This is a genomic window from Kitasatospora sp. NBC_01302 (assembly GCF_035976515.1).
Taxonomy (GTDB): Bacteria; Actinomycetota; Actinomycetes; order Streptomycetales; family Streptomycetaceae; genus Kitasatospora.
In genome coordinates this window covers 3539232-3596902 of sequence record NZ_CP108404.1, presented here as the reverse complement: position 1 = coordinate 3596902, position 57671 = coordinate 3539232, and the positions used below count along the sequence as shown (strand labels likewise).

At 72.1% G+C, this 57671-nt stretch carries 36 protein-coding genes and 3 rRNA genes (2 of these 39 cut by a window edge); 30 read left to right on the top strand and 9 right to left on the bottom strand.

Translation table 11 applies throughout. The annotated features are described in order from the left end of the window. Positions 1-901 carry the 5' portion of a carboxyl transferase domain-containing protein gene (locus OG294_RS15200; protein ID WP_327071554.1) on the bottom strand. 794 nt of this gene lie to the left of the window's left edge, so only the first 901 of its 1695 coding nucleotides appear in the window; the start codon lies at positions 899-901; its stop codon lies off the left edge, out of view. A 205-nt stretch (positions 902-1106) separates the two neighbouring features. Here OG294_RS15200 and OG294_RS15195 point away from each other — a divergent pair, with 205 nt between their 5' ends. The 3 genes from OG294_RS15195 (at position 1107) to OG294_RS15185 (ending at position 7703) form a co-directional block, all read left to right on the top strand. Next, entirely contained in the window at positions 1107-1745 is a 639-nt protein-coding gene (locus tag OG294_RS15195; protein WP_327067042.1) for a TetR/AcrR family transcriptional regulator, read from the top strand. A 338-nt stretch (positions 1746-2083) separates the two neighbouring features. Then, a complete protein-coding gene (locus OG294_RS15190) occupies positions 2084-6100 on the top strand; it encodes an ABC transporter ATP-binding protein (protein ID WP_327067041.1) in 4017 nt (1338 codons plus the stop codon). Positions 6101-6308: 208 nt separating this feature from the next. Beyond that, complete coding sequence (locus tag OG294_RS15185) at positions 6309-7703, top strand: MFS transporter (RefSeq protein WP_327067040.1); 1395 nt, start codon at positions 6309-6311, stop codon at positions 7701-7703. Positions 7704-7758: 55 nt separating this feature from the next. Here OG294_RS15185 and OG294_RS15180 read toward each other — a convergent pair whose 3' ends face one another. Both OG294_RS15180 and OG294_RS15175 read right to left on the bottom strand, forming a co-directional pair. Beyond that, a complete protein-coding gene (locus OG294_RS15180; protein WP_327067039.1) occupies positions 7759-8739 on the bottom strand; it encodes an ATP-grasp domain-containing protein in 981 nt (326 codons plus the stop codon). Between the two features lie 188 nt (positions 8740-8927). After that, positions 8928-9929, bottom strand: coding sequence for a hypothetical protein (locus OG294_RS15175; protein ID WP_327067038.1), 1002 nt, complete (start codon positions 9927-9929; stop codon positions 8928-8930). A 355-nt stretch (positions 9930-10284) separates the two neighbouring features. Here OG294_RS15175 and OG294_RS15170 point away from each other — a divergent pair, with 355 nt between their 5' ends. From OG294_RS15170 to OG294_RS15145, 6 genes are all read left to right on the top strand, one after another. Then, positions 10285-11262, top strand: a complete 978-nt coding sequence (locus OG294_RS15170) for a S66 peptidase family protein (RefSeq protein ID WP_327067037.1) — start codon at positions 10285-10287, stop codon at positions 11260-11262. Between the two features lie 2 nt (positions 11263-11264). Next, on the top strand, positions 11265-11957 hold the full coding sequence (locus tag OG294_RS15165) for a nucleoside/nucleotide kinase family protein (RefSeq protein WP_327067036.1): 693 nt from the start codon (positions 11265-11267) through the stop codon (positions 11955-11957). Positions 11958-12558: 601 nt separating this feature from the next. Further along, positions 12559-14080, top strand: a 16S ribosomal RNA gene (locus OG294_RS15160). 277 nt (positions 14081-14357) lie between these two features. Then, positions 14358-17477 (top strand): 23S ribosomal RNA (locus tag OG294_RS15155). 83 nt (positions 17478-17560) lie between these two features. Beyond that, positions 17561-17677: ribosomal RNA gene (gene rrf, locus OG294_RS15150) — 5S ribosomal RNA — on the top strand. Together the 16S, 23S and 5S rRNA genes form the textbook arrangement of a ribosomal RNA operon. A 119-nt stretch (positions 17678-17796) precedes the next feature. Further along, positions 17797-18654, top strand: a complete 858-nt coding sequence (locus tag OG294_RS15145; RefSeq protein WP_327067035.1) for a phosphatase PAP2 family protein — start codon at positions 17797-17799, stop codon at positions 18652-18654. Here OG294_RS15145 and OG294_RS15140 read toward each other — a convergent pair. Next, complete coding sequence (locus OG294_RS15140) at positions 18647-19216, bottom strand: acetate uptake transporter (protein WP_327067034.1); 570 nt, start codon at positions 19214-19216, stop codon at positions 18647-18649. The genes OG294_RS15145 and OG294_RS15140 overlap by 8 nt on opposite strands. A gap of 410 nt (positions 19217-19626) precedes the next feature. After that, positions 19627-22179, bottom strand: coding sequence for a SpoIIE family protein phosphatase (locus OG294_RS15135; protein ID WP_327067033.1), 2553 nt, complete (start codon positions 22177-22179; stop codon positions 19627-19629). A gap of 551 nt (positions 22180-22730) precedes the next feature. Between OG294_RS15135 and OG294_RS15130 the strand changes: the two genes are divergently transcribed. The 9 genes from OG294_RS15130 (at position 22731) to OG294_RS15090 (ending at position 35777) form a co-directional block, all read left to right on the top strand. Further along, complete coding sequence (locus OG294_RS15130; RefSeq protein ID WP_327071553.1) at positions 22731-27257, top strand: HAMP domain-containing protein; 4527 nt, start codon at positions 22731-22733, stop codon at positions 27255-27257. 259 nt (positions 27258-27516) lie between these two features. After that, the gene (locus OG294_RS15125) at positions 27517-28161 is read left to right on the top strand and encodes a response regulator (protein ID WP_327067032.1); all 645 of its coding nucleotides are present in this window, start codon (positions 27517-27519) and stop codon (positions 28159-28161) included. A gap of 140 nt (positions 28162-28301) precedes the next feature. After that, positions 28302-31094: a DNA translocase FtsK gene (locus OG294_RS15120; RefSeq protein WP_327067031.1), complete on the top strand. Its 2793-nt coding sequence runs from the start codon at positions 28302-28304 to the stop codon at positions 31092-31094. A 148-nt stretch (positions 31095-31242) separates the two neighbouring features. Beyond that, on the top strand, positions 31243-32127 hold the full coding sequence (locus tag OG294_RS15115; protein WP_327067030.1) for a helix-turn-helix domain-containing protein: 885 nt from the start codon (positions 31243-31245) through the stop codon (positions 32125-32127). An 86-nt stretch (positions 32128-32213) separates the two neighbouring features. After that, positions 32214-33692 (top strand): 30S ribosomal protein S12 methylthiotransferase RimO, encoded by a 1479-nt coding sequence (gene rimO / locus OG294_RS15110; RefSeq protein WP_327067029.1) that lies wholly within the window; start codon positions 32214-32216, stop codon positions 33690-33692. Further along, a complete protein-coding gene (pgsA, locus tag OG294_RS15105) occupies positions 33689-34327 on the top strand; it encodes a CDP-diacylglycerol--glycerol-3-phosphate 3-phosphatidyltransferase (RefSeq protein ID WP_327067028.1) in 639 nt (212 codons plus the stop codon). The genes rimO and pgsA overlap by 4 nt, the downstream gene beginning before the upstream one ends. Then, on the top strand, positions 34324-34836 hold the full coding sequence (locus tag OG294_RS15100) for a CinA family protein (protein WP_327067027.1): 513 nt from the start codon (positions 34324-34326) through the stop codon (positions 34834-34836). Before pgsA ends, OG294_RS15100 begins: the two co-directional genes overlap by 4 nt. A 195-nt stretch (positions 34837-35031) precedes the next feature. After that, entirely contained in the window at positions 35032-35400 is a 369-nt protein-coding gene (locus OG294_RS15095) for a helix-turn-helix domain-containing protein (protein WP_184937956.1), read from the top strand. 107 nt (positions 35401-35507) lie between these two features. Continuing rightward, on the top strand, positions 35508-35777 hold the full coding sequence (locus tag OG294_RS15090; protein ID WP_327067026.1) for a hypothetical protein: 270 nt from the start codon (positions 35508-35510) through the stop codon (positions 35775-35777). On the opposite strand, the gene OG294_RS15085 is transcribed toward OG294_RS15090, so the two are convergent. Next, the gene (locus OG294_RS15085) at positions 35706-40412 is read right to left on the bottom strand and encodes an ATP-dependent helicase (protein ID WP_327067025.1); all 4707 of its coding nucleotides are present in this window, start codon (positions 40410-40412) and stop codon (positions 35706-35708) included. The two genes, OG294_RS15090 and OG294_RS15085, sit on opposite strands and share 72 nt — an antisense overlap. Before the next feature lie 214 nt (positions 40413-40626). Here OG294_RS15085 and OG294_RS15080 point away from each other — a divergent pair, with 214 nt between their 5' ends. The 4 genes from OG294_RS15080 (at position 40627) to recX (ending at position 44654) form a co-directional block, all read left to right on the top strand. After that, entirely contained in the window at positions 40627-42210 is a 1584-nt protein-coding gene (locus OG294_RS15080) for a S8 family serine peptidase (protein ID WP_327067024.1), read from the top strand. Between the two features lie 62 nt (positions 42211-42272). Then, on the top strand, positions 42273-42467 hold the full coding sequence (locus tag OG294_RS15075) for a DUF3046 domain-containing protein (protein WP_327067023.1): 195 nt from the start codon (positions 42273-42275) through the stop codon (positions 42465-42467). A 182-nt stretch (positions 42468-42649) separates the two neighbouring features. Then, a complete protein-coding gene (recA, locus tag OG294_RS15070; RefSeq protein WP_327067022.1) occupies positions 42650-43774 on the top strand; it encodes a recombinase RecA in 1125 nt (374 codons plus the stop codon). A 148-nt stretch (positions 43775-43922) separates the two neighbouring features. After that, the gene (recX, locus tag OG294_RS15065; protein WP_442789331.1) at positions 43923-44654 is read left to right on the top strand and encodes a recombination regulator RecX; all 732 of its coding nucleotides are present in this window, start codon (positions 43923-43925) and stop codon (positions 44652-44654) included. Between the two features lie 96 nt (positions 44655-44750). Here recX and OG294_RS15060 read toward each other — a convergent pair whose 3' ends face one another. Continuing rightward, positions 44751-46442 carry an FAD-dependent monooxygenase gene (locus tag OG294_RS15060; RefSeq protein ID WP_327067020.1) on the bottom strand — a complete coding sequence of 564 codons (1692 nt, stop codon included), beginning with the start codon at positions 46440-46442 and terminating at the stop codon, positions 44751-44753. 684 nt (positions 46443-47126) lie between these two features. Between OG294_RS15060 and OG294_RS15055 the strand changes: the two genes are divergently transcribed. Both OG294_RS15055 and OG294_RS15050 read left to right on the top strand, forming a co-directional pair. Continuing rightward, complete coding sequence (locus tag OG294_RS15055; protein ID WP_327067019.1) at positions 47127-47987, top strand: response regulator transcription factor; 861 nt, start codon at positions 47127-47129, stop codon at positions 47985-47987. Between the two features lie 2 nt (positions 47988-47989). After that, a complete protein-coding gene (locus OG294_RS15050) occupies positions 47990-49423 on the top strand; it encodes a sensor histidine kinase (protein WP_327067018.1) in 1434 nt (477 codons plus the stop codon). Positions 49424-49459: 36 nt separating this feature from the next. Here the strand turns inward: OG294_RS15050 and OG294_RS15045 are convergent, their stop codons facing one another. After that, complete coding sequence (locus OG294_RS15045; protein WP_327067017.1) at positions 49460-50452, bottom strand: TAXI family TRAP transporter solute-binding subunit; 993 nt, start codon at positions 50450-50452, stop codon at positions 49460-49462. 101 nt (positions 50453-50553) lie between these two features. Between OG294_RS15045 and miaB the strand changes: the two genes are divergently transcribed. After that, positions 50554-52083, top strand: a complete 1530-nt coding sequence (miaB, locus tag OG294_RS15040) for a tRNA (N6-isopentenyl adenosine(37)-C2)-methylthiotransferase MiaB (RefSeq protein ID WP_327071552.1) — start codon at positions 50554-50556, stop codon at positions 52081-52083. A 48-nt stretch (positions 52084-52131) separates the two neighbouring features. Further along, a complete protein-coding gene (locus OG294_RS15035; RefSeq protein WP_327067016.1) occupies positions 52132-52830 on the top strand; it encodes a class III extradiol dioxygenase subunit B-like domain-containing protein in 699 nt (232 codons plus the stop codon). 120 nt (positions 52831-52950) lie between these two features. Here the strand turns inward: OG294_RS15035 and OG294_RS15030 are convergent, their stop codons facing one another. Then, positions 52951-53691: an antitoxin gene (locus OG294_RS15030; protein ID WP_327067015.1), complete on the bottom strand. Its 741-nt coding sequence runs from the start codon at positions 53689-53691 to the stop codon at positions 52951-52953. A 169-nt stretch (positions 53692-53860) separates the two neighbouring features. Between OG294_RS15030 and miaA the strand changes: the two genes are divergently transcribed. From miaA to OG294_RS15010, 4 genes are all read left to right on the top strand, one after another. Beyond that, positions 53861-54796 carry a tRNA (adenosine(37)-N6)-dimethylallyltransferase MiaA gene (gene miaA, locus OG294_RS15025; protein WP_327067014.1) on the top strand — a complete coding sequence of 312 codons (936 nt, stop codon included), beginning with the start codon at positions 53861-53863 and terminating at the stop codon, positions 54794-54796. Between the two features lie 251 nt (positions 54797-55047). Next, positions 55048-55656: a hypothetical protein gene (locus OG294_RS15020; RefSeq protein ID WP_327067013.1), complete on the top strand. Its 609-nt coding sequence runs from the start codon at positions 55048-55050 to the stop codon at positions 55654-55656. A 103-nt stretch (positions 55657-55759) separates the two neighbouring features. Further along, positions 55760-56647 carry a diaminopimelate epimerase gene (gene dapF / locus OG294_RS15015; protein ID WP_327067012.1) on the top strand — a complete coding sequence of 296 codons (888 nt, stop codon included), beginning with the start codon at positions 55760-55762 and terminating at the stop codon, positions 56645-56647. A 164-nt stretch (positions 56648-56811) separates the two neighbouring features. After that, positions 56812-57671, top strand: partial view of a RelA/SpoT family protein gene (locus tag OG294_RS15010; RefSeq protein ID WP_442789165.1) — the 5' end (the start) only. It continues 1615 nt past the right edge of the window; 860 of the gene's 2475 nt are visible here — the first part of the coding sequence; the start codon lies at positions 56812-56814; its stop codon lies beyond the right edge, outside the window.

Here is a 57671-nt window from a genome sequence, read left to right as displayed (position 1 = left end):
GCTGCGCGCTGCGCGGGCCGAGCCCGGCCACGATCGTGCGCACGATGTCGAGCGCGTGGCCGTCGTCCTCGGCCAGGTGGTCCGTCACGCCGGAGGTGCGCGAGTGCAGTTCGCCGCCGCCGAGCTCCTCGGCCGTGACCACCTCACCCGTCGCCGCCTTCACCAGCGGCGGGCCGCCGAGGAAGATCGTGCCCTGGTTGCGGACGATCACGGCCTGGTCGCTCATCGCCGGGACGTACGCGCCACCGGCCGTGCAGGAGCCGAGCACGGCCGCGATCTGCGGGATCCCGGCGGCCGAGAGGCGCGCCTGGTTGTAGAAGATCCGGCCGAAGTGGTCGCGGTCGGGGAACACCTCGTCCTGCATCGGAAGGAACGCGCCGCCCGAGTCCACCAGGTAGACGCAGGGCAGCCGGTTCTCCAGCGCCACCTCCTGCGCCCGCAGGTGCTTCTTCACCGTCATCGGGTAGTAGGTGCCGCCCTTGACGGTGGCGTCGTTGGCGACCACCACCACCTCGCGCCCGGCCACCCGGCCGATCCCGGCGATCACGCCGGCCGCCGGTGCGGCGCCGTCGTAGAGGCCGTCGGCGGCCAGCGGGCACAGCTCCAGGAACGGGGAGCCGGGATCCAGCAGTGTGTCCACCCGGTCGCGCGGCAGCAGCTTGCCGCGGGCGGTGTGCCGGTCGCGCGCCTTGAGGCCGCCGCCGAGTGCGGCGGCGGCGAGCTTGCCGCGCAGCTCGGTCACCAGTGCCTGGTGCGCCTCGGTGTTCGCCTGGAAGGCGGCCGAGCCGGCGTCGACCGTGGAACGCAGCCGCGGCGCTGGGGCAGCGGCGGCCGGTGACGTGACGTGGCCGCCCACGGCGGCTGACAGCGGGCCGGGCGGCGGTGAGCCGGCCGCACGCATGCCGGCCGTCGCCGCTCCCGGGGTTCCGGCGGGCTCCCAGGGGTGCGGGGAGGTGTAGCCGGAGGTCGACAGGGCCATCCCAAGAGCTCCTTGCTCCAGGAACCCGCGGACGCGGAAGCCGGTGGGCCCCGCGCCCCCAAGTTAATGGTGGTTAACTCCTGCCGCCAGGTTAACCACCGATAACCGCGCTGTCTACGATGGATCCATGTCGAACGCTCCGGTGGCTCCCACGACCCCTCGCCGTGACCAGATCCGCCGCGAGGCGGCTCGGCTCTTCGCGGCACGCGGCTTCCTGGGTGTCGGGGTCGACGAGATCGGCAAGGCGGTCGGGATCAGCGGCCCCGGTCTCTACCGGCATTTCTCCGGCAAGGAAGCGATGCTGGCCGACCTGCTGGTCGGCATCAGCGAGCGACTGCTGGAGGAGGGCAGCCGCCGGGCCGAGACCCCGGGCGGACCGCAGGCCGTGCTGGACGCACTGATCAGTGGACATGTCGACTTCTCGCTCAATGATCCGGACCTGATCACGCTGCACGACCGCGAGCTGCTCCACCTCAAGGAGGAGGACCGCCGACGGGTGCGGCGGCTGCAGCGCGGTTACGTCGAGCTCTGGGTGGCGGCGGTCCGGGCCGCCTTCCCGGCGCTGGCCGTCGTCGAGGCCGAGTCGGCCGCGCGGGCGGCCGTGCACGCGGTGTTCGGGCTGCTGAACTCCACCCCGCACAGCATCGGCCGGCCCGCCCCCGGTGACCGCGCCGGTCTGCTGTCGCCCGCCGAGCTGGCGGCGCTGCTGCACCGCCTGGCCCAGGGAGCCTTCGCGGCCGCCGCCGACGGCTGGTCGCGCGCGTAGGCCGAAGCGGACGTCGAGCCAGGCGCAGGCGCTGAAGCAGGCGCTGAAGCAGGCGCCGAAGCTGGCATCGACGGCCAGGCTCGCGCCCACCGCCATCGCGGCCCCCGGTCCCCGGCCGCGCGCGCCCCGTGCACCCCAGCGTGCGACCTACCCGAATGGACGTAGGCCGAGCGCCCCGCTTGCCGTCCGTCGTGCGACCGGTGCGCCCCCAGCCTCCGAAAGAGCAGGCTGATCGGGAAGGAAAGTCGACGTCAGGCCGTTGGTTCGTGCCAGGGCCGCTTGGCAGCGCCGAATACGTCGTGGACGACCGCCTCGTGAAATGGTTAGTATCCCTAAATATGCCTGAGACTCATGGCTCCACCAGGGAGATACCCGCGGAACCCGCCACCACGGCCGCGAGTCCCACCCCCACAGCCCGCACAGCCGCCGCCGAAGCGACCATCGCAGTGACCGCCGGAGCGACCGCCCCCGGCGCCCCGGCTCCGTCGGCCGCCCAGCCGTCCGGCGTCGACCCCGCCACCGGCTGGCTGCGTCGCCTGTCCGCCTACTGCTGGCGCTACCGGCGCAACTTTCTGCTCTCCTTCGGCGCCTCGCTCGGCGGCATGGCGGTCACCGCGATCGTCCCCCTGATCACCAAGCTGATCATCGACGACGTCATCACCACCCACACCCGCTCCCTGATGCCGTGGGCGATCACGCTGGTCGTGGCCGCCGTGCTGGTCTTCGGCTTCACCCAGATCCGCCGCTACACGGCCGGTCAGCTCGCCGTCGACGTCCAGCAGGACCTGCGGGTGGAACTGTTCCGCTCGCTGACCCGGCTCGACGGCGCCCGGCAGGACCGGCTCGACACCGGTCAGGTGGTCAGCCGGGCCAGCTCCGACCTGCAGCTGGTCAACGGCCTGCTGTCGATGATGCCGATGATGACCGGCAACCTGCTGCTCTTCGTCATGTCGATCATCGTGATGCTCTGGCTCTCGCTGCCGCTCACCCTGATCGCCCTGGTGATGGGGCCGGTGCTGTGGTGGGTCGCGACACTCAGCCGCAAGCGCCTGTTCCCGGCGACCTGGGCGGCCCAGCAGGAGGCCGCCGCAGTGGCCGGCGTGGTCGACGCGGCGATCGGCGGCGTCCGGGTGGTCAAGGGCTTCGGGCAGGAGGCTCAGGAGCTCGACAAGCTGGAGAGCGCCTCCCGCACGCTGTACGGCGCGCGGCTGCGTGCGATCCGGCTCAACAGCCGCTTCGGCCCGGCGATGCAGGCGATCCCCGCGTTCGGGCAGGTCGCCGTGCTGGCGCTGGGCGGCTGGCTGGCGGTGCGCGGCTCGGTGACGCTGGGCACCTTCGTCGCCTTCTCCACCTACGTGGCCCAGATGACCGGCCCGGTCCGGATGCTGACCATGGTGCTGACCGTCGGGCAGCAGGCCCGAGCGGGCGTGGAGCGCGTCTTCGAGCTGATCGACGAGCGGCCGGTGGTCACCGACGCCCCCGACGCCCGCCCGCTGCGGCCGACCGCGCCCGAGCAGCGCGTCCCGGCACTGGAACTCGACCAGGTCGACTTCCACTACCAGGTGTCCCCGCAGGCCATGGCCGATCCCGACGGCGAAGCGGCCGAGCCGATACCCGTGCTGCGCGGCCTCAGCCTCAAGGTCGCGCAGGGCGAGACACTGGCCGTGGTCGGGGCCTCGGGCTCGGGCAAGTCCACGCTCGCCCAGCTGATCCCCCGGTTCTACGACCCCACGGCGGGCAGCATCCGGCTCTACGGGCAGGACCTGCGCGAGGTCACGCTCGACTCGATCCGCTCCGTGGTCGGCATCGTGCCCGAGGACAGCTTCCTCTTCTCCGACACCGTGCGCGCCAACATCGCCTACGGCCGCCCGGGTGCCACCGACGCCGAGGTCGAGGCGGCGGCCCGCGCCGCGCAGGCGGACGGCTTCGTCCGCGAACTGCCGAACGGCTACGACACCACGGTGGGGGAGCAGGGCCTGACCCTCTCCGGCGGCCAGCGCCAGCGGATCGCGCTGGCCCGCGCGATCCTCGCCGACCCCAGACTCCTCCTGCTGGACGACGCCACCTCGGCGGTCGACCCGAGGATCGAGGCCGAGATCCACGAGGCGCTGCGCACGGTGATGGTCGGCCGGACCACGGTGCTGATCGCGCACCGCCGCTCGACCCTGCAGCTCGCCGACCGCATCGCGGTGCTGGACCGCGGCCACCTGCTCGACCTGGGCACGCACGACGAGCTGGTGGCCCGATGTCCCCAGTACCGGGCTCTGATCACCGACCCCGAGGCGCTGGCCGGTCACCGTCCCCCGGCCACCGACACCCTCGAAGCCGTCCCCGGCTCCCGGGCGCTCCCGGGCGCCCCGGCGGTCGCCGCCACCACCACCTCGGCCCCGCCGGTTGCGTCCGTCCCGGCGTCGGGCACCGCGCCCAGGCGGAGCACGGCCGGCTCGATGGCCGGCCGCTCCGCCGACCCCGAGCTGCTCGCGCGGGTCGCGGCGCTGGCCCCGGCCACCGACACCCCCGACGTCCCGCTCGCCACGGCCTCCGCCGGCGACCCGGACTTCTCGCTCGGCCGCCTGCTCAAGCCCTTCCGCCCCGCTCTCGCACTGGCCTTCGTGCTGCTCGCACTCGACGCGGGCGCCAGCCTGGTGGTCCCGGTGCTGATCCGGCACGGCATCGACGACGGCGTCTCCAAGGGCCTGATGGCCGGCGTCACCGCCGCCTCGCTGACCGCCCTGCTGGTGGTCGTGCTCGACTGGCTGGTGCAGAGCGCCGAGAACCGGGTGAGCGGTCGCACCGGCGAACGCGTCCTCTACACCCTGCGGTTGAAGATCTTCGCGCACCTCAACCGGCTCGGCCTGGACTACTACGAGCGCGAGCTCACCGGTCGGATCATGACCCGGATGACGACCGACGTCGACGCCTTGTCGAGCTTCCTGCAGACCGGCGTGGTGACCGGCGTGGTCAGCCTGCTGACCTTCGTCGGGATCTTCGCGGCGCTGCTGATCATCGACGTCGGCCTCGGGCTGACCGTCTTCACCGTGCTGCCGGTGCTGGCCATCGCGACCGTGGTGTTCCGCCGCAAGTCGACGGCGCAGTACCAGGCCTCGCGCGAACTGATCAGCGCGGTCAACGCCGACCTGCAGGAGAACGTCTCCGGGATGCGCATCGTGCAGGCGTTCCGCCGTGAGACGGACACCGTCGCGCGGTTCGTCGAACGCGGGCGGGCGTACCGGCAGGCACGCGTCCAGGCGCAGTTCTACATCTCGCTCTACTTCCCGTTCGTCCAGTTCCTGTCCAGCGTGGCCGCCGCCCTGGTGCTGATCGCCGGCGCCTCACGGGTGGACGCCGGGACGCTCACGGTCGGTGCGCTGGTCGCGTACCTGCTCTACATCGACCTGTTCTTCGCCCCGGTCAACCAGCTCTCGCAGATCTTCGACGGCTACCAGCAGGCGGCGGTCGGCCTCGGCCGGGTCCGCGAGCTGCTGCGGACCCCGACCAGCACGCCGCAGGCCGAGGAGCCGGTCGCCACCGAGCGGCTGAGCGGCGAGATCCACTTCGACGGCGTCAGCTTCGCCTACAACGGCGGCGGCGAGGGCAACCCCGACGTGCTGACCGGCATCGACCTGCGGATCCCGGCCGGTCAGACGGTCGCGCTGGTCGGCGAGACCGGCGCCGGCAAGTCGACGCTGGTCAAGCTGGTCGCCCGGTTCTACGACGCGACGGGCGGCACGGTGCGGATCGACGGCACCGACATCACCCGCTTCGCCCTGGCCGACTACCGCCACCGGCTGGGCGTGGTGCCGCAGGAGGCCTACCTCTTCGCGGGCACGGTCCGGGACGCGATCGCCTACGGCCGGCCCGGCGCCACCGACGCGGAGGTCGAGCTGGCGGCCAAGTCGGTCGGCGCGCACGACATGATCAGCGCACTGTCGGACGGCTACCAGCACGAGGTGGCCGCGCGGGGCCGCAACCTCTCCGCCGGACAGCGTCAGTTGATCGCGCTGGCCCGGGCCGAGCTGGTCGACCCCGACATCCTGCTGCTCGACGAGGCGACCGCCGCCCTCGACCTGGCCACCGAGTTGGCGGTCAACAACGCCTCCGACCGGCTGCGCGACGGCCGTGGCGACCGGCCGGGCGGCCGCACCACCCTGGTCATCGCGCACCGCCTGACCACGGCCGAACGGGCGGACCGGGTGGTCGTGCTGGACCACGGCCGGGTGGTGGAGGACGGAACGCACACCGAACTCCTCGCCGCCGACGGCACGTACGCCAGGCTCTGGCGGGCGTTCATCGCGGACGGGCACCCCGAGCCGCTGCCCGCCGCCGAACCGGAGCCTGCCGAACTGACTGGCTGAGTCGACCGGTTGAGCCGGGTGATCAGTCACAGCCGTGGTTGTTCGATTGCGGATCGACAGCGCGGTAGGCCAACCAGGGTGACATGGGGTTCTCGGGGTGCCACCTGGTATCAGGGTGGTGCCCCGAGTGGTAGACAGGCGGGGCGACCGCGCGGACAGCGGTCTGCGACCTCCTTAGTGCCACCCTCAGGTCGAGAGGCCCCTGCCCATGTCTTCGCGCGCTCGCGAGGCGGGGCGCAGCACTGCGCACCACGCTCCAACCCCCGCACCCGGCCCGATCCCCGAGCCCGGCCCGGCCACCGAGGCGATCCCGCTGCCGCCCCTGGTGGCCCTCTTCGCGGTCGGCTGCCTGCCGGCCTATCTGCTCCCCACCATCGTCGGCCGACTGGGCGGCGAGTTCGGCCTGACGCCCACGCAGGCCGGCGGCGTCGGCAGCGCTCTGCTGCTCGCCGCGGGCGGCACCGGGCTGACGCTGGCCGGCCGGGTCCGCGGGCTCGGCGCGGCCCGGGTGGCCAGGGCCGGGCTGGCGCTGGTGACCGCGGGCTTCACCATCGCGGCGCTGGTGCCCACGGGCTCGCTGGCGGTGCTGGTCGTGGGCTGTCTGGTCGGTGGGATCGGGGCGGGGACGGCCTCCGCCGTCGCCGGCACGAGCGTTGCCGCCGCAGCCGATCCACACCGGGCCACCGTGCTGGGGCTGCTCGCCACCTCCACCATCGCGGCCGGGCTCTACCTGGTGCTGCCCCGGCTCGGCGCCGCCCACCCGATTCCGTACCTGGCGGTGGCGCTGCTCGGTCTGCTGGCGCTGCCGCTGACGACCATCCCGCTGCGGCCTTCCGTCGCCGCTCCACCAGCCGCAGTCCCGTCGGCAGCCGTCCCGCCGGCCGCCGCGCCGACAGCCGACGCACCGAATGCCGCCGCACCGGCCCCGCCCGCCCGGCACCCCCTGCCGCACCGCGCCGCTGGTCTGGTCATGGCGTCGACCATGGTGCTCTGGGCGGTCGCGCAGAACGCGCTCTGGGGCGTCAGCGGGCAGATCGGCCGCCGCCTGGGCCTCTCGGAACGGGACCTCGGCCTGGTCTTCGCCCTCGCACTGGGCGCCGCGCTGCTCGGTGTGCTGGCCTCCGGCGCGCTGGGTACCCGGTTCGGCCGGGCGCTGCCGATCGGCCTCGGCACCGCGGCGATCGCGGCCTGCGTGGCGCTGAGCGCGGGCGCCGGCTCGGTGGCCGGGTTCGCGGGCGGCGAGGTGCTCTGGAACGCGCTCTACCCGCTGGTCCTGAGCTACCTGATCGGCCTGGCCACCGAGCTGGACCCCGCCGGGCGGTGGACGGTCCTGGTCGGCGCCGCCACCACGCTGGGCGGGGCGGCCGGCCCGTTGACCGGCGCGACGCTCTTCGTCCAGCTCGGCCCCCCGCTGCTGGCCGCCGCGCTCGGCGGCACCCTGCTGCTCACCACAGTCCCCCTGGCGCTGCTGGCCCGCACCTTCGGCACAGCACGGGCGGTGCAGCGCACGACGCAGGACGAGGCGCTCGCCCCGGTCACCCCGATCCCGGCCCAGCGGGCCGTGGATTCGCCCGACGAGCCGGCCGCCCCCAACGTCGCCTGACGGCTCGTCCGGCGCCTGCGCCGGTACCCCGTCCGCAGCTGGTGTCCGCCGATCCTCAGGTGGAGATCAGCGAGGAGAGCAGCCCGGAGACCTCGGTGCCCCGCGGCAGATCGCTCACCTGGCCGTCCCCGACCTCCACCACCATCCAGCCGCCGCCGTCCGCCCGCAGCGCGAGGTCGGTGGTGACGAACCGGCAGCCCAGCGCGCGGACCAGGGAACGCACCTGGGTGAGGTCGGGCGCGTGAAAGGCCTCGGGGGTGTCGGGGTGCGGCCCGGTCAGCACCGGCTCGCCGTCCACCCACCAGACCCGCGCCTCGGCGGCGGGCCCGGCGCCGTCCACCGGCGGTGTGCCACCGGCAACCGGTCTCACGCGCCCGCGGTTCGGTCTGCTGCGACCCCAGCCGCCGCCGACGGCCTGCTCCTCCTCGTCCGCCGCGCCGGCCGGGGCGAAGGCGTGGAACCGCCGCAGCACCACCCCGCCGGCCAGGAACTCGCCCTGCAGTTCGACGAACCGGCCCACCACCCGGGCGACCGCCGGCAGGTCGGCGAGCTCGGGGATGAAGCAGGCCTCGTGCCACTCGTGCTTGCGGGACTTCACGAAGTCCTTGACGATCGCCGGCCCCTGCCCGCCCAGCCGTGCCACCGCCGCGGCGAGTTCGGCCGGCCCGTGGGCGGCGGCGAGCCAGACGCTGTCCGGGGTGGCCCCCTCGAAGGTGCTGTACCAGCCGGGCAGCTCATGGGCGGTGGCGTAGGCGGCCGCACTGGTCAGCAGATGACAGCCGCGATCGGCGAGCGCGTGGACGAAGGCGGCGTACGCCGCCACCGGCAGCATCCAGCCGCGGTACCAGGCGGGCCCGGTGCCGTCCGGCACCCGGCGGACGCCTTCGGCGGCATCCCCGGCGAGCAACGCGTCGTGGTTCACCAACGCGGTCTCGCCGCCCAGCCCGCGGACCAGCTGGGCCTCGTAGGAGTAGTGCGGGTCGACGCGCCGGGGATTCAGCGGATCCTGGGGCAGCAGGATGGTCGGGGCTGGCATGGCCCACAGGGTAGCGGCGTGCCGGGCTCCTGACCGGGGCTTTGACGACCCGCGCGTCGGGCGCACGGTGAACAGGAGCGCCGCGGCGTGCATCAGGAGAAGAGGAGAGCGCACCGGTGCTCAACTGGCGCGCGGTGTGCGCCGAGCGCGAGCCGGTAGCGCGTTGCGCGCCCACCGGCGGGCAGGGGTCAGCCGCGGCGGCGCCGGCCTGAGCCGTGGTCCGGTGCGACCTGCCAGTCGCGGGGCCGCAACTCCCGGTCGTGCAGCGCTTCCGTGTTGATCAGCACGGTCAACTCGGCCCGGGCGAGTTCCTCGTACCCCAGGCCGGTGGCCTCGAGCAGCAACTCGGTGGGGACCGAGACGGCGATCGACGGCCGCCAGGCGGGGAGCACGGCCAGGGTGGTGCCCCGACCCACCCGGATCAGCTGGGCGGTGACGCGCCGCCAGCGCTGCCCCTCCAGCCGCTCGGCCGACGCAGGCACCGGGCGCGGACCGCCGATCAGGATCCCCAGCGGCGCCTCCGCCCCCGCGGCCTCGGCCGCCTCGTCCGGCTCCACCGCCTCGTCGCCCGGGGCCGGCGCCGAGGCCGGTGCCGCGGCGCCGGCGTCCGGCTCGACTGCGGCCGGCCGTGAGACGGCCGCGGCGCCGTATCCCGGGACAGCGGCCGCGGAGTCCGCCGGTGCGACAGCACCGGGACGCCCGGCCAGTCGCCGCGGCGGCGAGGGACGCCGGATCCGTGGCCTCGGGCGGGCACTGGAGGGACGCCAGCCGTCGTCCGGCTGGGCGGCGCCCCTCGGCTCCTCGCCCGGCCCCCCCTGGTCCGCACCCGTGGAAAGCTCGCCGGTCAACCCGTGGCGCTGAGGCGGCACCATCCCCGCCCGCCCGGTCCGGTCCGCCGCCGGTCGCGTCCGGGCGGCGGCGGGATCGACTCCGGCCAGGGTCAGCAACTGCTCGACCTCGGCGATGGACTGGTGACTGGCCGCTGCCAACTCGTCCAGGTCGGCACCCTGTTCGTAGGCGGACCGTAGCCGCGAGGCCAGCCCGGCGCGCAGGTTCGCCGTGGTCGCGGCGCCGGCGTCGCGCCGCTTGGGCTCCGCCGCCGGTGACACCTGGCTCGGCGCGGGGGGCGGGCAGACCTGTGACGGCTCGGCCGCCGCCTCACCGGCCGGGGGCTGGTTCGGTGTGTCCATAGGTATGAACGACGAGGTCATCGGTGAGGTCCTCCGGTGTACAGTCCGCCCGAATCCTGCCGTACCGGAGGGTGAACGTCCATGGGACCCTGGGTTCAACCGCATACGTCCGACTGCTGTCCGGTAACGGAACCGCCGTGGCGCCGACGGCGGTTCGTCAAGTCTTCTGACATAGAACCAAACTGACGTGTCATCGGTCACACGAGTCACAGGATTCTCATCCGGGTGACGCCCTTTGACCAGGTCACGGCACCCGGCAGGCCACAATGAGGACGAACGCACGACGGCGCGACGGCGTGGCAGCGCCGCATCGGCCGCCTGCCACCGCCCCGCCACCGGAAGGACGGACGGACCAATGGCCACGCCCGCTCACCCGCCACTCGGCCTGACCCGCCCCCGCAGACTGATACCCGGCGACCGGGTCGCCATCGTCGCCCCGAGCGGTCCGATCGACCCCGACCGGCTCGACGCGGGCTGCGCCGTCCTGCGTACCTGGGGCCTGGAACCCGTGCTCGGCGCGCACGTCCTGGACCACCACCCGCGGCTGCGCCACCTCGCGGGCACCGACGAGGACCGCGCCGCCGACTTCCAGCAGGCCTGGCTCGACCCCACCGTGGCCGCCGTCCTCTGCGCCCGCGGCGGCTTCGGCGCCCAACGCGTCAGCGACCTGCTCGACTGGGACGCGCTGGCCGCGGTCCCGCCCAAACTCCTGATCGGCTTCAGCGACGTCACGGTGCTGCACGAGCAGGTCGCGGGCCGGCTCGGCCTCGCCTCGCTGTACGGGCCGATGGGCGCGGCCTCCTCCTTCATCGCCGACCCGGCCACCGCCGAGCACCTGCGCCGCACCCTCTTCGACCCCGCTGCCGTGCGCACCCTGACCGGACCCGAGGCCGCCCCGCTCGTCCCCGGCCGCGCGTACGGGATCACCGCCGGCGGCTGCGCCTCGCTCCTCGCGGTGGAGCGCGGTACGCCGGGTGCCCGCCCGTCCTTCGCCGGCACGATCCTGCTGTTGGAAGACGTCAACGAGCACCCCTACGCCATCGACCGCATCCTCACCCAGCTGCTGCGCTCGGGTGCCCTGGACGGGATCCGCGGGGTGGCCCTCGGCTCCTGGGCCGGGTGCGGTGCGCCGGAGCGGCTCCGTGACGTCTTCCTCGAACGGCTCGGCCCGCTCGGCGTGCCCGTCCTCTGGGAGCTGGGCTTCGGCCACGGCCCGTCCACCCTCACCGTCCCGCTCGGCCTGCCGGCCGTGCTGGACGCCGACGCCGGAACCCTCACCCTGGACCTGCCGGCCCTGGCCGACCGAGCCGGTCCAGCCGATCGAGACGGATGAGCGTGCACCAGTCCAGTACCGTCCCGCAGGAGCAGCCCATCACGCGGCCCGCCGACCTGGCGGCCGAACTGCTCGCGACGCTGCGCACCTCCCGCCCCGGTGGGCGGACCCTGCTCGGCCTGACCGGCGCCCCCGGCGCCGGCAAGTCCACGCTCGCCCGCTTCCTGGTCGCCACGGTGAACCGGGCCGAGGGAGCGGGGACGGCCGCGTACGTCCCGATGGACGGATTCCACCTCTCCAACACCCAGCTCGACCGGCTGGGCCTGCGGCACCGCAAGGGCTCCCCGCCCAGCTTCGACGCCCGCGGCTACCTCGCCCTGCTGGAGCGGCTGGCCGGCGACCGCTTCCATGACATCTATGTCCCCGATTTCGACCGCGAGCTCGACGAGCCCGTGGCGGCCCGACACCTGGTCACCCCCAGCACCCGGCTCATCGTCACGGAGGGCAACTACCTCGCGGCCGACTCACCCGACTGGGCCAAGGCGCGCTCGCTGCTCCGCGAGGTCTGGTACCTCGACGTCGACGACGAGCTCCGCACCGACCGCCTGGTCCGCCGCCACCAGGAGAACGGGCGCGACGAACGGGCGGCACGCGACTGGGTCGCCTCGAACGACCAGCCGAACGGTGAGTACGTGAAGCTGAGCCGCGCCCGCTGCACCCGCACCATCCGGGTGGCCGAGTTGCCGCAGTCCTGATCCAGGCGTAGTGTTCCCTAGTCGCTCGGCAGGGAGCACCGGACACGCATCGGCGCGGACGGTCCCGGGGCGGCCACTTTCCTGAAACACCATTCCCGACATCAATGTCGGCCACCGGCGTGCTGCTTTTGCGCCTTTCGGTGGCTGGCTTCTTTTGTCGTGCCGGTATTTCGGTGAGTGGGCCGGATTCGCTTTTCGGAGCGGGGCTGGGCTAAAGTTCAACACGTCGGACAGGCCGTCAGGTCGGTTACGGCGAAGGCCTCTTGAGGCCGAGCGGTGCGGAAGACCTGGTAAGGTTGGAAACACCGAGAGCGAGTCGGGAAACGCCGAGAGGCGGGTCTGATAAGCTCGAAGAGAAGAAAGAACGAAGTGCCCGGAGGGGCCACGGAAGTGGCTGCGAAGGAAGCGTCCGTTCCTTGAGAACTCAACAGCGTGCCAAAAGTCAACGCCAGATATGTTGACATCCCCGGCCTCGATCACTGATCGGGGTTGGAGATTCCTTTTGAAGTAAAACACTAGCGAGGACGCAGTGCGCGAGGCCACCCTATTCCGGTGGTTGTCGTGCCGCTCGACGCGGGTGTTGCTCGATTACGAGCAGACATTCACGGAGAGTTTGATCCTGGCTCAGGACGAACGCTGGCGGCGTGCTTAACACATGCAAGTCGAACGGTGAAGCCCTTCGGGGTGGATCAGTGGCGAACGGGTGAGTAACACGTGGGCAATCTGCCCTGCACTCTGGGACAAGCCCTGGAAACGGGGTCTAATACCGGATACGACCTTCCTCTGCATGGGGGTTGGTGGAAAGCTCCGGCGGTGCAGGATGAGCCCGCGGCCTATCAGCTTGTTGGTGGGGTAATGGCCTACCAAGGCGACGACGGGTAGCCGGCCTGAGAGGGCGACCGGCCACACTGGGACTGAGACACGGCCCAGACTCCTACGGGAGGCAGCAGTGGGGAATATTGCACAATGGGCGAAAGCCTGATGCAGCGACGCCGCGTGAGGGATGACGGCCTTCGGGTTGTAAACCTCTTTCAGCAGGGAAGAAGCGCAAGTGACGGTACCTGCAGAAGAAGCACCGGCTAACTACGTGCCAGCAGCCGCGGTAATACGTAGGGTGCGAGCGTTGTCCGGAATTATTGGGCGTAAAGAGCTCGTAGGCGGCCTGTCGCGTCGGATGTGAAAGCCCGGGGCTTAACCCCGGGTCTGCATTCGATACGGGCAGGCTAGAGTGTGGTAGGGGAGATCGGAATTCCTGGTGTAGCGGTGAAATGCGCAGATATCAGGAGGAACACCGGTGGCGAAGGCGGATCTCTGGGCCATTACTGACGCTGAGGAGCGAAAGCGTGGGGAGCGAACAGGATTAGATACCCTGGTAGTCCACGCCGTAAACGTTGGGAACTAGGTGTTGGCGACATTCCACGTCGTCGGTGCCGCAGCTAACGCATTAAGTTCCCCGCCTGGGGAGTACGGCCGCAAGGCTAAAACTCAAAGGAATTGACGGGGGCCCGCACAAGCAGCGGAGCATGTGGCTTAATTCGACGCAACGCGAAGAACCTTACCAAGGCTTGACATATACCGGAAACGGCTAGAGATAGTCGCCCCCTTGTGGTCGGTATACAGGTGGTGCATGGTTGTCGTCAGCTCGTGTCGTGAGATGTTGGGTTAAGTCCCGCAACGAGCGCAACCCTTGTTCTGTGTTGCCAGCATGCCTTTCGGGGTGATGGGGACTCACAGGAGACTGCCGGGGTCAACTCGGAGGAAGGTGGGGACGACGTCAAATCATCATGCCCCTTATGTCTTGGGCTGCACACGTGCTACAATGGTCGGTACAAAGGGCTGCGATACCGTGAGGTGGAGCGAATCCCAAAAAGCCGGCCTCAGTTCGGATTGGGGTCTGCAACTCGACCCCATGAAGTTGGAGTTGCTAGTAATCGCAGATCAGCATGCTGCGGTGAATACGTTCCCGGGCCTTGTACACACCGCCCGTCACGTCACGAAAGTCGGTAACACCCGAAGCCGGTGGCCTAACCCTTGGGAGGGAGCCGTCGAAGGTGGGACCAGCGATTGGGACGAAGTCGTAACAAGGTAGCCGTACCGGAAGGTGCGGCTGGATCACCTCCTTTCTAAGGAGCACATGGCAGCTTCGGGCGAATGTCCTGGAGTGCTTGCTCATGGGTGGAACGTTGACTATTCGGCACACAGGGTTGGTTGTTTCCTAGTACTGCTTCGGCGTGGAACGGTTACGGGTGATCTGGTGTGGCGGGCACGTTGTTGGGTCCTGAGGGAACGAGTAATCGTTGTCTCAGTGCCGGTCCCACGGACACGCCGGGTTTTTGCTTGGTTGTGTAGGTGGGTGTCTGGTCGTTGTTTGAGAACTGCACAGTGGACGCGAGCATCTGTGGCCAAGTTTTTAAGGGCGCACGGTGGATGCCTTGGCACTAGGAACCGATGAAGGACGTGGGAGGCCGCGATAGGCCCCGGGGAGCTGTCAACCGAGCTTTGATCCGGGGGTGTCCGAATGGGGAAACCCGGCAGTCGTCATGGGCTGTCACCCATACCTGAACACATAGGGTATGTGGAGGGAACGCGGGGAAGTGAAACATCTCAGTACCCGCAGGAAGAGAAAACAACCGTGATTCCGGGAGTAGTGGCGAGCGAAACCGGATGAGGCTAAACCGTTGTGGTGTGAGACCCGGCAGGGGTTGCCACTTCGGGGTCGTGGGAAAGTTCTTCGGTCGTCTGCCGGCGATCGGGTGAGTCAGAAACCGTATGGGTAGTCGAAGGACATGCGAAAGGTCCGGCGTAGAGGGTAAGACCCCCGTAGACGAAACTTGTACGGCTCACTTGAGCTTCTCCCAAGTAGCACGGAGCCCGAGAAATTCCGTGTGAATCTGGCGGGACCACCCGCTAAGCCTAAATATTCCCTAGTGACCGATAGCGGATAGTACCGTGAGGGAATGGTGAAAAGTACCGCGGGAGCGGAGTGAAATAGTACCTGAAACCGTGTGCCTACAAGCCGTGGGAGCGTCGTTGGTCAGCTTGCTGATCAGCCGTGACTGCGTGCCTTTTGAAGAATGAGCCTGCGAGTTTGCGGTGTGTAGCGAGGTTAACCCGTGTGGGGTAGCCGTAGCGAAAGCGAGTCCGAATAGGGCGGTTGAGTTGCATGCCCAAGACCCGAAGCGGAGTGATCTAGCCATGGGCAGGTTGAAGCGCGGGTAAGACCGCGTGGAGGACCGAACCCACCAGGGTTGAAAACCTGGGGGATGACCTGTGGTTAGGGGTGAAAGGCCAATCAAACTCCGTGATAGCTGGTTCTCCCCGAAATGCATTTAGGTGCAGCGTCACGTGTTTCTTGCCGGAGGTAGAGCACTGGATAGGCGATGGGCCTTACCGGGTTACTGACCTTAGCCAAACTCCGAATGCCGGTAAGTGAGAGCGTGGCAGTGAGACTGTGGGGGATAAGCTCCATGGTCGAGAGGGAAACAGCCCAGAACACCGACTAAGGTCCCTAAGCGTGTGCTAAGTGGGAAAGGATGTGGAGTCGCAGAGACAACCAGGAGGTTGGCTTAGAAGCAGCCACCCTTGAAAGAGTGCGTAATAGCTCACTGGTCAAGTGATTCCGCGCCGACAATGTAGCGGGGCTCAAGCACACCACCGAAGTCGTGTCATTCACAGAATACGCCCAACGGCGCTGTGGATGGGTAGGGGAGCGTCGTGTGCCGGGTGAAGCGGCGGAGGAATCCAGTCGTGGACGGTATACGAGTGAGAATGCAGGCATGAGTAGCGATACAAGAGTGGGAAACTCTTGCGCCGATTGACCAAGGGTTCCTGGGTCAAGCTGATCTGCCCAGGGTAAGTCGGGACCTAAGGCGAGGCCGACAGGCGTAGTCGATGGACAACGGGTTGATATTCCCGTACCCGCTTTGAAGCGCCAACGCTGAACCTCTGAATGCTAAAGCCGTGAAGCCGGCCCGGAGTCTTCGGACAATGGGACGTGGTGGAGCCGCTGATCCAACAGGGTATTAGGTGAGCGATGGGGTGACGCAGGAAGGTAGTCCAGCCCGGGCGGTGGTTGTCCCGGGGTAAGGGTGTAGGCCGAGTGATAGGCAAATCCGTCACTCATTAAGGCTGAGACCTGATGCCGAGCCGATTGTGGTGAAGTGGATGATCCTATGCTGTCGAGAAAAGCCTCTAGCGAGTTTCATGGCGGCCCGTACCCCAAACCGACTCAGGTGGTCAGGTAGAGAATACCGAGGCGTTCGGGTGAACTATGGTTAAGGAACTCGGCAAAATGCCCCCGTAACTTCGGGAGAAGGGGGGCCGGAACTGGTGGAGGCACTTGCTGCCCGAGCTGGGGCCGGCCGCAGAGACCAGCGAGAAGCGACTGTTTACTAAAAACACAGGTCCGTGCGAAGCCGTAAGGCGATGTATACGGACTGACGCCTGCCCGGTGCTGGAACGTTAAGGGGACCGGTTAGCTCTGATTCGTCGGGGCGAAGCTGAGAACTTAAGCGCCAGTAAACGGCGGTGGTAACTATAACCATCCTAAGGTAGCGAAATTCCTTGTCGGGTAAGTTCCGACCTGCACGAATGGCGTAACGACTTCTCGACTGTCTCAACCATAGGCCCGGTGAAATTGCATTACGAGTAAAGATGCTCGTTTCGCGCAGCAGGACGGAAAGACCCCGGGACCTTTACTATAGCTTGATATTGGTGTTCGGTTCGGCTTGTGTAGGATAGGTGGGAGACTTTGAAGCGGCAACGCCAGTTGTTGTGGAGTCGACGTTGAAATACCACTCTGGTCGTGCTGGATGTCTAACCTGGGTCCGTGATCCGGATCAGGGACAGTGTCTGGTGGGTAGTTTAACTGGGGCGGTTGCCTCCTAAAGAGTAACGGAGGCGCCCAAAGGTTCCCTCAGCCTGGTTGGCAATCAGGTGTTGAGTGTAAGTGCACAAGGGAGCTTGACTGTGAGACCGACGGGTCGAGCAGGTGCGAAAGCAGGGACTAGTGATCCGGCGGTGGCTTGTGGAAGCGCCGTCGCTCAACGGATAAAAGGTACCCCGGGGATAACAGGCTGATCTTCCCCAAGAGTCCATATCGACGGGATGGTTTGGCACCTCGATGTCGGCTCGTCGCATCCTGGGGCTGGAGTAGGTCCCAAGGGTTGGGCTGTTCGCCCATTAAAGCGGTACGCGAGCTGGGTTTAGAACGTCGTGAGACAGTTCGGTCCCTATCCGCTGTGCGCGTAGGAGTGTTGAGAAGGGCTGTCCCTAGTACGAGAGGACCGGGACGGACGAACCTCTGGTGTGCCAGTTGTCCTGCCAAGGGCATGGCTGGTTGGCTACGTTCGGGAGGGATAACCGCTGAAAGCATCTAAGCGGGAAGCCTGCTTCGAGATGAGCACTCCCACCTCCTTGAGAGGGTAAGGCTCCCAGTAGACGACTGGGTTGATAGGCCGGATGTGGAAGCCCTGTAAGGGGTGGAGCTGACCGGTACTAATAGGCCGAGGGCTTGTCCTCAGTTGCTCGCGTCCACTGTGTTGTTCTGAAACAACGACCCCCATCCGAATGCGGATGGTTGCCGGTCGACAGTTTCATAGTGTTTCGGTGGTCATAGCGTGAGGGAAACGCCCGGTTACATTCCGAACCCGGAAGCTAAGCCTCACAGCGCCGATGGTACTGCAGGGGGGACCCTGTGGGAGAGTAGGACGCCGCCGAACAATCATTCCAAGAAAGCCCCCTTCCTTCGGGAAGGGGGCTTTCTTGCGTTCAGGGTCAGGCACGCTACCCTCTCTGCCACGCAGCAGCAGCTGGATCAGCAGGCGGAGAGGCACCGGCATTGCAGAACCTGACCCTGTCCTGGCAGAGTGCCGGCGCCACGGGGGCGGCACTCCTCGGGGCCGCCTACGCCGTCCACCGCACCCTGCCGACCCGTCGGACCGCGGTGGCCCTGCTGCGCGAAGCCGGCATCCTGCTGGCCCTGTTCGCGCTCTGGCAACTGGTCGGCCAGCTCTCCCTGATGAGCACCGACCACGCACTCGACCGGGCCGAGTGGATCCACCGCACCGAGCTGAGACTCGGCCTGCCGGACGAAGCGTCCTGGCAGCGGGCGGTCCTGCCCCACTCGATCCTGGTCCGGCTGGCGAACGACTACTACGCGACCATGCACTTCGCGGTGATGATCGCGGTCCTGCTCTGGGTCTTCCTGCGGCACCGGGCACGCTACCCGTGGGTGCGGACCACGGTCGTGCTGGTGACCGCGGCCTGCCTGATGATCCAGTTCATCCCGGTCGCGCCCCCGCGGATGCTGCCGGACGCCGGTTTCGTCGACGTGGCGGCGCAGTACGGCCAGTCCGTCTACAACGGCGGCATCGGCGGTCTGCGCGCGGACGAGCTGTCGGCGATGCCGTCCGTCCACGTTGCCTGGTGCGTGCTGGTGGCCGTCGCGGTCATCCGGGTGAGCCGGTCGCCCTGGCGCTGGCTGATCCTGGTGCATCCCGTGCTGACCGTCGTCGTCGTGGTGGTGACGGCCAACCACTTCTGGGCCGACGGCCTGGTGGCCACCACGCTGCTGCTGCTCGCGTACGCCGTGCAGTACGGCGCCGGCCGGCTCGGCGGGCGAAGCCGGCGCAGCAGTGGGCGGGGCCTCCTGGGGAGGCCCCGCCCACCGGCATCCGGCGCCGAGCAGGTCACTTGACCGGCAGCGCCGCCCGGCCCCAGTGGTGGTTGGTCAGCGCTGCCGTGGCCCAGTACCAGCTGATCAGCCCGGCCACCGCCGCGATCCAGCCGGCCGCCTTGACCAGCCCGTCGGAGGTGGTGAGCACGCCGATCGCGTTCAGCAGCAGCGAGAGCGTCAGCAGACCGAAGACGGCCCGGTTGAAGAGACCGGTCTGCCAGCTCGCGGCCGTCAGGGTGAAGGCCAGCATGGCCCAGAGCAGCAGGAAGAGCCCGGCCGCGTTCTTGCCGCCGGCCGCCGAACCCGCGCCCATGGACCAGACCGCCCAGAAGGCGCCCAGCCCGGCGAACGCGGTGCCGTTGAGAGTGTCACCGCTGCGCAGCTGCCAGAGGCCGGCGATGAAGAGTGCGACTCCGCCGAGCAGGTGCGCGAGGCCCGCGGCGTCGGCTACCTGGGTGTGGTGCAGGAGCCCGGTCTGCAGCAGGCCGTAGCCGAGCAGGGTCAGACCGAGCGCGAGGTATCCGAGGGGTCCCGCGTCGAGCGAGGCGGGTCGGGCATTGGCCCCGGTAGCGTCAGTGCTCACCGGAGGCTCCTTTCTGGTCGTTCCAGGGATGGATCTGACACGTCGGATCCGACCCGTCGGTCCGCGGCCGGAATGGGCACAGCCAGGACGGGTGCGGCCAGGACGGGGCGGCGCCCGGGCGGCGCGGCTGCGCTGCGGGGCGCGCGGGGATGCGCGAGATGGACGGAGAGTGATGGCGACGGCGGACATGGCAGCCGTCGCGATGGCACGCCGTAGGCGTCCACGAGAAGCGTGCGGGCGGTGCCGACCTGCTGCGTCCCCGCAGCTCAGCTGCCGGGACTGGGCTCGCCGGGGAAACCCCCGGTCAGCTGGTCTCTACCCGGGCCGTGAGGCTTGTACCCTTGTGAATCACAGAATTTGTTCGTTTGTCAGCCGATTCGTCGTCAGTCCGTGACAAACAGTGACCCGGCTCAGCCCCGTCGCTGGAGCGGCACCCGGAGCGCGATGATCGCCATGTCGTCCGAGGGGGGCTCCGGCGCGAACCGTTCGACGGCGCGCTGCACCCGGGCCGCGACGGCTCCGGCCGTCAGTCCGGTGCACCCGGTGAGCACCTCGGCCAGCCCGTCCTCGCCGAGCATCCGCAGCCCCTCACGCCGCTCGGTCACCCCGTCCGTGACGCAGAGCAGCACCTCGCCCGGCTCCAGCACCACCTGCTCGGCCGTCAGCTCCAGCTCCTCCATCACGCCCAGCAGCGGCTGCGAGGTGGCTGCCGGGCTCACCTGGCCGTCGCCGCGCAGCCGCAGTGGCAGCGGGTGCCCGGCGCAGACCAGGCTCAGCGCGGTGCTGCCGTCCGGGCGGGGCGTCAGCTCGCCGTAGAGCAGGGTCAGGAAGCGGCCCCGGTCGCCCTCGTCGAGGATCGCCCGGTTGAGCCGGGAGAGCACCTGCGGGGCGTCCAGCCCCTCACGGGCCAGCAGGCGCAGGGAGTTCCGGGCCAGCCCGGTGACCGAGGCGGCCTGCGGGCCGGTGCCGCAGACGTCGCCGATCGCGAAGCCGTAGGTGCCCTCGCGGATCGAGAAGAGGTCGTAGAAGTCGCCGCCGACCTCGTTGCCCTCCCCGGCGGCCTGGTAGAAGACCTCCACCTCGACACCGGGGATCTTCGGCAGCTCCGGGGGCAGCAGGCTGCGCTGCAGGGCCTGGCTGATCGCGGTCCGCTCCGAGTAGAGCCGGGAGTTGTCCAGGGCCAGGGCGGCGCGGCGGGACAGGTCCTCGGCCAGCTCCAGGATCTCCTGGCGGAACGTCACCCCGGCCTTGGTGCCGAGCGCCAGCAGGCCGATCACCCGGTTGCGCGCGAACAGCGGCAGCGCCACGCACTGGCCGATCAGCCCGGCGGGCTCGGCGCCGGTGAGGGCCCCGGCCGGGGCGGGCCAGGGCGCGGCGCCGCCGCCCACCAGGCCCGCCGGCGGGTCGATGCGCCGCAGCAGGGCGCGCAGCGGGTCGATCTGCTCCTCGTCCTCGTGCAGCACGAAGGCCAGCTCGGCGAACTCGGCCTGCTCCGCGATGGTGTAGACGGCGCACCAGGCGGCGAGCGTGGGCACCGCCATCTGCGCCACCAGGGCGAGGGTCTGCTGGTGCTCCAGGGTGCCGGCCAGCAGGTCGGAGGCCTCCACCAGGAAGGAGAGCGCGCCGCGCCGCAGCCGCTCCCGCTCGGCCAGCCGGGCGTTCTCGACGGTCAGCGCGATCCGGTCGGCGGCGAACTGCAGCCGCAGCGCCTGGTCGTTGTCGTACTGTCCGGCCCGGTTGGCGGCCACCCCGAGCGAGCCGATCAGCCGGCCCTCCACCTTGAGCGGGACGGTGATCAGCGAGCGCAGCCCGGAGCCGCCGAGCAGCGGGGCCGCGCCCGGACGCACCGAGAGGTCCTCGTGGACGGCGGGCAGCCGGGCGGAGTCGTAGCGGCCGTTGCCGGAGTCGACCGGGAGCCGGACGTCCTTGGTGTGCCCGGCCGGCAGCCCGGTGGCCGCCCTGACCTCGAACTCGCTCTCGTCCTCGGTGATCAGCAGCAGGTAGGCCGCGTCCCCGTCGAGCAGGTCGCGGGCTCGTTCCACGGTCTGCTGGAGCATGCCTGACAGGTCGTCGGCGGGCACGCCGTCGAGCAGCAGGTCGATCGGCTCGACGGCGCCCGGCACGGGGCCGGTGGTGGCGATCCGGGTCGGCGTGTGCAGCACGGCCCGGTCGCGTTCGCGGACCAGCAGGCAGAGCGTGGAGGGAGCGCCGGTGGAGTCCAGCACGCGGACCTGGGAGCCGTAGACCTCGATGGTCCGCTGATCGCTCCGGCGGATGCCGAAGGCTCCTTCCCAGCGGGCCAGTTGGAGCACCTCGGGCAGGCCGGTCTGCTCGCCGGGGGCTTGCGGCCAGACCACCAGGTCGGCCCAGGGCCGGTCGAGCGCTTCGGTGGCCGGTTGGCGGAACAGCTCTTCGGCGTCGGCGTTCCAGGCCCGCACCAGCCCCTGGGCGTCCACCTGCACGACGGCCACCAGCACCGTGCCGTCGGTGCTGGGCAGCACCTCGCCGGGGGCCTGCGGCAGCGCGTAGCGGGTGCCGGGCAGGGCACGCTGCAGCGGCAGCCGGAACCAGACGGTCTTCTGCCCGGCCGAGTACTCCACGCCCCAGCGGCTGGAGAGCGCCGAGCACATCAGCAGGCCGCGCCCGCCCTCGCCCTCGGCGTCGGCGAAGTGCTCGGAGACCGCGTCGCCCGCGACCGGCCCGGCGAAGGCGGGCAGCCCGCGCTCGGGGTGCCGGTCGGTGACGCCGATCTGGACCGAGTCCTCCTCGCGCAGGCAGCTCACCTCGGCGGCGGTCCCGGCGTGCACCACGGCGTTGGTGACCAGTTCGCTGACCAGGACCACGGCATCGTCGACGACCTCGGGCAGCCCCCAACCCAGCAGCGCGTCGCGGACGAAGCCGCGCGCGGCGGAGGCCGAGCGGCCGTCCGGCTCGAAGGTGGCGGCTGCGCGCGCGGTGACCACGGGCTGCTTCTCCTCTGGTTCGGGTACGGCTGCTCGGCGCCTGGTGTGCCACCCGGCTGCGGGTGGGCGGTCCCGGTGGCTCAGGCCAGGGCGAGGTGCAGCGCTCCACCCTACTTTCCGGCTGGTCTCCCCGGAGGCAAGGGGGAGTGAAACGGGCACTCGGGAGTGATTCTCCCCACGCCGCCCACACAGAACCTGCCTGGCATGTACTCCTGGACGGCGGATGAGCCTGGCCAAGGGGGCCAATTCGGTCGGTGGGTGCTGTCAGACTGGGGGATCCGCGGGAACGGCCTCGGTCCGACCCGGCGGACACCAGCCAGTCGCGACATGGGAGGGTCCCGTTGAGTTCGGCCACCAAGGACGCTACCGGTCAGAGCACGTCCGGACAGAACGCTGCCGGAGCAGGCACCGCAGGGCAGAAGAGCGCTCCCGGCGCGGCGCGCGGCGCGCGTTCGGTGACCGCGCCCCGCGGCGGGGCCGGGCGCCGTCCTGGGCACAATCGCGGGGCCGAGCCGGCCGAGCTGCGCAAGCTGCTCGGTGCGCTGACGGCGATGCGCGACGGCAACTTCCGGCGCCGACTGACGGTGCCGGGCGACGGCCCGATGGCCGAGATCGCGGCGATGTTCAACGAGGTCGCCGAGCGCAACCAGCACCTGACCGGCGAGCTGGCCCGGGTGCGCCGCGCGGTGGGCCGTGAGGGGCGGCTGACGGCGCGGCTGGAGAACGGCGCGGGGGAGGGCGCCTGGGCCTCGGCGGTGGACAACTGCAACGCGCTGATCGACGACCTGGCCCGTCCGATGGCCGAGGTCGGGCGGGTGCTCGCCTCGATCGCCGAGGGTGACCTGGACCAGCGGATGGAGCTGCGCTCCAACCAGCCGGACGGCGGCAGCCACCCGTTGCGCGGCGAGTTCCTCAAGGTCGGCCGGACCGTGAACGGCCTGGTGGACCAGCTCTCGGAGTTCACCGACGAGGTGACCCGGGTGGCCATCGAGGTCGGCACCGAGGGCAAGCTCGGCGGCCAGGCCCGGGTGCGCTCGATGTCCGGCAGCTGGAAGGACCTGGCCGACTCCGTCAACACCATGGCGGGCCGGCTCACCGCGCAGGTGCGCAACATCGCCGAGGTCACCACCGCGGTGGCCAAGGGCGACCTCTCGCACAAGGTCACCGTGGACGTGGCCGGCGAGATGCTGGAGCTGAAGAACACCGTCAACACGATGGTCGACCAGCTGAACTCGTTCGCCGCGCAGGTGACCCGGGTGGCGCGGGACGTGGGGACCGAGGGGCGTCTGGGTGGTCAGGCGCAGGTGCCCGGGGTGGCCGGGGTGTGGCGTGATCTGACCGATTCGGTCAACTTCATGGCCAACAACCTCACGGATCAGGTGCGAAATATTGCGCAGGTGACCACGGCGGTGGCGCGTGGTGATCTGTCGCAGAAGATCGAGGTCGATGCCCGGGGCGAGATCCTGGAGCTCAAGAACACCATCAACACCATGGTGGATCAGCTTTCCGCCTTCGCCGCGCAGGTGACCCGGGTGGCGCGGGACGTGGGGACCGAGGGGCGTCTGGGTGGTCAGGCGCAGGTGCCCGGGGTGGCCGGGGTGTGGCGTGATCTGACCGATTCGGTCAACTTCATGGCCAACAACCTCACGGATCAGGTGCGAAATATTGCGCAGGTGACCACGGCGGTGGCGCGTGGTGATCTGTCGCAGAAGATCCAGGTCGATGCCCGGGGCGAGATCCTGGAGCTCAAGAACACCATCAACACCATGGTCGACCAGCTCTCCGCCTTCGCGGACGAGGTCACCAGGGTGGCCAGGGACGTCGGCACCGAGGGCATCCTGGGCGGTCAGGCCAGCGTGCCCGGCGTCTCCGGGACCTGGAAGGACCTGACCAACAGCGTCAACCTGATGGCCAACAACCTGACCAGTCAGGTGCGCAACATCGCCGAAGTGACCACGGCGGTGGCCCGCGGCGACGTCTCCAAGAAGATCACCGTGGACGCCCGCGGCGAGATCCTCGAACTGGTCACCACCGTCAACACGATGGTCGACCAGCTGAGCGCCTTCGCCGACGAGGTGACCCGGGTGGCCCGCGAGGTGGGCACCGACGGGATCCTGGGCGGCCAGGCCCGGGTGCGCGGCGTCTCGGGCATCTGGAAGGACCTGACCGACAACGTCAACTTCATGGCGTCCAACCTGACCAGCCAGGTGCGCAACATCGCCGAGGTGGCCACCGCGGTGGCCCGCGGCGACCTGTCCAAGAAGATCACCATCGAGGCGCAGGGCGAGGTCGCGGCGCTGGCCGGCACCCTGAACACGATGGTCGACCAGCTGAGCGCCTTCGCCGTCCAGGTGACCCGGGTGGCCCGCGAGGTGGGCACCGACGGCATCCTGGGCGGCCAGGCGGACGTCCCGGGCGTCGCCGGCATCTGGAAGGACCTGACCGACAACGTCAACTTCATGGCGTCCAACCTGACCAGCCAGGTGCGCAACATCGCCCTGGTGATCACGGCGGTGGCCCGCGGCGACCTGTCGCAGAAGATCGACGTCGACGCGGCCGGCGAGATCCTGGAGCTGAAGACCAGCATCAACACGATGGTCGACCAGCTGAGCGCCTTCGCCGACGAGGTGACCCGGGTGGCCCGCGAGGTGGGCACCGACGGGCGGCTCGGCGGCCAGGCCCGGGTACCCGGCGCGGACGGCACCTGGCAGGACCTCACCGAGTCGGTGAACGAGCTGGCCAACAACCTGACCAGGCAGGTGCGGGCCATCGCCCAGGTGGCCACCGCGGTGACCCGCGGCGACCTGTCCTTGCGGATCGACGTCGACGCCTCGGGCGAGATCGACGAGCTCAAGGACAACATCAACCAGATGATCGCCAACCTGCGCGAGACCACGCGCACCAACCAGGAGCAGGACTGGCTGAAGACCAACATGGCCCGGTTCTCCGGCCTGCTGCAGGGCCGGCGCGACCTGGAGGCGGTCGCCTCACTGATCATGTCCGAGCTGACCCCGGTGGTCTCCGCCCAGCACGGTGCCTTCTTCCTGGCCCAGCCGGCCGGGCGCACCGCCGAGATGATCACCGAGGACGACGACGAGTCCGACACCGTGCTGCGCCTGATCGGCTCCTACGGCTACCAGCGCCGCTCGATGCCGACCACCTTCCGCCCCGGCGAGTCGCTGGTCGGCCAGGCGGCGGTGGAGAAGCGCCCGATCAGCCTCACCGAGGCGCCTCCCGGCTACCTGCGGATCTCCTCCGGCCTCGGCGAGGCCTCGCCCGCGCACGTGGTGGTGCTGCCGGTGCTCTTCGAGGGCCGGCTGCTCGGGGTGATCGAGCTGGCGACCTTCGCCTCCTTCACCACGGTGGTGATGGACTTCCTGAACCAGATCGCCGATCTGATCGGGGTCACCGTCAACACCATCAGCGTCAACACCAAGACCGAGGGACTGCTCCTGGAGTCCCAGCGACTGACCGCCGAACTCTCCATGCGGTCGGCCGAGTTGGAGGCGCGTCAGGAGGAGCTGGAGCGCACCAACGAGGAGCTCCAGGAGAAGGCCGAGCAACTGGCCCAGCAGAACCGCGACATCGAGATCAAGAACAGCGAGATCGAGGAGGCCCGCAAGGTCCTGGAGGAGCGCGCCGAGCAGCTGGCCCTCGCCTCGCGCTACAAGAGCGAGTTCCTGGCCAACATGTCGCACGAGCTGCGCACCCCGCTCAACTCGCTGCTGATCCTGGCCAAGCTGCTCTCCGACAACAACGAGGGCAACCTCTCCTCCAAGCAGGTCGAGTTCGCCGACACCATCCACGGCGCCGGCTCCGACCTGCTGCAGCTGATCAACGACATTCTGGACCTGTCCAAGGTCGAGGCCGGCAAGATGGACGTCCGCCCGGCGAAGATCGCCCTGGTCCAGCTCACCGACTACGTGGAGGCGGCGTTCCGGCCGCTGACCGCGGACAAGGGCCTGGACTTCACGGTCACCGTCTCGCCCGAGCTGCCGCCCACCCTGCACACCGACGAGCAGCGGCTCCAGCAGGTGCTGCGCAACCTGCTCTCCAACGCCGTGAAGTTCACCGACAGCGGCGCGGTGCACCTGGACATCGAACCGGCCGGGTCGGTGGTGCCGCAGCACGTGCGCGAGCAGCTGCTGGAGTCGGGGCAGATCGACGACCCCGACGCCACGCTGGTGGCCTTCGCGGTGACCGACACCGGCATCGGCATCCCCGGGAACAAGCTGCGCGAGATCTTCGAGGCGTTCAAGCAGGCCGACGGCGGCACCAGCCGCAAGTACGGCGGCACCGGCCTGGGCCTGTCGATCAGCCGGGAGATCGCCCGGCTGCTCGGCGGCGAGATCCACGCCGAGAGCGAGCTCGGCGAGGGCAGCACCTTCACCCTCTACCTGCCGCTGCGCAGTGACGCGCCGCAGGGCTCGGCGGACCGTGAGCGGCCCGGTGCCGCGCCCGCGTCCGGCAGTGCGCTGCGGGCCGCGGTCGGCGTGACCCCCACCGGCCTGCCGGTGCCGGTCGGTGAGAGCCCGGCCGACCACTGGGCGCAGGAGGTGCGGGAGCTGGCGCTGGAGCGCCGCCGGGACGCGGCCGAGCGCCGCCGCACGGCCGAGAGCGCACCGGTGGCCGCCCGGCACGCGGAGGAGGAGGTGCCCGCGCCGCGGGCCGGGGCCGGACCGCAGTTCGAGGGCCGGTTCGGCGGCGAGGAGGTGCTGATCGTCGACGACGACGTGCGCAACGTCTTCGCCCTCACCAGCGTGCTCGAGCAGTACGGGCTGACGGTGCTGTACGCGGAGAACGGCCGCGAGGGGATCGAGGTCCTGGAGCAGCACGAGAACGTGGCGCTGGTCCTGATGGACATCATGATGCCGGAGATGGACGGCTACGCGACCACCGAGGCGATCCGCCGGATGCCCCAGTTCGCCGGCCTGCCGATCATCGCGCTGACCGCCAAGGCGATGAAGGGCGACCGGGAGAAGAGCATCGAGGCGGGCGCCTCCGACCACGTGACCAAGCCGGTGGACACCGACCACCTGTTGAACGTGATGCGCCAGTGGCTGGGGGCGCGTGGTTAGCTCGCGGGCATCGGCGTTTACTGGCGGGCCGGACCGGGAACCCGCTAGGGTCACTCATCGTTGCGAACAGTAACCGAATGGCGACGGTGTGCAGGAAAGCACCCGGGTCCTTCGGGGCGGCAGGCGCTTCGACGGCCTGTTGGGACTATCCGATAGGGCAGGGCTTGGGGGTGCGGCTAGCATGACCGGGTCGGTAGCAGGCGGTACACGGGTGCCGTCGCGCGCAAAACAGGTGGGCTATCCGGCAGGAGGGCGGGTCGTGGTGCAGAAAGCGAAGATCCTCCTGGTCGACGACCGACCGGAGAACCTCCTCGCGCTGGAGGCGATCCTCTCAGCGCTGGACCAGACGCTGGTGCGCGCGGTCTCCGGTGAGGAGGCGCTCAAGGCGCTGCTCACCGACGACTTCGCGGTGATCCTGCTGGACGTCCAGATGCCGGGCATGGACGGCTTCGAGACCGCCGCGCACATCAAGCGCCGCGAGCGCACCAGAGACATCCCGATCATCTTCCTGACGGCGATCAACCACGGCCCGCACCACACCTTCCGGGGCTACGCGGCCGGCGCGGTGGACTACATCTCCAAGCCGTTCGACCCCTGGGTGCTGCGCGCCAAGGTCTCCGTCTTCGTCGATCTCTACGTGAAGAACTGCCAGCTCAAGGAGCAGGCAGCGCTGCTGCGGCTGCAGTTGGAGGACGACCGGCAGGGCCGCGACCGCTCGGAGCCGCTGCTGACCGAGCTCTCCGCGCGGCTGGCCTCGGTCGAGGAGCAGGCCGAGGCGCTGACCAAGCAGCTGGGCGACTCGCCCGACGCCGGGGCGGCGGCCACCGCGGCCCACCTGGAGCGCAAGCTGGCCGGCCTGCGGGCGGCGCTGGAGGCGCTGCGCCCCGGCGCGGATCAGGCCTGAGGGGATTTCAGCCCGCGGCTGCGCCGGCCGGGTGACTTCGGATCGCGCCGACGGTGTGTCGCAGTGCGTCCGCGACACGCCAGGGTCATGACGGTCGGTCATGTGTCCACGGCTCAGGGCCGCCGGTAGGCTCTGGTGCCATGGCCCCACGGACGCCCGGCAGCACCGCACGCACCACGAGTCCGGGACCGGCGAAGAAGGCCGCCCCGGCGAAGAAGTCCGCGACCCGCAAGCCGGCCGCGAAACCCGCTGCGAAGCCGGCCGGGAAGGCGTCCGCCAAGGCAGGCCCGGCCAAGCCGGCCGGGAAACCCGCCGGCAGGCCCGCCGCGCGCAAGGCGGCCGCGAAGCCGGCCGCCCCCACCCCGGCCCCCGCCAGGTCGAAGCAGCCCATACTCTTCCGCGCCGTCCGGGCCTGCTGGTTGGGCCTGGCCCACAGCATCGGCGCGGTGTTCCGCGGCGTCGGCGACGGCGCCAAGGGGTTGCACCCGGTGCACCGCAAGGACGGCCAGGCGCTGCTGCTGCTGGCGCTGGCCCTGGTCACCGCGGCCGGCACCTGGTTCAGCCCGCAGGGCTGGCTGGGCGGCGTGGCCACCAGCGTGGTCAGCGGCCTGTTCGGGCGCATGGACGTGCTGATCCCGCTGCTGCTCGCGGCGATCGCGATCCGGCTGATGCGCCACCCGGAGCTGCCGGAGGCCAACGGACGGGTCGCCATCGGCCTGAGCACCCTGGTGATCGGCGTGCTCGGCCTGATCCACATCGGCTGCGGTGCCCCGGGGATGCAGAGCGGTGCGACCCGGATCCGGCAGGCTGGCGGCATCCTCGGCTGGGCCGCCTCGACACCGATGATGGCCGCCGCCGGCCCGCCGCTGGCGGTGCCGTTGCTGCTGCTGCTGACCTTCTTCGGCCTGCTGGTGGTCACCGCCACCCCGGTCAACAAGATCCCCGAGCGGCTTCGGCTGCTCGGCGAGCGCCTCGGCGTGGTGGAGCCCGCGTCGGTGGACGAGCTGGACGGCTACGGCGAGTACGACGAGTTCGGCGAGTACGCCACCGGCGACCGCGAGCTGTCCACCGAACCGCCGGAGGACGCCGACCCCGACGCGCTGCCCTACACGGTGGAGGAGGACCCGGACGACGAGGTGGGCGCCCGGCGCCGCCGGCGCGGGCGCCGCAAGCAGGTGGACGAGCCGGAGCTCGCACCCGCCGTGCCGGACATGTTCCTCAAGGACCCGTTCCAGACCCGCGACCTGGCCGCCGGAGTGGCCGCCGACCTGGACGGCGCACTGCTGCACGGCGTGCCGGCCTCGCCCGCGGTGGCCAGCATCATGCACCAGGTCCAGGACCGCACCGCCGTGCCGGAGGAGCCGGCCGTTCCGCCGGCGCGCACGCCGGCGCCCGGCTCGCCCGGCGATCCGGCGGCCCCCGAGCACGGCGAGGCGCCGAGCCGGATGGAGCAGCTCCAGCTGCACAGCGGGGGCGGCTACGTGCTGCCCTCGCTGGACCTGCTGGAGCGCGGCGGCCCGGGCAAGACCCGCAGCGCGCTGAACGACCAGGTGGTCGCCCAGCTCACCTCGACCTTCGCCGAGTTCAAGGTCGACGCGAAGGTCACCGGCTTCACCCGGGGGCCGACGGTCACCCGCTACGAGGTGGAGCTGGGCCCGGCCGTCAAGGTCGAGCGGATCACCGCGCTGGGCAAGAACATCGCCTACGCGGTGGCCAGCCCGGACGTGCGGATCATCAGCCCGATCCCGGGCAAGTCCGCGGTGGGCATCGAGATCCCCAACGGGGACCGCGAGATGGTCAACCTCGGCGACCTGCTGCGCTCGCGCAGCGCCGCCGAGGACAGCCACCCGATGGTGGTCGGCATGGGCAAGGACGTCGAGGGCCACACGGTGCTCGCCAACCTGGCCAAGATGCCGCACATCCTGGTCGCCGGCGCCACCGGCGCGGGCAAGTCCTCGTGCATCAACTGCCTGATCACCTCGGTGCTGGCCCGGGCCACCCCGGACGAGGTGCGGATGGTGCTGGTCGACCCCAAGCGGGTCGAGCTGACCGCCTACGAGGGCATCCCGCACCTGATCACCCCGATCATCACCAACCCCAAGAAGGCCGCCGAGGCGCTGCAGTGGGTGGTCCGCGAGATGGACCTGCGCTACGACGACCTCGCGGCCTACGGCTTCCGCCACGTGGACGACTTCAACGCCGCGGTCAAGGCCGGCAAGGTGACCCCGCCGCTGGGCAGCGAGCGGGAGCTGACGCCGTACCCGTACCTGCTGGTGATCGTCGACGAGCTGGCCGACCTGATGATGGTCGCCCCGCGCGACGTCGAGGACTCGGTGGTCCGGATCACCCAGCTGGCCCGGGCCGCCGGCATCCACCTGGTGCTCGCCACCCAGCGGCCCTCGGTGGACGTGGTGACCGGCCTGATCAAGGCCAACGTGCCCTCCCGGCTGGCCTTCGCCACCTCGGCGATGGCCGACTCCCGGGTGATCCTCGATCAGCCGGGCGCGGAGAAGCTGATCGGCAAGGGTGACGCGCTCTTCCTGCCGATGGGTGCGAGCAAGCCGGTCCGGATGCAGGGCGCGTTCGTCACCGAGGCCGAGATCGCGGCGATCGTGCAGCACTGCAAGGACCAGCTGACCGCGGTCTACCGCGACGACGTCACGGTCGGCGGCGGCCCCAAGAAGGAGATCGACGAGGAGATCGGCGACGACCTGGACCTGCTCATCCAGGCCGCCGAGCTGGTCGTCTCCACCCAGTTCGGTTCGACCTCGATGCTGCAGCGCAAGCTGCGGGTCGGCTTCGCCAAGGCCGGCCGGCTGATGGACCTGATGGAGTCGCGCGGCATCGTGGGGCCGAGCGAGGGGTCCAAGGCCCGCGACGTGCTGGTCAAACCGGACGAACTGGACGGGGTGCTGGCCATCATCCGCGGGTAGTGCTCTGAAGGGGCGTCAGCGGTCCTGTGGGGCCGTTGGTGCGCCTGGGCAGAGGGCGCGCGTTCGGTCGAACTCCGGTTGAGAAACGATTCGCCCCCGCCCCTAGACTGTGTCCTCAGCAGGTGGCTCCGCTCGAAAGGCGCGCCCAGTGACCATCGGCAAGTCTTCCCACCGCGACCACGGCCGATCCTCCGACGCCCGCTCGGCCGAGACCGACAGCGCGGCCGGCCCGCAGCCCGGCGCCGTCTCGGATGCTGCACCGACCATCGGCCGGGTGCTGGCCGATGCCCGCCTCGCCGCCGGGCTGACGGTGGACGAGGTGAGCGCCAGTACCCGGGTCAGGGTGCCGATCGTGCACGCGATCGAGGAGGACGACTTCAGCCGCTGCGGCGGCGACTTCTACGCTCGCGGGCACCTGCGCTCGCTGGCCCGCGCCGTTGGCGCCGACGGCGACGCCCTGGTGGCCCGTTACGACGAGCTCCACGGCACCGCTCCGGTGGTGCTGGCCCCGGTGGCCAGGCTGGACGCCAAGCGGATCCGGCCCGACCGCGGCCGAGCGACCTGGACCGGCGCGATGCTGGTGGCGATCGCCGCGGTGGTACTGCTGATCGTTTTCAACCTGTTCAGCAGCAGGCCCGCCAAGGTCGCGGCCGGTGCCGCCTCCTCGCCGTTGCCCAGCGTCGCGGCCTCCGCTCCGCCCTCGTCCAGCGCCTCGCCCGCCCAGCCGCCGGCGCCCGCGCCGAGCGTGGCCCCGATCGCCGCCGCGCCGGCCGACAAGGTGACCGTGAAGCTGGTCGCCGAGGGCGGCACCAGCTGGGTCTCGGCGCTGGACGGCGACGGCAACTCGCTCTTCCAGAACGACATGGACGACGGCTCGAACCAGACCTTCACCGATCCCAAGCAGATCAAGCTGGTGATCGGCAACGCGGCGGCCGTGCACCTGTACGTCAACGGCAAGGATCTGGGTCCTGCGGGCAAGGACGGGCAGGTGGTGCACCTCACCTACACCCCCGGCGACCCGCAGGCCGGCTAGCCGGCGCGGCGCCCCGAGCCATCCGATCATCGCCGCGCGGCCTCCGGGGGAAACGACACCGGGGGCCGCGCGTTAATCTTGGCCCTATGCCTGAACGCCGTACTGTCGCACTGGTCACGCTCGGATGCGCCCGCAACGAGGTCGACTCCGAGGAACTCGCCGGGCGACTGGAAGCCGATGGCTGGCAACTGGTCGACGACGCGAGCGAGGCGGACGTCGCCGTCGTCAACACCTGCGGCTTCGTCGAAGCCGCCAAGAAGGACTCCGTCGACGCCCTGCTGGAGGCCAACGACCTCAAGGGCCACGGCCGCACCCAGGCCGTGGTGGCGGTCGGCTGCATGGCCGAGCGCTACGGCAAGGAGCTGGCCGACGCCCTGCCGGAGGCCGACGGCGTGCTCGGCTTCGACGACTACACCGACATCAGCGACCGCCTGCAGACCATCCTGTCCGGCGGCCACCACGCCCCGCACCTGCCGCGCGACCGCCGCAAGCTGCTCCCGCTGACCCCCGTCGAGCGGCAGGCCGCCGCGGCCGAGGTCGCGCTGCCGGGCCACGGTGCACCGGAGGACCTGCCCGAGGGCGTGGCCCCGGCCTCCGGGCCGCGCACCCTGCGCAAGCGGCTGGACGACAACCCGGTGGCCTCGATCAAGCTGGCCTCCGGCTGCGACCGGCGCTGCTCGTTCTGCGCCATCCCGGCCTTCCGCGGCTCGTTCATCTCCCGCCGCCCCTCGGACGTGCTGAACGAGGCCGTCTGGCTGGCCGAGCAGGGCGTCAGCGAGGTGGTCCTGGTCAGCGAGAACAACACCTCGTACGGCAAGGACCTGGGCGACATCCGCCTGCTGGAGACGCTGTTGAGCGAGATCGCGGCCGTCCCCGGCATCGAGCGGGTCCGGGTCAGCTACCTGCAGCCCGCCGAGATGCGCCCGGGCCTGATCGAGGCGATGACCTCGACGGCCGGCGTGGTGCCCTACTTCGACCTGTCCTTCCAGCACTCGGCTCCCGCCGTGCTGCGCCGGATGCGCCGGTTCGGCAACACCGACCAGTTCCTCGACCTGCTGAAGACCATCCGGGACACGGCCCCGCAGGCCGGTGCCCGGTCCAACTTCATCGTCGGGTTCCCGGGCGAGAGCGAGCAGGACTTCGCCGAGCTGGAACGGTTCGTCACCGAGGCCGGGCTGGACGCGATCGGCGTCTTCGGCTACTCGGACGAGGACGGCACCGAGGCGGCCACCTTCGAGGGCAAGCTCCCCGAGGACGTGGTGGCCGAGCGGCTGGCCAAGCTGTCCCGGCTCGCCGAGGAGCTGACCGCGCAGCGTGCCGAGCAGCGGATCGGCACCGAGGTGGAGGTGCTGGTGGAGGCCGTCCTGGTGGCGGAGGACGACGGCGAGCAGCTGATCGAGGGCCGCTCGGCGCACCAGGCGCCGGAGACCGACGGCCTGACCACGTTGATCGGCGCGCCCGAGGCCGAGGTCGGCCAGTACTACCGGGCCCGCGTGGTCGCCAGCGAAGGCGTCGACCTGGTCGCCGAGGCGATCGAGCTCGTCCGCAAGGCGGCCGCGGCATGACCGGCGGGCCGGGCAGCCCGGCAGCGGCCCGCCCGGCCCAGCAGGGGACGGCGCAAGTTGCGGTGCCCCCGCTGTGGAACCTCGCGAACCTGCTGACCATGCTCCGGCTCGCCCTGGTGCCGGTCTTCGCGTTCCTGCTGTTCGCGGACGGCGGGCACGACCCGAAGTGGCGCGCGGTGGCCTGGGCCTCGTTCGCGATCGCCATGATCACGGACCTGTTCGACGGGGAGATCGCCCGGCGCAAGGGACTGGTCACCGACTTCGGCAAGATCGCCGACCCGATCGCCGACAAGGCGATCATGGGCGCCGCGCTGATCGGCCTCTCGGTGCTGGGCGATCTGCCGTGGTGGATCACCGCGGTGATCCTGGCCCGTGAGCTGGGCATCACGCTGCTGCGGTTCTGGGTGATCCGCTACAGCGTGATCCCGGCCAGCCGGGGCGGCAAGCTCAAGACCCTCACCCAGGGCATCGCGGTGGGGATGTACGTGCTGCCGCTGACCGGCTGGCTGGCCACCGGGCGTGCGGTGCTGATGGGGCTCGCGGTGGTGCTGACGGTGGCCACCGGGGCTGACTACGTGCGCCAGGCCGTCCGGCTGCGGCGCGAGGGCATGGCCCGGGAGAGGCAGGCTCGATGACCGAGTACGTTCCGCTCGCCGAGCGGGTGCACGCCGAGTTGCGGACGCTGGGCGCCACGGTGGCGGTCGCCGAGTCGCTGACCGGTGGTCTGCTCTCCGCGCAGCTGGTCGAGGTCGCCGGGGCCTCGGAGACCTTCCGCGGCTCGGTCACCGCCTACGCCACCGAGCTCAAGGCCGCGGTGCTGGGCGTGGACGAAGGGCTGCTGGCGGTGTACGGGCCGGTCCACCCGGTGGTGGCGCGCCAGATGGCCGAGGGGGTGCGCCGACTGCTGGGCGCCACCTACGGGCTGGGCACCACCGGCGTGGCCGGGCCGACCGAACAGGACGGTCACGCAGTCGGCACAGTACATCTGGGATTCGCCGGTCCGGGGGGAACTGCGGTGAGATCGCCCCGGCTGTCGGGGGACCGTGCCACAATCCGACGCAAGGCGGTGGCGGGCGCGCTGGAGCTGCTGCTCGAGCGGATCGCCGTCGGGGCGGGCGCAACCGGCACCACACGCGTCAACTGAACAACGGCTGAACAGGCAGAATCCGGGAAGCCTTTTCATACAAGGGGCGTGCTGGCGCCCGGGGCGGGAACAACAGGGGAGGGCAGAGGCTTGCAGCCCAGAGTGAACACGACCACGGTCCCCGCACACGAAGCGGGCAAGGCGGTACGGTGGGGACGTGACATCTCGATCCGCAGTCCGAGGAGGGAGCCACCGATGATCCTGCTCCGTCGCCTCTTGGGTGACGTGCTGCGTCGGCAGCGCCAGCGCCAGGGCCGCACACTTCGCGAGGTGTCGGCCGCCGCACGAGTGTCGCTCGGATACCTCTCCGAGGTCGAGCGCGGGCAGAAGGAGGCCTCCTCGGAGCTGCTCTCCGCGATCTGCGACGCGCTTGACGTCCGGATGTCCGAGGTCATGCGCGAGGTGAGCGACGAGCTGTCGCTGGCCGAGCTCGCCGCGATGACCGCGCTCTCCGAAGACGGCCTGCTGCGTCCGGTGCTGGAGCCCGTGCAGCTGCCGGCCCCGGGTGAGCGGATGAGCTCGATCACTCCTAAGGCCGCTGCGGTGGACGTCGTCGCTGCCTGACCTCACCCTGCAAGAGGGGCTGAGTGAAGGAGCCGCACGTGCACCGGTCGACCGAGGACCGTTCCCCAGCTCGAATAGGCCAGACCGGTCGACGTAAGCCCTCGGCTGTGCACGGTCTGCGCCGCTGGGCGCCGGCCGTGCTGTTCGGCACCGTCGTACTCGGCACCCTCTGCTGGTTCCTGCTGCCGCAGACCGCTCGACCGGGCGGGCCGGGTGCACTCCTCGCGCTGCTCACCCTGGGCGGCTGGGGACTCGGGCTGCTCCCGGTGCACAGCGACCGGCGCAACCAGGGACCGGCCCGCCGGCTAGCCGCGCAGCCGCAGCCCGCGCGGGGTGGCGTGGAACCCGCCGGCCTCCAGCGCGGCGCCGAGCACTGAGCCCAGCGCGCTCTCGCCGTTCGTCCGCTCCACGGTCAGACCGCTCAGCAGGCCGCGCCGCGCCGCGTCGGCCAGCGCCTGCACCGCCGCCGTCAGCACCGCTTCGCGCTCGGCCCAGCAGAGCAGCGACTTGCCGCCGCGTTCCAGGTAGAGCGCGAGTTCGCCGTCGACCAGGACCACCAGCGCACCCGCCTTGCGGCCGGGGCGGTGGGCGCCGGACTGCGCACCCGGTGGCTCGGGCCAGGGCAGCGCCGCCCCGTACGCGTTGGCCGGGTCGGCCGCGGCCAGCACCTGCGCCTGAGGCCGGGCCTGGGAATGGGCCTGGGGCGACTGGCGGGGCGCACCGATCGGCGTCGCGCCGGTGGCCGCGGGCCAGCCCGTGGCGTCGAGGCGCTCCAGCCGGCCGTTGACCGAGCGGAGCCGGTCGACCGCGCCGTCCAGCGCGAACTGCGCACCGCCCAGCCCCTCGACCAGGTAGCCGCGGCGGGCCCGGCCGCGCTCCTCGAAGGCGGCCAGCACCCGGTAGACCGCGGCGAAGCCGCCCTGGATCCGCTCGGCCTGCACGGCGCCCCGGGTGAGCACGCCGTACCGGTCCAGCAGCACCTGTGCCTGGGCGGCGGCCCGGGCGGTCGGCTCGGCGGGCTCGGGCAGCAGCGACCAGCGACCGCCCACCGTGGGGTCGGCGAGCCGGGCCGGTGTGCGGCCCAGCGCGCCGTAGCGGCCGCGCGGGACGCTGCGCGGCGCCCGGTGCGCTGTGGCGCCCGCCGTGCGGGCCGAGCCCAGCAGGGCCCGCACCGGGCCGAGGGTGTCGTTGGTGACCCGGCCGGCCCAGACCAGGTCCCACAGGGCGGCGGTCAGCTCCGGATCCGCGGCGTCCGGCACCTGCTCGCGCAGCTGGCGGAAGTTCAGCCCGTAGCCGCTGGCCAGCGCGGCCAGCAGCGCCTCGTGCAGGGGCGTGCGGGTGAGCGGGAGCGGCTCGGGGCGCACCAGATCGGCGCTCTCGCCCAGGTGCAGGCTGATCCAGCCGTCCTTGCCGGGCAGTGCACCGGCACCGGTCCAGCCGATCTCGCCGTCGGTCATCAGCTTGTCGAGCAGGCCGGGCCGGTAGTCGTCGAGCCGGCCCGGGAGCACCAGGCGCTCCAGCGCCGAGGCCGGCACGGCGGCGCCCTGGAGCTGCTCGACCACCCGGAACAGGCCGTCCTCGCCCCGCAGCTGATGGCCACTCAGGTGCTGCCACTGGGGCAGGAAGGCGGCCAGCGCCCGCGCCGGTACCGCCTCCACCTCCTGGCGCAGCGCGGCCAGCGAGCGGCGCCGCAGCCGGCGCAGCGCCTCGGCGTCGCACCACTCGGCCTCGCCGGTGCCGCCGGCCTCCACCGGGCGGAACTCGCCCGCCACCAGGCGTCCGGCGGCGGTCAGGCGCTGCAGCGCGCCGGTGACCACGGCGGTGCCGAGGCCGAACCGGGTGGCGGCCTGCTGGGCGGTGAACGGTCCGTTGGTGCGTGCGTGGCGGGCCAGCAGGTCGCCGAGCGGGTCCTTGACCGGCTCGGTGAACGCCTCCGGGATGCCCACCGGCAGCGGGGTGCCGAGCGCGTCGCTGAGCCGGCCGGCGTCCTCGATGGCGGCCCAGCGCTGCTCGCCCGCGATCCTGACCTGGATGGCCCGGCGGGTGGCCTGGAGTTCGGTGGCCCAGCCCGGCTCGGCGCCGCGCACGGCCAGCTCGGCGGTGCTGAGCGGGCCGAGCAGGCGCAGGGCGTCGGCGACGCCCTCGACGTCCTTGATCCGGCGCTCGGGGGTGAGCCGCTGCAGCTCGGCCTCCAGCTCGGCCAGCACCACCGGATCGATCAGCTCGCGCAGCTCGGCCTGCCCGAGCAGCTCGGCGAGCAGCCGGGAGTCCAGGGCGAGCGCGGCGGCCCGGCGCTCGGCGAGGGGCGAGTCGCCCTCGTAGAGGTACTGGGCGACGTAGCCGAAGAGCAGGGAGCGGGCGAACGGGGAGGGCTCGGGTGTGGTGACCTCGACCAGCCGGACGGCGCGCGACTCCAGGTCGCGCATCAACTCGACCAGCCCGGGGAGGTCGAAGACGTCCTGGAGGCACTCGCGGACCGCCTCCAGCACGATCGGGAAGGAGCCGAACTCGCTGGCCACCTCCAGCAGCTGGGCGGCCCGCTGGCGCTGCTGCCAGAGCGGGGTGCGCTTGCCGGGGCTGCGCCGGGGCAGCAGCAGGGCCCGCCCGGCGCACTCGCGGAACCGGGAGGCGAACAGTGCCGAGCCGCCGACCTGGTCGGTGACCAGCTGCTCGATCTCGGCGGGGTCGAACAGCGCGGCATCGGCGCCCACCGGCGCCTCGTCGGCCGGGGGCGCGTCGGGTGACGGGAAGTCGAGCAGGTCGGCGTCGGGCAGCCGGAGCACGATGCCGTCGTCGCCGTGCATCACCTGGGGGTCCAGGCCGTGCCGCTCGCGCAGCCGGGCGCCGAGCGCCAGCGCCCAGGGGGCGTGCACCTGGGCGCCGAACGGGGAGTGGATGACGATCCGCCAGTCGCCCAGCTCGTCGCGGAAGCGCTCGACCACGATGGTGCGGTCGTCGGGCAGGTGGCCGGCCGCCTCGCGCTGCTCGGCGAGGTAACTGAGCAGGTTGCCCGCCGCCCAGTCGTCCAGGCCGGCACCGAGCAGGCGCTCCTTCGCCTGCGGCTCGGGCAGCGCGCCCAGCTCGCGGACGAAGGCGCCCAGCGCCCGGCCCAGTTCCAGCGGGCGGCCCAGCGAGTCGCCCTTCCAGAACGGGAGCCGTCCGGGCACCCCGGGGGCCGGGGTGACCAGCACCTTGTCGTGGGTGATCTCCTGGATCCGCCAGGAGCTGGTGCCCAGGGTGAAGACGTCGCCGACCCGGGACTCGTAGACCATCTCCTCGTCGAGCTCCCCGACCCGGCCGCCGCCCTTCTTCGGGTCGGCGCCGGCGATGAAGACGCCGAAGAGCCCGCGGTCGGGGATGGTGCCGCCGGAGGTGACGGCCAGGCGCTGGGCGCCGGGGCGCCCGCTGACGGTGCCGGCGACGCGGTCCCAGACCAGCCGGGGGCGCAGCTCGGCGAAGGCGTCCGAGGGGTAGCGCCCGGCCAGCATGTCGAGCACCGAGTCGAAGGCGGACTGCGGCAGGGAGCTGAACGGCGCGGCGCGGCGGACCAGGGCGAGCAGCTCGGTCACGTCCCAGGTGTCGAGCGCGGTGATCGCCACCAGCTGCTGGGCGAGCACGTCCAGCGGGTTGCGCGGCACCCGCAGCGCCTCGATCTGCCCGGCCCGCATCCGCTCGGTGACCACGGCGGACTGCACCAGGTCGCCCCGGTACTTGGGGAAGACCACGCCGGTGGAGACGGCGCCCACCTGGTGGCCGGCCCGGCCGACCCGCTGCAGCCCCGAGGCCACCGAGGGCGGCGACTCGACCTGGACCACCAGGTCGACGGCGCCCATGTCGATGCCCAGCTCCAGGCTGGAGGTGGCGACCACGGCGGGCAGCCGGCCGGCCTTCAGATCCTCCTCCACCTGGGCGCGCTGCTCCTTGGAGACCGAGCCGTGGTGGGCCCGGGCCAGCACCGGGGGCGCGCCCTTGGCGACGCCGGACTCGGCCATCAGCTGGGCGGGGGCGTGCGACTCGGGCAGCGGCCCGCCGGTGGCCCGCTCGTGGGCGATCTCGTTGAGCCGGTTGCACAGGCGCTCGGCCAGGCGGCGCGAGTTGGCGAAGACGATGGTCGAGCGGTGCGCCTGCACCAGATCGACGATCCGCTCCTCGACGTGCGGCCAGATCGAGGCGGCCCTGGCCGGATCCGGCTCGCCGTCGGAGGGGGCGGCGCCGCGCGGGCCGCCGGGCGGCCCTTGCGCCGGGCCGGGGGAGAGCTCGCCCAGGTCGGCGACCGGGACCACCACGGAGAGGTCGAAGCGCTTGGCGGACGGCGGCTGGACGATGGCCGCCTCGCGCTGCGGACTCAGGAAGCGGGCCACCTCCGCCACCGGGCGGACGGTGGCGGACAGGCCGATCCGGCGGGCCGGGCGCTCCAGCAACTGGTCCAGCCGCTCCAGGCTCAGCGCGAGGTGGGCGCCGCGCTTGGTGCCGGCCACCGCGTGCACCTCGTCGAGGATCACCGTGTCGATGCCGCGCAGCGCCTCCCGGGAGGCGGAGGTCAGGAGCAGGAAGAGCGACTCGGGGGTGGTGATCAGGATGTCGGGCGGGTGGCTCTGGAACTTGCGCCGCTCGGGGGCGGGGGTGTCTCCCGAGCGGATGCCGACCTGCACCTCCGGTTCGGGCAGCCCGAGCCGGACGGCGGCCTGCCGCAGACCGGTCAGCGGCGCGCGCAGATTGCGTTCGACGTCGACGGCGAGCGCCTTCAGCGGTGAGATGTAGAGGACGCGCAGCCGCCGGCGGGGGTCGGCGGGCGGCGGGGTGCTGCTGAGGTGGTCCAGGGCGGAGAGGAAGGCTGCGAGGGTCTTGCCGGAGCCGGTGGGGGCGACCACCAGGACGTCGTTCTGCTCGCGGATGGCCGCCCACGCGCCGGCCTGGGCGCTGGTCGGGCCGTCGAACGCGGCCTCGAACCAGGCCCGGGTGGCCGGGGCGAAGCCGGCCAGCGGGTCGGGGTGGGGGTGCTGTTCCGCCATGCTCCCCATGGTGCCGCGTGCCACTGACAAGCAGGAGCGGACGGCGCCGAGGGGGAGCGCGGCGGAACAGCGGGCGGTGGGGCCGGTGCGGCCGGATGGCGGCGGCAGCCGTTCTGAAAAATGGTCATACAGGATATTCCGCTCATATGGTGATTCTTCGTGAGAGCACGGCTGTGCCACGTGAGGGCAGGCCGCGAGGAGCGGAGGACACCCGATGGCCGAGGTGCGGCTGGTCTCCCGTCGTCCGCTGCGCCGCCGGTGGCTGCTGCTGCGCAGTGCGCCGGCCATGCTCGCGGCGGCCCTGCTGCTGGGCGGCGCCGTCCCCTATCTCTCCGGGACCGACCAGGGCTACCTCAGCTACCTGGTGCTGGCCGACCGGCCGGACGGCCAGGGCTCGGCCGCCGCGCAGACCGAGGTGCGCGCGGCGGGCGGACAGGTGGTCCAGGACTACCCGCAGATCGGTGCCGTGCTGGCCTACGCCAACGAAGCCGGGTTCGCCGCCAGGCTGCGCGGCCGGCCCGGCATCGTCGCCGTCGGGGCGACCCGGACCGTGCCGGTGCCCGGGCCGCCCGGCGTGCTGGCCGGCTCCGGCGACTTCCGCCGCCCCGGCGGTGACGCGGCCGCGGCGTCCGGGACGGTCGAAGGGGACAACACCACGACTGTGCCCGACCCCGGGGAAAGCGGCGCCTGGAACCTCGCCATGATGGGCGGCGGGCAGAACTCCCCGCCCCAGGCGGGGCTGCTCGCCGGCACCGCGCCGAGCACCGCCGCACCGATCCACGCCGCGCCGAGCTCCGGCAGGCCGGCCCTCGGCATGCCGGCCCCGGGCGCGGTGACCACGAGCAGGGCGCTGCGCCAGGTCCTGGTGGCCGTGCTCGATTCCGGGGTCGACGACACTCATCCCGACCTGCGCGACGCGGTCAGCCCGGCCGACTCCGCCTCCTGCGCCGACGGCCGTCCCGACGCCCGGTTCGGCGCCTGGCGGCCCGACGGCGGGGTCGCCGAGAGCGGCCACGGCACCCATGTGGCCGGGCTGATCGGCGCGGCCCGGGACGGGCACGGCGTGGTCGGGGTGGCCCCGGGGGTGCGCATCGCGGCCGTGCGACTGCTCGGCCCGCTCGGGCAGTACTACCCGGAGAACATCGTCTGCGGGCTGCTCTGGGCCGCCGACCACGGGGCGGTGGCGGTCAACGACAGCTACTTCGCGGACCCGTGGAAGTACAACTGCCCCGAGGACCCGGACCAGGGCGCGATGATCCAGGCGGTGGGCCGTGCGGTCGCCTATGCCCAGCGCCACGCGCTGGTGGTCGCCTCGGCCGGGAACGACGCCCAGGACCTGGGCGCGGTGCGGGTCGACCAGCGCAGCCCGAACGACCGCGTCAGCGGCCCGGCCCGGGACCGCCGGCTCGGCACCGAGTGCGTCCGGCTGCCCGGCGAACTGCCCGGGGTGCTGTCGGTCAGCGCGGTGACCCGCAGCGGTGCCGTCGCGGCCTACTCGAACTACGGCGAGGGGCGGATCGCGCTGGCCGCGCCGGGCGGCGATCCGGACGGCGGGCCGGACGAGGCGATCGTCTCGGACTGGCCGGGCGGGCGGTACGCGGCGCTGGCCGGCACCTCGATGAGCGCCGCGGAGGTCACCGGCGCGATCGCGGTGGCCGCGGCGCTGCACCCGGGCTGGGGACCGGAGCGCCTGCACGAGCTGCTGCTGTCCCAGGCCCAGGCGAACTGCCCCGTCGGCCCGGGCGTCTGCCGGGACCGCGCGACCTACGGCGCGGGGATCGTCGCACTGCCGCACTAGGGCTTGTCGGACGGATCTCGCCGGGCCTCGGGGGCGGGTGGGGCTCGGGGATACTGGGCGGCATGAGGCTGACCGAGTTCTGGCGACGGATGGACGAGCACTTCGGCCCGGGGTACGCGGAGTCGTTCGCCCGTGACCACGTGATGAGCGAGCTCGGCGGTCGCACGGTGCACCAGGCGCTGGACGCGGGGTGGGAGGCCAAGGACGTCTGGCGGGTGGTCTGCCAGGTGATGGGGGTGTCCGCGCGACTGCGCTGATCGGCGTGGTGCGACCGCGTCGTAGGCGTTCGGGTGCGGGCGTGATATCGAACAGGTGTTCCCTATACTGGGTTTCCCGGCGAGTTTTCCACAGGCCGAGCCCGTCCGGAGCCGATTGTCGGTGGGACGCGCTAGCGTCGAGGACGATGAAGCGCACAGCACAGAACCCGAGGGTGGAAGCCATGGCAGGCACGGACCGCGAGAAGGCTCTTGAGACCGCACTCGCCCAGATTGAGCGGCAGTTCGGCAAGGGCTCGGTGATGCGTCTGGGCGACCAGTCCCGTGCCCCGATCGACGTGATCCCCACCGGCTCCACCGCGCTGGACGTCGCGCTCGGCGTCGGCGGGCTGCCCCGCGGCCGGGTGATCGAGATCTACGGCCCCGAGTCCTCCGGCAAGACCACGCTGACCCTGCACGCCGCGGCCAGCGCGCAGAAGCTCGGCGGCACCGTCGCCTTCGTCGACGCCGAGCACGCCCTGGACCCGGAGTACGCCCGCAAGCTCGGCGTCGACACCGATGCCCTGCTGGTCTCCCAGCCGGACACCGGTGAGCAGGCGCTGGAGATCACCGACATGCTGATCCGCTCCGGCGCGATCGACCTGATCATCATCGACTCGGTGGCCGCGCTGGTGCCGCGCGCCGAGATCGAGGGCGAGATGGGCGACTCGCACGTCGGCCTGCAGGCCCGGCTCATGAGCCAGGCGCTGCGGAAGATCGCCGGTGCGCTGAACCAGTCGAACACCACCGCGATCTTCATCAACCAGCTGCGCGAGAAGATCGGTGTGATGTTCGGTTCGCCGGAGACCACCACGGGTGGCCGGGCGCTGAAGTTCTACGCCTCGGTGCGCCTGGACATCCGCCGGATCGAGACCCTGAAGGACGGCACCGAGGCGGTCGGCAACCGCACCCGGGTGAAGGTCGTCAAGAACAAGGTCGCCGCCCCCTTCAAGCAGGCCGAGTTCGACATCCTCTACGGCCACGGCATCAGCTGGGAGGGTGGTCTGATCGACATGGGTGTCGAGCACGGCTTCATCCGCAAGGCCGGCGCCTGGTACACCTACGAGGGCGACCAGCTGGGTCAGGGCAAGGAGAACGCCCGCAACTTCCTGCGCGACAACCCGGCGCTGGCCGAGGAGATCGAGAAGAAGATCAAGGTCAAGCTCGGCATCGGCGTCGATCCCAACGCCGCCGCCGAGGGCGAGGTCCCGGCCCCGGCCCCGGCCGAGGCGGACGGCGCGGTCAAGCCGATCACGGCCACGGCGGCGAAGACGGCGGCGGCCAAGAAGACGGCGGCTGCGAAGGCCTGATCAGCGGATGAGGAACGTGTGGAGTCCGGGCGAAGGGGAGCGCCCGGACCGGTGGATGGTGGAGGCCAAGGGCGAGGAGGAGGGGGAGCGCCCCGACTGGGTGGTCAACGCCCGCGGACCGAGGCCCGCCGCCGAGGCCGAGCCGTCGGTGGCGAGACCCGTCGAGCCGTCCGACAAGCCGGTGCGCCCGCGGAGTTCGCGCCCGGTCGGCCGTCGGACCGAGCCTGAGGCCAGGCCCGGCCGGTCGGAGCAGCCGGACTGGGTGGCCGAGGCCGAGGCCGAGCTGGCCGCCGCCAGCACGCGGGGGCGCCGTCGGCGCTCCGGGCGCCCGGAGCGCGGGGCCGGGCCGACCGCCCCGCCGGCCGCGGAGGCCGATCCCGCCGCCCGGGCCCGCGACATCTGCCTGCGCCTGCTCACCGGTACCCCGAGGACCCGCGGGCAACTGGCCACCGCCCTGCGCAAGCGGGAGATCCCGGACGAGGTCGCCGAGGAGGTGCTCTCCCGTTTCGAGGAGGTCGGCCTGATCGACGACGCCGCCTTCGCCGCCGCCTGGGTCGAGTCCCGGCACCACGGGCGAGGACTGGCCCGCCGCGCGCTGGCCCGGGAACTGCGCACCCGTGGCGTCGCCGGCGCGCTGGTCGAGGAGGCGGTGGCCCAGCTCGACCCGGACGAGGAGGCGGCCACGGCCCGCGCCCTGGTGGAGCGCAAGCTGCGGGCGACCACGGGACTGGAGCGCCAGGCCCGGTTGCGGCGGCTGGTCGGCATGCTGGCCCGCCGCGGCTACTCCGAGGGCCTCGCCTTCCGGGTGGTGCGCGAGGCGCTGGACGCGGAGGGCGAGAGCACCGAGGAGCTGGAGGAGTGGTCGCTCGGGTCGGAGTGACCCGGCCCGGCCGACCGTCAGCTCATCGGGTGACGCCGCGTCGGCCCGGCCCGCGTGACGCCGAACCGGTGACGCGCGCCGACGCCCGGGACACCCTCAGACCGACTGCTCCGCGCCCGCCAACGGGGTGGGCCCGCCGCGCGCCCGGTCGGCCAGCGCCTGCAGGTCCTCGGCCTTGCAGCCCTGGGTGACCCCGACCAGGTGCCCGTCCGGCCGGATCAGCAGCACCGTGTGCGCGCCGGCCCCCGGGTACTCCTCGGTGACCAGGACCTCGGTCGGCACCGGCAGCGCGGTCGCCACCTCGGCCAGCCGGGGCATCAGCCCCGCGCCCATCCAGTGGTCGGCCGACCAGACCGCCGTGCCCGGTGCGACCAGCAGCAGCAGGAAGGTCGCGCCCAGCCGCGCGTACAGCTGGTCCGGCACGCCCTCGGTGGTGACCACCGGAAGGTTCGGCACCAGCACCCCGGGTGCCGTGGCCGGCAGCTGCTCGCTCAGCGCGGTGCCCCGCCCGCCCCCGCGCTGCACCGGCACCCCGGCCGCCCGCCCCGGCACGCCGGAGGGCGCCGCCGGATAGGCCGGTGCACCGCCGAACCGCCCGGTGCCGAGCAGCCCGTCGGTCAGCAGCGGCGCGTGCTTGCGGAACGAACCGGTCAGCAGCGAGCGCCGGGTCTGCTGCCAGCCGCGCAGCGGACGCAGCAGCGGCATCGCCTGGTCCACCGCGCGCAGCCGGGCCCCGACCGCCCCGCGCCGCTCCGCCTCGTACCCGTCCAGCAGCGACCCGCCGGGCTGTGGTCCGCCGACGTGCAGGTGCCAGGCGACCGCGAGCCGCCAGGCCAGGTTGTCCACGTCGCGCAGGCCGTCGGCCAGGTTCTGCATGCCGAGCGCGCCGTGCAGGTGGGCCGCGTCGCCGGCCAGGAAGCAGCGCCCGCTGCGGAACCGGGCGGCCAGCCGTTGCTGGGCGGTGTGGTCGGCAGCCGCGAGCAGCTCGTAGCGCGGCAGTTGGCCGCACCAGCCGGTCAGGGTGGCCTTGACCCGGGTCAGCAGGGTGTCGCCGGTGACCAGCCCGGGCCAGGTGGCGTGCGGGTCCACCGGCTCGCTGGGCGCGGGGCGCCCGATCGGCAGGCGCCAGTCCAGGCGCCACAGACCGTCCGGCAGCGGTCGGGCCGAGGCCTCGCGGTCGCCGCGCCAGGGCGGCTCGCGGTGCAGCCGGGCCTCGCCCGCGAACGGCAGGTCGACCCGGACGGTGGCGATGGCGTGCCGGTCCACCGCCGGGCGGCCGGGGAACCGGATGCCCAGCAGCTTGCGCACCGTCGAGCGGGCCCCGTCGCAGCCGACCAGGTGGCTGGCCCGCCACCAGGTGTCGGTGCCGTTCTGCGGGTGCCGGCCGCGCACGCTGACCCCGTCCTGGTCCTGGTCGATCTCCTCCACCCGGGAGTGCGGCACCAGCTGGATCAGACCGGTGGCGCTGGCCGCGTCGCGCAGCCCGCGCTGCAGCCGGTGCTGGGGCAGGTGGAGGACCGGATGGTCGGTCAGGTCCACCCCCAGGACCTCCTGGCGCCGCCGCCAGACGCTCAGCCGCTCCCAGCGCGCGGCGTCCGAGGTGGCACGCAGATAGCCGAGCCGTTCGAGGAAGGCGGTGCTCTCGGTGCCGAGCACGGCGCTGCGCGGTCCTTCGGGGCAGAGGCCGCTGCCCTGGTCGAGGACGATGCTCGGGACGTCGTGCCGGGCCAGCGCGAGCGCCATCGCCAGGCCCACGGGGCCGGCCCCGACCACGATCACCGGGTCCACGGACGGCCTCCGCGCCGGGGCTGTGGGCAGCGCGAGAGCGCTCCGGTGGCGGGGGGAGCGGCGCAGGTCCCGGGTGGTGTCACGAAGAGCAATGCAACAGAGTGCCTGGGAGTCCGTCAAGCAGCGGTCGGTGTGCGCCGGTTCGTGCCGCGGCGCCCGGAGGAGGCCCGGCCGGGCGGCTTTCGGCCATCGGGGGCCGATGGGCGGGAGCGGGAAATCCCTGGTGCGTCGGCCCTGCGGAACACATCCGAGCGGGCGGGGCGGCCGTCGGCCCGGTGATCCGGCCACTGGCGCCGAGGCCCGGCCGGTGGGTGGCACGGCGGGCGAAAACCATCTCATGGGTGACCACCAAGCCGGTCACCCCTTGGGGTGGACGCGGCATCGGGGGCTGTGGCCGGCGGAGCACGCAGCCCCCGATGAGCCGACCCTAGGGGTGAGCGTCGGCCGGCGTCAGGCGATCTGAGCGGAACTTGAGCATCACGAAAGGGCTACGTGCGTCCCGGGCTGCCCCCGAGGGGCTGGCCGCGGCGGTGCGCCGTGGGGGAGGATGGCCGCTCCGCCGGCACACCAGGGCTGCCGGCCGGTGCCTGCAGGGCGGGGAACCCGGAGCCGGGAGACCCGCGGAGCGGGGCCCCGGGGCGGGGCGCGTCGGAGCGGGAAACCAGAGATGGGAAAGGTGTGGGCATGCGGCTGCTGCTTGTCGAGGACGACGACCGGGTCGCGGCGGCGCTGGTCGCCGTCCTCAGCCGGCACGGCTTCCAGGTGCGGCACGCGCGAAGCGGGCACGAGGCGCTCGACGCGCTGGTGCCGGACGGCAGCGACCCGTACCGGGTGGTGCTGCTCGACCTCGGCCTGCCCGACCGCGACGGGTTCGAGGTGTGCAGCCGGATCAGGGCCGGCAGCGGGGTGCCGGTGATCATGGTGACCGCCCGGGCGGACATCCGCTCGCGGATCCACGGCCTCAACCTCGGGGCCGACGACTACATCACCAAGCCCTACGACATGGGCGAGCTGCTGGCCCGGATCCACGCGGTGGCCCGGCGCTTCCAGCCTGCCGCGACCACCCCCGCACCGGACGGCCCGGCGGCGCCCGCAGGGCCGGGCTCGCTGGAGTCCTGGGGGATCAGCATCGACCGTGAGCGCCGCCGGGTCAGCGTGGCGGGGCGGGAGGTGCCGCTCACCCGCAAGGAGTTCGACCTGCTGGCGCTGCTCGCGCAGAGCCCCGGGGTGGTCTACCGGCGCGAGCAGATCTTCAGCGAGGTGTGGCGCAGCGGCTGGGAGGGCAACGGGCGGACCCTGGAGGTGCACATCGGCTCGCTGCGCACCAAGCTCGCGCTGCCCGGCCTGGTCGAGGCGGTGCGCGGGGTCGGCTACCGGCTGATCCCGCAGTCGCCCGCCCCGGCGGAGGGCGCGGCGGTGCCTCCTCCCGCGGGGACCCGTCCCACCGGGACACGCCCCGCAGCGGCCCGCAGACCCGGGACGGCGGCCGGTGGTGCCGGTCCGGCCGCGCGCGGTGCGGGCGACCCGGCGGCGGGGACCTCCTAGGCATGCGCAACCGCCTGCTCGGCATCCTGCTGACCCTGATGGCCTGCGTGCTGGCGGCGCTGGGCGTCCCGCTGGCCGCCGCGATGGCCGCCGCCGAGCAGAGCCGGACCGTGGTGGACCGGATGGACGACGTGGCGCGCTTCGCCCAGGAACTGCCGACCCAGGGACTGCCCTCGCGCGGTGCGGTCGGCTCCGACCCCGCCGTGCCGACCGCCCTGGACGCGATCCAGCTGCACCAGCTGCAGTTGGAGGTCAGCCGCTACCAGGAGCTCTACGGGATAAGCATCGCGCTGACCCTGGCCGACGGCCGTCAGCTCGCCGTCGCGCCCGCGGACTGGCACCTGCCGACCAGCGGATCGGGCGGCGAGGCCGTCCAGGAGGCCCGGGACGGCCGGCGCAGCCACAACCCGCCGCAGGTCTGGCCCTGGACCCCGAACAGCACGCTGACCATCGCCTCGCCGGTGGTGCGCGACGGCGACGTGGTGGCGCTGGTGGTCACCCAGTCGCCGACCGGCCCGCTGCGGGCCCGGATCCTGCACCGCTGGCTGGTGCTGGGCGGCGGCGAGGCGATCGCGATGATCGCCGCCACGCTGCTCGCGGTCCGGCTGACCGGGTGGGTGCTGCGGCCGGTACGCACCCTGGACCGGGTCACCCACGACATCGCCACCGGGCGGATGAACGCCCGGGTCGCCTCCGTCAGCGGTCCGCCCGAACTGCGACGACTGGTCGGCTCGTTCAACGACATGGCCGACCACGTGGTGCTCGCCCTGGACCAGCAGCGGGCCTTCGTCGCCGACGCCTCGCACCAGCTGCGCAACCCGCTGGCCGCTCTGCTGCTGCGGGTCGAGCTGCTGGGCCTGGAGCTGCCCGAGCAGCACGAGGCCGAACTGGGGCAGGTCCGCGAGGAGGGTGCCCGGCTGGCCCGGGTGCTGGACGACCTGCTGGGCCTGGCCACCGCCGAGGGCAGCCGGCCCCAGCCGGAGCCGGTGGACCTGACCGCGCTGGTGCTGGCCAGGACCGACGCCTGGCAGCCGCTGGCCGCCCAGCGCGGGGTCCTGCTGGCCTGCGGCACCCCGCCGCTGGCCAAGGCCTGGGCGGATCCGATCGGCTTCGGTAGCGCGCTGGACGCGGTGCTCGACAACGCGGTCAAGTTCAGTCCCTCGGACAGCACGGTGGCGGTCACGGTGCGGGTGGGCAAGCACCAGGTGGCGGTGACGGTGACGGACAGCGGCCCGGGCCTCACCGAGGAGGAGCTGGCCCGGGTCGGCGACCGGTTCTGGCGCAGCCCCCGGCACCAGAACGCGGACGGTTCGGGCCTGGGCCTGTCGATCGCCCGCACCCTGCTGCTGGCCGGCGGCGGTTCGCTGGACTTCGCGCGGGCCGAGCCGGGGGGCCTGGCCGTGACGCTGAGCGTGCCCCGCCAGCGCGGCGACTGACCGCGCGGTGGCGCGGCGGCCCGGCCGGGGCCCGCCCTACGGCTTGGCGGAGCGGTAGTAGCGCTCGGCGCCCTCGGAGAGCGGCAGCGGGTCGGTGTAGACGGCGGTGCGCAGGTCCACCAGCTGCGCCGAGTGGACCTGGATGCCGATCCAGTCGCGGCTGTCGATCACGGCCCGGGTGAGGCCCTCGACCAGGCTCGAGTTCACGTCGGCCCGGGTGATCAGAAGGTTCGGCACTGCCATGGTGAGCACCGCCTGGCTGTTCGGGTAGACCCCGGCCGGCAGCACGGCGGTCCGGTAGGCGTCGGTGTCGCCGTTCTCCTGGTGCAGCTTGTCGGTCAGGCTGCCCAGCGGCACGATCCGGATCGGGAACTTGGTGGCCAGGTCGGTCAGCGCGGCGGTGGGCAGGCCGCCGGACCAGAAGAAGGCGTCCAGCCGCCCGTCGGCCAGTTGCGCGGCCGCGTCGCTGACCCCGAGCGTGTAGGGCGTGATGCCGGTGTCCGGGTCGATCCCGGCCACGTCGAGCAGTTGGCGGGTCACCAGGGTCACCCCGGACTTGGGCTCGCCGATCCCGACCCGCTTGCCCTTGAGGTCGCCGACCTGCTGGATCGGGGAGCCGGCGGGCACCACCAGCTGCATGTAGTCGTCGTAGAGCCGGGCGATGGCCCGCAGCCCGGTCTTGCCGGGGCCGGTGTAGTCGGCCACCGCGTCGGCGGTGGCGATCGCGAAGGAGTCCTGGCCGGAGGCGACCCGTTCCAGGTTGTCCACCGACCCCTCGCTGCTGTCCAGGCGCAGCTCGACGCCGGGCATCGCGGTGTGCAGGTAGGACTGCAGCAGCTGTCCGTACCGGTCGTAGACCCCCTCCTGGACACCGGTGGCGAAGCCGCTGACGCCCCTGGGGTAGCCGGACGGGCCGCGGCTGCTCACCCACCAGCCGCCGACCGAGCCCACCACGAGCAGCAGCGCGGCCAGCACCGGCCACAGCCGGGGCCGCAGGGCCGCACGCAGGCGATCGGTGGTCGACGTCATGCGGGGGATCCTGCCAGGTGATGCTGATGATCGGGAGGGGGGCGGTCAGGACGGCTCCGCCCGGCGGTCGCCCGGCTGCCCTTACCCTTGCTGCTGTGGGTATGGGAGAGAGCTTGCGAACTTACAAGGTCGTCACGCACGGCTGTCAGATGAACGTCCACGACTCCGAGCGGCTGGCCGGGCTGCTGGAGGACGCCGGATACGTGAAGGCCGACCAGGGCGGGGACCCCGACCTGGTGGTCTTCAACACCTGCGCGGTCCGCGAGAACGCCGACAACAAGCTGTACGGCAACCTCGGCCAGCTCGCGCCGGCCAAGTCGGCCCGGAAGGACATGCAGATCGCCGTCGGCGGCTGCCTGGCCCAGAAGGACCGCGAGACCATCGTGCGCAAGGCGCCGTGGGTCGACGTGGTCTTCGGCACCCACAACATCGGGCACCTGCCCGCGCTGCTGGAGCGGGCCCGGGTCGAGCGCAAGGCCCAGGTGGAGATCCTGGAGTCGCTGGAGACCTTCCCCTCCACGCTGCCCACCCGGCGCGAGTCGGCCTACGCGGCCTGGGTGGCGATCTCGGTCGGCTGCAACAACACCTGCACCTTCTGCATCGTCCCGGCGCTGCGCGGCAAGGAGGAGGACCGCCGCCCCGGCGACGTGCTCGCCGAGGTCGAGGCGCTGGTCGGCGAGGGCGTCATCGAGGTGACCCTGCTCGGCCAGAACGTCAACGCCTACGGGTCCGACCTGGGCGACCGCGAGGCCTTCTCCAAGCTGCTGCGCGCCTGCGGCCAGATCGAGGGCCTGGAGCGGGTGCGCTTCACCTCCCCGCACCCGCGCGACTTCACCGACGACGTGATCGCCGCGATGGCCGAGACCCCCAACGTGATGCACCAGCTGCACATGCCGCTGCAGTCCGGTTCGGACACCGTGCTGCGGGCGATGAAGCGCTCCTACCGCCAGGAGCGGTTCCTCGGGATCATCGAGAAGGTGCGCGCGGCGATGCCGGACGCCGCCATCTCCACCGACATCATCGTGGGCTTCCCCGGGGAGACCGAGGAGGACTTCGAGCAGACCATGCACGTGGTCCGCGAGGCCCGGTTCACCAACGCCTTCACCTTCCAGTACTCCAAGCGGCCCGGCACCCCGGCCGCCGAGATGGCGGACCAGGTGCCGAAGGCCGTGGTGCAGGCGCGCTACGAGCGCTTGGTCGCCCTCCAGGAGGAGATCTCCTGGGAGGAGAACAAGAAGCAGGTCGGCCGCACCCTGGAGGTCCTGGTCGCCGAGGGCGAGGGCAAGAAGGACGACCGGACCGACCGGCTCTCCGGCCGCGCGCCGGACAACCGCCTGGTGCACTTCAACCCGAGCTTGCGAGGGGTGAACGACGAGCACAGCACCCGGCCCGCCGAGCCGGTGCGCCCGGGCGACGTGGTGACCGTCGAGATCACCTACGCCGCCCCGCACCACCTGCTGGCCGAGGGCCCGGCGCTCGGTGTGCGGCGCACCCGTGCGGGCGACGCCTGGGAGAAGCGCACCGCCGCGCCCGTGGCCAAGCCGGCCGGGGTGATGCTCGGGCTGCCGACCATCGGTGCCCCGGCCCTGCCGGCCGCCGCACCGACCGGTGGCTGCTGCCCCACCGACTGACGTCCGCTCGGCCCTGCCCGGGCATCCGGCCCGGGTAGGGTGATCGCCATGCTGGTTGCCGCCGCCGTCTGCCCCTGCCCGCCCCTGCTGGTGCCCGAGGTCGCCGCCGGCGCCGCCGCCGAACTCGACGGCCTGCGCGCGGCCTGCGCCGAGGCCGTCGAGGAGCTGCTGGCCGCCGGGCCCGAGCTGCTGGTGCTGGTCGGCGAGGGGCCGCAGGCCGAGGTGTGGACCGAGGGCGGCGCCGGGAGCTTCCAGCAGTACGGCGTGCCGATCGGTGCGCGGCTGCCCACCGGCGGCGTGAGCGGTCCGGAGCTGAGCCCGGCGCTCACCATCGGCGCCTGGCTGCTGACGCAGGCCGGCGCACAGCTGCCCACGCACGCCTGTGCCGTGCCGGCCGACGCGCCGGTGGAGCGGATGCTCGGGCTGGGCGAGGGGCTGGCCGGCCTCGCCGACCGGGTCGGGCTGCTGGTCCTCGGCGACGGCAGCGCCTGCCGCTCGTTGAAGGCGCCCGGTTACCTGGACGACCGGGCCGAGGCCTACGACGCGCAGGTCGCACGGGCACTGGGCGCGGCGGACACCGCGGCGCTGGCCGGGCTCGATCCGCGGCTGAGCGCCGAGCTGCTCGCGGCCGGCCGGGCGCCGTGGCAGGTGCTGGCCGGCGCCGGCCGGCAGGCCGGACTCGGCGGCCGGCTGCGCTACGACGAGGCGCCGTACGGGGTCGGGTACTTCGTGGCGTCCTGGAGCTGATGCCGGTCGGAGCTGACGGCGGTCGTAGCTGACGGCGGACAACGCGGAGCGGGGTCGGACGGAGGAATCCGTCCGACCCCGCTCCGGTGGCCAGGGCGTGTTCCGCCCGGGGCCGCCCGCTCAGGCCTGCGGGCCGCCGTTGCCCTCGGGGCTGGGGGCCGCGGTGCCGCCGGAGCCGTCGGCGGGGCCGGCGGGGTCGGCCGGCTGCGGGGAGCCCGGCTTCTCGGCGAAGCCGTCCACCGCGCCCTTGGTCTTCTCGGTGCCGGTGGCGATCTTGTCGCTGTACTTGCCCTTGGTGGCCTTGTCGAGCGCGTCGCCCGCCTTGTCGACGAACTCGTCGATCTTCTCGTTGTGCTGGCCCGCCAGGTGGCTCGCCTTCTCCTTGAGCTCCCCCGCCAGCTCCTCGGCCTTGCCCTTGAGGTTGTCCATCAGGCCCATGGCTTCGTCTCCTGTGTCAGGCCGCTCGGGTCGGCTCTGCGGTTGGGCGTCCCCGGCCGGCTCCACGCCCTGCGAGGCCGCCGCGAGCGCTGCCGCGAGCAGCTCGGCCACGTCCGGCGCGAGCACCGGAGGAGCCGGCACCCCCGCCGTCCCGGTCTCGTCGGACTCGGCCGTACCCACCTCGGCCGAGCCTGCGTTGACCACGGCCAGGGCCGAGGCCACCACGGACTCGACCGGGTCGGACTCGGCCTCCGGAGCGGTGCGAGCGGCCGGCACCCCGGGCGGCGACTCCTGCTCCGCACCCTCGGTCGGCTCCGGCGCCGACCGCTGCGGCGCGGTGAGCACCGCGACCGAACCGCCGTCCGCCGCCCCGCTCGGCGGCGCCTCGGCGGCACGACGACGGAACCAGCTGAAAACACCCATATCTTCTCCCAACCTACGCGGTCTGCGGCGGACCCGGGGCCGGTTCTGCGGCGAGCCGGTGCAGGGTGCCGCCCATCCGGGGAACGAGCGGGCCGGTGGCCGGTCACGTCCCCCGTTCGGATGAGGGGTCGCCCCGGGCGGGACTTGACGGTTTGCGAGACTTGACCGTGTGAGCAGCTCTCTTCCCCGCATCCCGGTGGTCTCCGTGGTCGGCGCCACCGCGGCCGGCAAGTCCGATCTGGCCGTCGCGCTGGCCCGCGCGCTGGGCGGCGAGGTGATCAACACCGACTCGATGCAGCTGTACCGGGGCATGGACATCGGCACCGCCAAGCTCACCCACGCCGAGCGCGAGGGGATCCCGCACCACCTGCTGGACATCTGGGAGGTCACCGAGACCGCCAGCGTGGCCGAGTACCAGCGGCTGGCCAGGGCCGAGATCGACCGCCTGCTGGCCGCGGGGCGCCCGGCGGTGCTGGTCGGCGGCTCGGGCCTGTACGTGCGGGCGGCGATCGACGAGATGGAGTTCCCGGGGACCGAGCCGGTGGTGCGGGCCCGGCTGGAGGCCGAGCTGGAGGAGCACGGGCCGGCCGTGCTGCACGCCCGGCTGGCCGTGCTCGACCCGGCCGCCGCAGCCGCGATCCTGGCCAGCAACGGGCGGCGGATCGTGCGGGCGCTGGAGGTCATCGAGCTGACCGGGCGTCCGTTCACCGCGAACCTGCCGAGCAACCGGGCGGTCTACCCGGCGGTCCAGATCGGCGTGGCCGTCCCGCGTCCGGAGCTGGACGAGCGGATCACCCTGCGGGTGGACCGGATGTGGCAGGCCGGTCTGCTGGACGAGGTGCGGACGCTGGAGGAGCGCGGGTTGCGCGAGGGGCTGACGGCGGGTCGGGCCCTCGGTTACCAACAGGTGCTGGCGCACTTCTCCGGTGAGTGCACGGAAGAGGAAGCGCGGGCCGAGACGGTGCGCGCCACCAAGCGGTTCGCACGCCGTCAGGAGTCCTGGTTCCGCCGGGACGAGCGGATCCACTGGCTCTCCAGGCCCGCCGGGGCGGACCCGGCCGACCTGCTGGAACGCTCGCTGAAGCTGGTCGAAGAGTCGTTCTGACGACGGGTTCAGGCCGGGCGGGGCACCGGATTCGGCCATCCGCCGGTGCAGCTGCGCTCGCACGTGCAGGTGCAGGAGGAAGCCGGGATCACGGCCGGATCACGTCATGGCCACGGATCACCCGGTGACCCGCGTTACGCGCTGTGAGCGCGTTGGGACATGCCATTATCGAGACAAGAGGGGCCGGTCGCGCGGGCCGGTCCCATCCGTTCGCGAGTTCCGGCTCGTGTCGAACTGTCAGGGGAGGCCGCGTGTCCACGGGTCCCGGCCCCGAAACCGAACAGTTCCCGCACCATGCCCTGGGCATGCCCGGGGCGGCGCACGGCCTCGACGCACCGGAGGCCGGCCGCGGCACGACCACTGATCTGGCCGAGGAGGCATTCGCCCTGCCGCCCACCGACCTGTTGCCCCCCGCCGAGCTGCTGCCGCCCACCGGTCTGCTGGGCGGCGACGCACTGCTCGGCGACGCGTCGATCGACGCGGACCCGGACGCCCCGCTCGGCCCGCTGGGCGACCCGGTGGTGCTGGAGCGTGAGATCAGACCGCGCCGTCGGCTGCGCTGGTGGCAGCTGCTGCCGATCGTGCTGATCGGTGTCGCCGGCTCGCTGATGTTCGCCTTCCCGCTGGCCTTCGGCTCGGGTGACGGCGGCGCGATGGTCGGCATGCTCGGTCTGCTGCTCACCTCCGCGTCGGTCGGCTGGGGCGGCATGGCGGCCCGCCGGGCGGGCTACGCCTGGCCGGGGCTGCCCCGGCGCGGCTCCGGGCGGCGCGCGGCCTGGCAGGCCATCGCCGTCTACACGCTGATCGCGTGCACCGCCTTCGGGCTCGCCGTCTGGCGGGTCGTCCAGCTGCGGTCCTGAGACCGCCTCCCCCCGGGAGACCGCCTTCCCCGGGAGGCCGCCGCTCTCCGGGACCGGCCGACCGGGCCGACCCGGCAACGCCCCTGGTGAGTACCATCGCGGGGTGAGCGCATCCACCCCGCAGGGCCTGCCCTACCTCAAGGGCCACGGCACCGAGAACGACTTCGTGATCGTCCCCGACCCCGACGGCCGGCTGCGGCTGGGCCCGGCCGAGGTGGCCCGGCTCTGCGACCGCCGCGCGGGCATCGGCGGCGACGGCCTGCTGCGCGTGGTCCGCTCGGCCAGGGACGAGGCCGCGGCGGCGCTGGCCGACCAGGCCGAGTGGTTCATGGACTACCGCAACTCCGACGGCAGCATCGCCGAGATGTGCGGCAACGGCGTGCGGGTCTTCGCCCGGTACCTGGTGCACGCCGGGCTGGCCGCACCCGGACCGCTCGCGGTGGCCACCCGGGCCGGGGTGCGGCAGGTGGTGGTCGCCGAGGACGGCCCGGACGGCACGCCCGGCGAGGTCACCGTGGAGATGGGCCGGGCGCTGCTGCCCGGTCCGCAGGACATCGAGGTGGCGGTGGGGGAGCGGCGCTGGCCGGCCCGCAACGTCAACATGGGCAACCCGCACGCGGTGGCCTTCGTCGCCGACCTCGCCGAGGCCGGCAACCTGTACGACGCGCCGCAGGTCAGCCCCGCGGGGGTCTACCCGCAGGGCGTCAACGTCGAGTTCGTGGCCGACCGGGGCGAGCGCCACGTCGCGATGCGGGTGCACGAGCGCGGCTCGGGCGAGACCCGCTCCTGCGGCACCGGCGCCTGCGCGGTGGCGGTGGCCACGGCCCGCCGGGACGGGCTCGACCCGGCGGTCACCGGGGAGGCGGTCAGCTACACCGTGGACGTCCCCGGTGGTCGGCTGGTGATCACCGAGCGGCCGGACGGACGGGTCGAGATGACCGGGCCCGCCGTGCTGGTGGCCGCCGGTGTGACGGAGCCCGGCTGGCTCTGAGGCCGCCGGGGCGGCCCGCTTTCCCCGTTCCGCGCGGGCGCGAATCCGCCCGTTCGAGTGATCCCGCTAACAGAGCGGAAGCAGGGCCTCGCGGAACGTGTTGTGCTCGGTAGCATGGACCACCGGGGCAGCGAGCGCTCCGGTGCTCGCTGCCGGAGGTTGCCATGACCGTTGAGACCGGCCGGCCCACCAGCCCGGCCCCGTCCGCAGAGTCGCAGTCACCCCAATCCCAGCCCCAATCCCAGCCCCAGTCCCAGCCCCGACCGGAAGCCGGGTCCGAATCCCGGCCCCGGGCGCCCGAGCCCGCGCCCGTCGAGGCGGTGGAGCCGCCGCCGCAGGGCCTTCGGCTGCTCGGCCGGGCCGCCCTCGGCCGTGCCGGCCGGGCCGCGCTGCTGGCCACCGGCCGCCCCCCGGTACCGGACGCCATCGAGCCGATCGTCCAGGCGCACCGCCGCCACCACCCGCAGGCCGACCTCGCGCTGCTCAGCCGCGCCTACCGGACGGCCGAGGCCAGCCACCGCGGTCAGAAGCGCAAGAGCGGCGAGCCGTTCATCACCCACCCGCTGGCCGTGACGATGATCCTGGCCCAACTCGGCGCCGAGACCACCACCCTGGTCGCCTCTCTGCTGCACGACACCGTCGAGGACACCGAGGTGACGCTCGATCAGGTCGCGGAGGCCTTCGGCCCCGAGGTCGCCTACCTGGTGGACGGGGTGACCAAGTTGGAGAAGGTGGACTTCGGTGCGGCGGCAGAGGCGGAAACGTTCCGCAAGATGCTCGTCGCCACCGGGGACGACGTGCGGGTCATGGTGATCAAGCTGGCCGACCGGCTGCACAACATGCGGACGATCCGTCACATGAAGCCCGCCAGCCAGGTGCGGATCGCCAAGGTCACCAGGGACGTGCTGATCCCGCTGGCCGAGCGGCTGGGCATCCAGGTGGTCAAGACGGAGCTCGAGGACATCGTCTTCGCCACCCTGCACCCCGAGGAGTACGCCGGGACCAGGGCCCAGATCGCCGCCCA

Coding starts and splice junctions, on each gene's coding strand:
- miaB (WP_327071552.1), top strand. CDS start 50,554: ATGGGAGAGAGCTTGCGAACTTACAAGGTCGTCACGCACGGCTGTCAG.
- OG294_RS15080 (WP_327067024.1), top strand. CDS start 40,627: ATGGCCGAGGTGCGGCTGGTCTCCCGTCGTCCGCTGCGCCGCCGGTGG.
- OG294_RS15120 (WP_327067031.1), top strand. CDS start 28,302: ATGGCCCCACGGACGCCCGGCAGCACCGCACGCACCACGAGTCCGGGA.
- OG294_RS15050 (WP_327067018.1), top strand. CDS start 47,990: ATGCGCAACCGCCTGCTCGGCATCCTGCTGACCCTGATGGCCTGCGTG.
- OG294_RS15185 (WP_327067040.1), top strand. CDS start 6,309: ATGTCTTCGCGCGCTCGCGAGGCGGGGCGCAGCACTGCGCACCACGCT.
- OG294_RS15085 (WP_327067025.1), bottom strand. CDS start 40,412: ATGGCGGAACAGCACCCCCACCCCGACCCGCTGGCCGGCTTCGCCCCG.
- OG294_RS15055 (WP_327067019.1), top strand. CDS start 47,127: ATGCGGCTGCTGCTTGTCGAGGACGACGACCGGGTCGCGGCGGCGCTG.
- OG294_RS15170 (WP_327067037.1), top strand. CDS start 10,285: ATGGCCACGCCCGCTCACCCGCCACTCGGCCTGACCCGCCCCCGCAGA.
- recA (WP_327067022.1), top strand. CDS start 42,650: ATGGCAGGCACGGACCGCGAGAAGGCTCTTGAGACCGCACTCGCCCAG.
- OG294_RS15195 (WP_327067042.1), top strand. CDS start 1,107: ATGTCGAACGCTCCGGTGGCTCCCACGACCCCTCGCCGTGACCAGATC.
- OG294_RS15190 (WP_327067041.1), top strand. CDS start 2,084: ATGCCTGAGACTCATGGCTCCACCAGGGAGATACCCGCGGAACCCGCC.
- OG294_RS15075 (WP_327067023.1), top strand. CDS start 42,273: ATGAGGCTGACCGAGTTCTGGCGACGGATGGACGAGCACTTCGGCCCG.
- pgsA (WP_327067028.1), top strand. CDS start 33,689: ATGACCGGCGGGCCGGGCAGCCCGGCAGCGGCCCGCCCGGCCCAGCAG.
- OG294_RS15095 (WP_184937956.1), top strand. CDS start 35,032: ATGATCCTGCTCCGTCGCCTCTTGGGTGACGTGCTGCGTCGGCAGCGC.
- rimO (WP_327067029.1), top strand. CDS start 32,214: ATGCCTGAACGCCGTACTGTCGCACTGGTCACGCTCGGATGCGCCCGC.
- OG294_RS15130 (WP_327071553.1), top strand. CDS start 22,731: ATGCGCGACGGCAACTTCCGGCGCCGACTGACGGTGCCGGGCGACGGC.
- OG294_RS15100 (WP_327067027.1), top strand. CDS start 34,324: ATGACCGAGTACGTTCCGCTCGCCGAGCGGGTGCACGCCGAGTTGCGG.
- OG294_RS15035 (WP_327067016.1), top strand. CDS start 52,132: ATGCTGGTTGCCGCCGCCGTCTGCCCCTGCCCGCCCCTGCTGGTGCCC.
- OG294_RS15175 (WP_327067038.1), bottom strand. CDS start 9,929: ATGGACACACCGAACCAGCCCCCGGCCGGTGAGGCGGCGGCCGAGCCG.
- OG294_RS15180 (WP_327067039.1), bottom strand. CDS start 8,739: ATGCCAGCCCCGACCATCCTGCTGCCCCAGGATCCGCTGAATCCCCGG.
- OG294_RS15045 (WP_327067017.1), bottom strand. CDS start 50,452: ATGACGTCGACCACCGATCGCCTGCGTGCGGCCCTGCGGCCCCGGCTG.
- OG294_RS15030 (WP_327067015.1), bottom strand. CDS start 53,691: ATGGGTGTTTTCAGCTGGTTCCGTCGTCGTGCCGCCGAGGCGCCGCCG.